Source organism: Kluyvera ascorbata (genome assembly GCF_023195735.1).
GTDB lineage: Bacteria > Pseudomonadota > Gammaproteobacteria > Enterobacterales > Enterobacteriaceae > Kluyvera > Kluyvera ascorbata.
In genome coordinates, this window is the sequence record NZ_CP096201.1 from 1,668,005 (window position 1) to 1,725,675 (window position 57,671).

Genomic DNA, 57,671 nt, shown 5'->3' on the forward strand with positions numbered 1-57,671 from the left:
GTTTTTTGCCCGATGGCTGGATATCCAACGAGTCGATTACCCCATTTTTCGGACGTTTCGTCCGGCACCCGGCACTATTACAGGCTAAAAATACTTCATGCGACTTGATAAGTTTATCGCTCAGCAACTCGGCGTCAGCCGTGCTATTGCCGGGCGTTTGATCCGCGGCCACCACGTGACCATCGATGACGAAGTGGTGCGCGACACCGCATTTAAACTGCTACCAGAACACGCCGTAGCCTACGAAGGCAACACGCTGACCCAGCAGAATGGCCCGCGTTATTTCATGCTGAACAAGCCGCAAGGTTATGTTTGCTCCACCGAAGACCCGGATCACCCAACGGTGCTCTATTTTCTGGATGAGCCCGTGGCCTATAAGCTGCATGCCGCAGGGCGTTTAGACATTGATACCACCGGTCTGGTGCTGATGACCGATGATGGTCAGTGGTCTCACCGCATCACCTCACCGCGCCATCATTGCGAAAAAACCTACCTGGTGACGCTGGAAAACCCGCTGAGTGCAGACACTGCTGAACAGTTCGCAAAAGGCGTACAGCTGCACAACGAGAAAGATCTCACCAAGCCTGCCGTGCTGGAAGAGATTACGCCGACCGAAGTGCGTCTGACCATCAGCGAAGGCCGTTATCATCAGGTGAAACGCATGTTTGCCGCCGTGGGTAACCGCGTGGTTGGGCTGCATCGCGAACGCATCGGTGAGATTGCGCTCGACCCTACACTGGAACCGGGCGAATACCGTCCGTTAACGGAAGAAGAAATTGCCAGCGTTGGCGCGCCCGAGCGCTAACCAATAACCGAGGTAGATTGTGACGTCCAGGCCGCGCTCGTCGTTAAAAATTGTGTTTATTCTTGGCCTCCTGGCCATGTTAATGCCGTTATCGATCGATATGTACCTTCCGGCGCTGCCGGTCATTTCGGAACAGTTTGGCGTGCCGGCAGGCAGCGCGCAGATGACCCTGAGTACCTATATTCTGGGGTTTGCGCTGGGCCAGCTGTTGTATGGTCCGATGGCCGACAGCCTCGGACGTAAGCCGGTTATTCTGGGCGGAACGCTTATCTTTGCGGCGGCGGCGGTGGCCTGTGCCCTGGCGCCGACCATCGATTATCTGATTATCACGCGTTTCTTCCACGGCCTGGCGGCTGCGGCGGCAAGCGTGGTTATCAACGCTCTGATGCGAGATATCTACCCGAAGGAAGAGTTCTCCCGCATGATGTCGTTTGTCATGCTGGTGACCACCATTGCCCCATTGGTGGCGCCGATGGTAGGTGGCGCGGTGTTGGTCTGGTTTAGCTGGCACGCGATCTTCTGGATCCTGGCGGCAGCGGCGCTGCTTGCTTCAGCCGCGATCTGCTTCTTTATTGATGAAACACTGCCGGTAGAAAAACGTCAGCCGTTTCGTCTGAGCACCACGCTTGGCAATTTTGCGTCGCTGTTTCGTCACAAGCGGGTGCTTTCTTACATGCTGGCCAGCGGTTTCAGCTTTGCCGCGATGTTCTCGTTCCTGAGCGCCGGTCCGTTTGTGTACATCGAGCTTAACCACGTGTCGCCGCAGCACTTCGGTTATTACTTCGCGCTGAACATTGTGTTCCTCTTTATTACCACCACCATTAACAGCCGCTTTGTCCGTCGGGTAGGGGCGCTGTGGATGTTCCGTGCCGGGCTGACGGTGCAGTTTGTCATGGCAATCTGGATGGTGGTTTGCGCGCTATTGGACGTTGGCTTCTGGTCGCTGGTGCTGGGCATTGCGGTGTTTGTTGGCTGCGTGTCGATGGTGTCTTCCAATGCGATGGCGGTGATCCTCGACGAGTTCCCGCACATGGCGGGGACAGCATCTTCGCTGGCAGGGACGTTCCGCTTTGGCATCGGGGCTATTATTGGCGCGCTGTTGTCGTTTGCGACCTTTACCACCGCTTGGCCGATGCTGATTTCCATCGCGTTTTGCGCGACCTGCTCAATGCTCTTCTACCTCTACGCCAGTAGACCCCGCAAAACCGTACGCAGAATATAATGCGGTAGGCCGGATGGCGCTGCGCCTATCCGGCCTACTACCCACTATTCATCCGCGTAAAAACGCGCACTAATCATCCTTTCGGAGGGCGAAATGCGCGCCTTTGTTGATACACATCAACAGAAATTGCATTCCTGATAGGGCGCAATGTTTCTTTTATGTAAAATCCATTTATGTAAATAGTCACATTGTTGTAGATAAAAAGGTTGCGTTAGATCACAGATACGGGTACATATAGCGCGAAAACGCATCAGTGCACCGAACTATGTCGTAAGAAGAATGTTGAATGATGGCGTTTTTTTTCTGGATGCAGGACGATTTGTCAACAATGTGTTAATATGGATGTGAAATAATTGTGAAGCAGTTGCTTCCGGGGAAAAGAACGTAATGACATTACAGCTATCTATCGTACATCGACTGCCGCAGGACTATCGTTGGTCTGCGGGTTTTGCAGGTTCGAAAGTTGAACCGATTCCGCAAAATGATGCGTCCAGCGACAATACGCTGGTGGCGCTCAAATTGCTGAGCCCGGACGGCGATAGCGCCTGGCCGGTGATGCATTCCCTTAGCCAGGCGTTAACCGATATCTCCGTTGATTGCTCAGTGCTTGAGTGCGAAGGGGAGCCGTGCCTGTTTGTGAAACGTCAGGATGAGTTTGCAGCGACCTGTCGCCTGAAAAATTTTGGCGTTGCTATTGCCGAGCCGTTTTCAGGTAACAACCCATTCTAATCGTCAGCTCAGAGCAATGAGCTGACGCGTGTATTCCTGCTGCGGTGCTGAAAAGACGCGCCTGCATTCTCCCTGCTCGATCACTTCTCCCTGACGTAATACCATCACCTGGTGGCACAACGAACGCACAACGTGCAGATCGTGGCTGATAAAGATATAGGTCAGCTGATGCTTTTCCTGTAATGCCTTAAGCAGCGTCAGAATTTGCGCCTGAACGGTGCGGTCGAGCGAAGACGTGGGTTCGTCCAGCACGATGAGTTCAGGTTGTAGGATGAGCGCCCGCGCGATAGCGATACGCTGCCGCTGGCCGCCGGAAAAGGCTGACGGGTAGCGCTGTCGGGTTTCGGGATCGAGTCCCACTTCACTCATCGCGTCAATCACCTTCTGTTCGCGTTCCGCTGCGTTCAGCGAAGAGTGATGTACCCGCAACCCTTCTTCGATAATTTGCTGTGCGGTCAGCCGTGGGTTGAGCGACGAGTTGGGATCCTGGAATACCACCTGGATGCGACGACGCAGCGGCAGCATCTGCTGACGGCTACGCCCCTGAATCACCTCGCCGGCAAAGCGAATATCGCCCTCAGAGCCGATAAGGCGCAGCAGCGCCAGCCCGGTAGTGCTCTTACCGGAACCGGATTCACCGACCAATCCCAGCGTTTCGCCTTTGCGCAGCGTAAAGCTCAGACTGTTAACCACCTTATTGTGGCTGACGACCCGCCGCAGAATGCCCTTGCGGATAGGAAACGCGACGCTGAGCTGGTTGACCTCAAGCAACGGCACGGCGTCCGGCGGCAAAGGCACCGGGTCGCCTGCGGGCTCGCTGTCCAGCAGTTTTCGGGTGTAAGGATGCTGCGGTGCGGCGAAAAGCGCGGTGGCGTTGTTCTGCTCCACGCAGCGGCCCTGCTGCATGACCGCCACCCGGTCGGCCAGCTTGCGTACGATACTGAGGTTATGAGTGATAAACAGCAGCCCCATATTGAGTTCGGTACGCAGCTCTCGCAGCAGCTGCAGGATTTGCGCCTGCACCGACACATCGAGCGCCGTGGTGGGCTCATCGGCAATCAAGAGCTCCGGGCGAGTCAGTAGCGCCATGGCGATCATCACGCGCTGGCGCTCGCCGCCAGAGAGCTGATGCGGATAGTCAGCCAGCCGTTTAGCCGCGTTGCGAATGCCCACGCGGTCCAGACAGTCGAGGATCTCCCCGCGCGCGGCCTCTTTACGCATTCCCCGGTGCAAGGAGAGCACTTCATAAAGCTGCTTTTCCAGATTATGCAGCGGGTTCAGCGACACCATGGGCTCCTGGAAAATCATCGCAATACGGTTACCGCGCACGCTGCGCAGCGTCTGCGGGCTGGCGTGCAGCAATGATTCCCCGGCAAAGCGGATATCGCCGGTAGGGTAGCTGACCGGCGGCTCTGGCAGCAGGCGAAGAATCGATAGCGCCGAAACGCTTTTCCCCGAACCGGACTCTCCAACCAGCGCTAGCGTCTCACCGGCATTCAGTGACAGCGATAGCCCATCAACGACGGTGGTAGTGACGCCCTGCTGGTGAAAGGCAATAGAGAGGTTGTCGATTTCCAGAAGTGGTTTCTGCATCTTATACCGCCTTAGAAGGGTCGAAGGCGTCGCGCACCGCCTCACCGATGAAAATCAGCAGTGAGAGCAGCACGGCGACGCAGAGAAACGCGGCGATCCCAAGCCAGGGGGCCTGCAGGTTGTTCTTGCCCTGTAGCAGCAGTTCACCGAGCGACGGCGAGCCCAGCGGCAGACCAAAGCCCAGGAAGTCGAGAGAGGTGAGGGTGGTAATCGAACTGCACAGAATAAACGGAATAAAGGTCAGCGTCGCCACCATCGCGTTGGGCAGCATATGGCGCAGGATAATACTGCGGTCGCCCACGCCAAGCGCCTGCGCAGCGCGAATATAGTCGTAGTTACGGGTACGTAAGAATTCAGCGCGTACTACGCCAACCAGCGACATCCAACCGAACAGCACGGTAATCGCCAGCAGCCACCAGAAATTAGGCTGTACGACGCTTGAAAGCAGGATAATCAAAAACAGCGTTGGCATGCCCGACCACACTTCGATAAAGCGCTGTCCCCAGAGATCGATACGCCCGCCGTAGTAGCCTTGGACCGCGCCGACAATAACGCCCATCACGCTGGAACAGATGGTCAGGATCAGACCGAAGAGCAGCGAGATGCGGGTGCCATAGAGAATACGCGCCAGCACGTCACGACCATTAGCATCGGTGCCGAGCCAGTTTTGCCGCGACGGCGGGGAAGGGAAGGGGACATCGGTGCTGAAGTTAATGCTGCTGGCACCGAAGCGAATAGGGGTCCACAGCACCCAGCCGGTTTTTTCCAGCCGCTGCTGAAGCCACGGATCCTGATAATCCGCGGCGGTAGCGAATTCTCCGCCGAAGGTTTTTTCGCTGTAGTTTTTGACCACCGGAACATACAGGCTGCCCTGGTAGCTCACCAGCAGCGGGCGGTCGTTGGCGATAAGCTCTGCGCCCAGGCTACAGATAAAAATAACCAGGAAAATCCACAGCGACCAGTAGCCGCGACGGTTGTGGCAAAAACGTGCCCAGCGGGCTTGATTGACGGCGTTTAGCGTCATCGTTAGCGGCCCTCAAAATCAATGCGTGGGTCTACCAGCGTGTAGCTGATATCGCTGACGATGTTCATCAGCAGGCCAATCAGGGTGAAAATATAAAGCGTGCCGAACATCACCGGGTAGTCGCGCGACACGGTCGCTTCGTAGCCGAGCAGCCCCAGACCGTTCAGCGAGAACATCACCTCGATAAGCAGCGAGCCGGTAAAGAACATGCTGATAAACGTGGCGGGGAAGCCCGCTATCACCAGCAGCATGGCGTTACGAAAGATATGCTTCCAGAGGATCTGTTTTTCCCCCACCCCTTTTGCTCGTGCGGTGACCACGTACTGCTTGCGGATTTCATCGAGAAACGAGTTTTTGGTCAGCATGGTCAGCGCGGCAAAACCGCCGATGACCGTGGCCAGCACCGGCAGGGTGATATGCCAAAGGTAATCGGTGATTTTCTGGTACCACGGCAGGGTGTCAAAGTTGGCAGACACCAGCCCGCGCAGTGGGAAGATGTCGTAATAGCTGCCGCCAGCGAAGAAGACGATGAGCACGATCGCGAACAGAAATGCCGGGATGGCATAGCCAATAATAATGCCCGTGCTGCTCCAGATATCAAAACGGCTGCCGTTGTACACCGCTTTGCGAATGCCCAGCGGAATCGAAACCAGATAGATAATTAACGTACTCCAGAGCCCCAGCGTAATAGAAACGGGAAGGCTCTCTTTCATGAGCTGCATGACTGAGGCGTTGCGAAACAAGCTATTGCCAAAATCAAAGCGCAGATAGTCGCCCAGCATTTTGAAATAGCGCTCGTGCAGCGGTTTATCGAAGCCGTAGCGATGGGTGATCTCGGCGATGACCTCAGGGTCAAGCCCGCGTCCGCCGCGATACTGACTTTCCGCAATATTACCCACGCCTGCGCGCGCTTGCGTGCGCTCCATCCCGCCGCCGCCGGGTAATCCCCCCTGATGGCCGAACTCAACCGCCGCAATCGCCTGGTCAACCGGGCCGCCTGGCGCTATCTGCACGATAAAAAAGTTGAGCGTGATAATGGCCCACAGCGTGGGGATGATAAGCAGTAGTCGACGAATCAGATAGGCGCCCATGTTCTCTCCTTAGCGTCGGGAAGCGGGTAACTTCGCCGCTTTGTTCACGTTGTACCACCATGTGTCGAAGCCGGGCGCGTCCGTGCCGGAGGCATAAAGCGGGTGTACGCTGGGGTAGGAAAACTTATCCCAATAGGCCGTTCGGCTGCCGGACATATACCACATCGGCAGCATGTAATAGTTCCAGGTAAGCACCCGGTCGATGGCGCGTCCTAGCGGCAGCAGTTTCTGCTTGTTACCCTGCCAGCGGATTATCTGGTTAATCAGGCTGTCGATGGCCGGACTTGCCACGCCGGGCGAGTTGTAGGAGGAGTTAATGTATTCTGATGACCAGGATATTTGCAGGTCTGAGCTTGGCCACGGCATTGCCCGCCACAGGCGCGGCATCATGTCATAGTCGCGCTTACGCATGCGGTTGGTAATCTGTGAAATATCGACCTGACGGATATCCATTGTCACGCCCAGACGCTGTAGATTGCGCTGGAAGGGCATTACCCACTGATCGTTACCGCCTGACGGGAGTAGCAGCTCAAAGCGCAGCGGCTGGCCGGTTTTCGCATTCACCCGCTGCTGGCCCTTCAGCACCCAGCCGGCATCGGTAAGCAGATTGCCCGCTTTCAACAGGTTGTCGCGGTCAAAACCGTGGCCGTCAGAAGTGGTGGGTTGATAAATCGAGGTAAAGACTTCTGGCGGCAGCTCGCTTTTTAGCGGTGCCAGCAGCGTCAGCTCATCGGCGTCAGGATAGCCGCGCGCGGCGTATTCGGTATTCTGGAAATAGCTGTTAGCACGGCTGTAGGCGTTGTAAAACAGTGCCTTGTTCATCCATTCAAAATCAAAGGCCATGCTGACCGCCTCACGTACCCGTCGGTCTGTAAAGACCGGACGCTGGATGTTAAAGGCCAGCCAGCGCGTGTCCTGTGCGGCATTGTTCTTCTGTTCATCCTTAACGATATAGCCGCTGGCGAAGTTTTTGCCGATATAGCGCGTGGCCCAGTTTTTGGCGCTGCTCTCGGTGCGCACGTCGTAAGCTCCGGCTTTGAAAGCTTCAAAGGCCACGTTGTCGTCGAGGTAGTAGTCGTAGCGAATGGTGTCGAAATTCCAGCGTCCACGGTTTACCGGCAGGTCTGCGCCCCAGTAATCTTTGACGCGCTGGTAGACGATATATTGCCCCATACGCCAGTCGCTGATGCGATAAGGGCCACTGGCCAGCGGTGGCGTGCTGAGCGGCTCGCTAAGGTTATGATCCTTCCAGAACTTCTCCGGCAAGATAGGCAAAGTAAAGAGGCTCAGCATATCCTCTTTACCCGGCTTCGCGAGTTCAATGCGCACCGTCAGCGGGGCGATAGCCTTTACGGTCGTGCCTTTATAGACCAGACGAAACTGCGGCACGCCTTCGGTCATAAACTTATTGAAGGTGAAGGCGACATCGCGGGCGGTAATCGGGCTGCCGTCGTGAAAACGGGCGCGTGGGTTGATGGTGAGCTCTACCCAGGAGTAGTCGTCGGCATAGCGTGCCCGGTCGGCAACGAGCGGGTAGTAGCTGCCCGGTTCGTCATCGGAAGTGGTGAACAAAGCGTCATACAGAGAATCGGTGCGAACGGCCGCATTTCCCCGCAGCGCAAAGCGGTTAAAGTTATCGAAGGTGCCAAGCGCGGCAAGCGTGACGCTACCGCCTTTTGGTGCCGCAGGGTTGACGTAGTCAAAATGGTTGAAATCGACGGCGTATTTGGGCTCACCGATAACCGCAAAGGCGTAGCTCTCTTTGATGGTCTGTGCCTGTAGCGACAGGCTGAACAGCATCAGCAGGGGCAAAAAGACGCGCGCTACGATCACGATAAGGCTACCCCGCATGGAAAAGTATTGATTGAAAACGGCTTTTATCCCTGAATCTTAAATGACCTTGCTTAACTTGTGAAATACTTTGCCGGCTTACGATATTCCTCAATCAGCTGTTGTAGCGTGAGCGGGCGGCTTATCAGGTAGCCTTGCAGGTAGTCGACGCCGTGATCGCGCAGCCAGGCCGCCTGTTCTTCAGTTTCAACGCCTTCGGCCACGGTGACCAGATTAAGACGATGGGTCAGCGTGAGTACGGCATCCAGCACCGGCGAAGTAATCGTCTCACGGCCGATGGCGTTGACAAAACCACGGTCGATTTTGAGGTAGTCGAGGGTAAAGCGTTCAAGATAGATAAGCGCGCTGTGCCCAGTGCCGAAATCATCAATAGCGATCTCAATACCTTCGCCACGCAGCCAGGCAAACAGGTTCATAGCCCGCTCCTGATTCAGCATGTCACGCTCGGTTATCTCCAGCACCACCTGGAAATAGTTATCCGGCAGGCTTGCCGCCAGCTGGCGGATATCGTGCTGGAAACTCTCGGCGTGCAGATGGCTGGGTGCGATATTGATACCGAGCTTAGCACCCGGCGGCAGAAGGTCTTTCAGCATCGGCGCATCGCGGGCAATCAGTTCGAATAGATGGTGGGTGAGGGGAACAATTAAATCCTGCGCTTCTGCGTAGCTGATGAACGCATCGGGCGGAATATTCCCGACCGTTGGATGCGACCAGCGCATGAGCGCCTCTACGCCTGTAATCTGGCGGTTTTTCGCGTCCACGACCGGCTGATAAACCACATAGAACTGTCGATGTTTAATCGCGGCAAGGATCTCTTTTCCCGGACGTGAGCGGATCGCCAGAATGTAGAGACAGAGCAGGCCGCCAAGCAGGCCACACGTCAACCCGAGCAGGAGAGAATAGAGCGAGTTATCGGTGCCGAGCGCATTGCTATAGAGATAGACCTCCAGCGGGACACCTTTGATCTTCACGTGGCGAACGGCGGTGTCGGGGATCTGGTCGAGCGTAAGCGGTTTGCTACTGAAAGTGGAAATAGCCGTTTTGCCGTTGACGACCAGCGCGACGCCATTATAGGGACTCTGCTTTGAGGAATAGAGCACCCAGGGCATCAGGTTGGCGTTAATGGAGGCAAAAATGCCGCGGTTTTCCAGCAGCGGGCTTTTGACCCACAGCACGAAAGCCGGGGTGGTCGGCATCATTGGCGTGCCGGAGACGATCCCCATCACATGCGATTTGGTCAGATCGAGATCCGGTACTAGCTCCTTGAGCCCCAGTGACATCGGGCCGGTAGCGGAGGAACAGTAGGCAATATTATCTTTAACCAGGAGAAAGGCGCGTACGTTCATGCTGAACGCCGCGCGTGCGGTGAGTTCCGAAGAGACTGCTTGGCAGGAGTCCATCGTGAGCGGTTGCAGGGAGTCGATAGTGACCAGTATCTGATTAAAGTAGTTGTCCAGGTAACTTTGCAGACTGGAGATGGTGCTATCGAACTGGGCCGCACGACGATGATGAAAAATAGAATACTGTGCCAATCCCGCTGCAAGGGCAATGAGCAGGCCGACGACAACGCTAGTCAGAACAATGCGGCGGTTAATTAATGAGTGACGAGTAAACATGCAACTTCTCTATGCTACGGAACTCTAAAGAAAAGAATACTGATTAAGCATAAAAAAAGCACTGCCGAAGCAGTGCTTTTTTTATGCTTACCGTCAGCCAAGGGAAACCGACGGTAAACGGCATTACGAACGACTCAGGACACGGCGAGCTTCGTTGTAACGTTTATTCCAGTACGGTTCGTTCATGCTGGAAATGGTCACACCACTGCTGGTGGAAGCATGAACAAACTGGTTGTTGCCGATGTAGATGCCTACATGGCGGCCGGTAGAGCCGGCACGGAACAACACTAAATCACCGGTTCGGAGCTGACTGCGTTTAACGGATTTGCCCGTTTCCTGCTGCTCCCAGGTGGAGCGCGGCAGCTCTAAGCCAAACTGTTCGCGGAAGGTACGCTGCACAAAGCTGGAGCAGTCGATACCGCGCTTGGTGTCGCCGCCTAAGCGGTAACGAACACCTTTCCATCCTGCGTATTGATCCATCAGACGGGATTTCACGTCGAGGTTACGCACCATGGTTTCAAATTCATCCTGAGAGGCTTGCAGTGACGAGGCATCTTCGGTGCCCACTGCATGCGTCTCAGAATGCATGTTCTTTGCGGTGTTACTCGTGGAACTACAGGCAGAAAGCAGAACCGCAACTGCTACTGCTGGAATCGCTCGCAAGATATATCTCAAAATCGGCTGAGATTTGACCATTTTCGTTGTTTTCCCTTGAAGTCCTTAACGATGGAGTCGTTATAAAAAATGCCAAACGCGTCTGAGACTAAATACACGCAATCAATGAGACAATTCTTTGAATTCAGTTTTGTGGCATAGCGCACAAAGTTTTATTTGAGAACCGAATAATTGCACTTTGAAACGACAAACGCGAATGAGATTACCTTAACGAAAGCGGCATTGCGAGCGCTTTTGGCCGATTTTTTATAAGAAATAGTGATACACAAAGTTAAAAAATGTGAATGGGCAAAATTACGGCATTTATGAATAAAAAATGGGCAACTCATTCATTATCAAAATGAATATTGTGACGAGAAGATGACCGTTGCGGTAAGCGATTAAAAAAAGAAAAAGAGGGTGCATACCCTCTTTCTGGAATATCAGATGAATTGGTTATTTATTGCGCCGATTTTGCTTTGGTCAAATTGGGCAAATTTCGCTCGAACAAGGCAATCACGTTATCGCTTAATGACGTCATCAGAACCCATGGTGCACCAATCAGTACTGCGGTTAACGAGCCGACGGCAATATCGGTGAACCAGTGAGCGCCAATCATCACGCGTGGGAAGGCAAAAACCACAAAAATGACCAGCGAAATAAGAAACGCGTTACGGCCGAAATAGCGCCACATGAAGGTCGCGAATATCAACAGCATCATTCCGTGGTCGCCCGGGAAACTGTCCCGAGAGCCGTCTTTGGTTGAGAAGTCGATAAAGTCGCTAACGCGGTGTACGCCGGGCACAGAGAGTGACGGGCTACTGCGGGTCACCGGCATAAGATGCTGCGCCAACTGGTTAATGATCACCGCTGCCAGCAGCATCACCAGGCCAATAATCACAATACGACGACGACCTGCCGTCGTTTCTTTCAGCCAGAAGCTCAGCATCAGGCAGCCCATTGCCAGCAGCGAGCAGCCGTCGAACGCGCGGTTATTAATAATGGCTAAGAACCAGGCGTAGCCCAGATTATCTGCGTTTAAACCCTGGTTAAAGGCGTGAAAAATAGCGAGGTCAGCCACGGACCAGAATCCATGGTTGGCTGGCAGAAACCAGGAGAGAAATAACGCCACACCGGCGGCGTTAAGGAGAAGAATCAGGGGAAAACGTGTACGCATCTTAGTCATCATAGCAATTAGTTTCAGCTGAAACCTTAGCGGTTTCACCCTAAACGAAGTTTCAACAGCGCCGTTTGTAGTGGGTTCCAGTCGGTTTGTGCATCGTTTATCAGTTCAATACGGCTATCTGGTGGTGCAACATTCTGCGTTTCAATGTGCAGGTCCGCACCCTGGCGGTTAATACGGACCAGCCCCTCAGGAATGCGCATTACCGCCTTCAAACGAGTGACTGGCGCCAGACGCGCCCACTCCAGCAGGCCAATGGTGTCAAATTCGGTGTCGGCATCAAATATCCAGCCGCAGGCAAAGTAGCCTTGCCCCTCATTGACGCTTCGGCGCCAGCGCTGGTGCTCTGGCAGGCTCAACGCGCCAAGCCCCTTATTTGATGGGTGAGAGTGCGAATGCGCGGCGCTGGCATTCAGTTCTACGGTGTTGCTGCGGGGCATATCCAGCAGGGTAATATTAATGTTGCCCTGGGTGGCTTCAACATGCAGACGCTCGGCGCCATTCTGTTGCCACCAATGGGTCATCGCCTGCTGGCTTTCGGGCGTTGCGCGGTCTGCCTTGTTGCTGACGATAATATCGGCCGCCGCGAGCTGATCGCGGAAGTTTTCGTTGGTGGCGATTTTTTCGTCCAATAACTGACGCGGGTCCATTATGCACAGGGTGGCGCGCAGGTCTATCCAAGGCTCGTAGACCGGAGCAGTGAGCAAATCGAGGATCTGTTTCGGGTGGCCGAGACCGGTAGGCTCAATCAGCAAACGGTCGGGTTTTCCCTGACGCAGCAGCGTATTCAGGCCCACCTGCATCGGCAGGCCGTTCACGCAGCACATGCAGCCGCCGGGGATCTCTTTTAGTAGCGCACCGCTGTCCGCCAGCAGAGCACCATCAATGCCGACTTCGCCAAACTCATTGACCAGCACGGCCCATTTTTCGTCGGTGGGTTTATTGGCGAGCAGATGGAGAATTGAAGTGGTTTTCCCGCTGCCGAGAAAGCCGGTGATCAGATTGGTTTTAGTCACGAAAACTCCGCCGAGGACATAGTGATAGTGTTAACTGGATCACTTTATCCTGGCGAAGCAGCGTCAAAAAGAGAAGCGTTAAGGCGGACCAATCCACTGTTAGTCCGCAAAACAGCAGAAAATGCTAACTATTGAGCGCGGTCAGCACGGCCTGGCGTGCGCCCTGATGAACCAGATTTTGCCAGGCTTGCTGGACCGCCGCGACAAACTGCGGATTGGCAGGTAAATCGATGCCGAAGATTTCTTGCAGCGTCAGCAGCGCTGCAACGCGGTTCTCATCCGTGCTGTTATCCACAATACCGCGGATTTTTTCCGCCAGCGGGTCACGCACGTCAATCGGTTGACCAGCATCATCGACCCCGCTCACGTAGCGCATCCAGCCTGCCACGGCTAACGCCAGCAGCGGCCAGCGGCTGCCATTTTTGAGATGAATGCGAATGCCGTCAAGCAGGCGCTGTGGCAGCTTCTGGCTACCGTCCATCGCAATCTGCCAGGTACGGTGCTGTAGCGCCGGGTTGCTGAAGCGGTCGATAAGGCTGTCAGCATACGCGCCGAGGTCCACATCGGTAATCCGCAGCGTAGGAGCCTGTTCGGCCATCATCAGATGACGTGCGGCACGGCGGTAGGATTCATCCTGCATACAGTCGCTGATGTGCGCATAACCGGCAAGATAACCGAGGTAGGCAAGGAAGGAATGGCTACCGTTGAGCATACGCAGTTTCATCTCTTCCCACGGCAGCACGTCACTCACCATCTGTGCCCCGACGCTGCCCCAGTCAGGGCGTCCGGCAACAAAGTTGTCTTCAATCACCCATTGAATAAACGGTTCGCAGCTGATGGCGCACGGGTCTACTACGCCTAATTCCTGGCTGATTTCTGCCAGCGACGCTTCGGTTGCCGCGGGCACGATACGGTCGACCATGGTGCCTGGGAAGCTGACATGTTCAGCAATCCAGCTCGCAAGCGCGGGGTCACGGCGGGTAGCCATGTCCAGCACGGCGTTTTTCACTACGTGGCCGTTATCAGGGATATTGTCACAGGAGAGAACGGTAAAGGCAGGTAGTCCACGATCACGGCGGCGGTGCAGTGCTTCTACGAGAATGCCTGGTGCAGAGTGCGGTTCGGTTGGATGTTCAAGATCGTGGACGATCCGCGGCTGGGTAAAGTCCAGATGGCCAGTCGCCGGATCGATGCAGTAGCCTTTTTCGGTGATCGTCAGTGAGACGATCGCCACCTCAGGCTCACAGAATTTTTCGATGATGGCGGAAAGCGAGTCAAGCTTAGCGTTCAGGCATTCGTGAACTGCGCCAATCACGATCGGCTGGTTGCCCGTAGCGCTCTTTTCCATCACCGTAAATAGGTGATCCTGCTGACGAAGCTGGCTCATCAGCACATCGCCGCTGAAAAGGCTGATTTCACAAATTCCCCAATCGCCACCGTGCTGGTTCAGCACCCGGTTGGTTAACAGCGCCTGGTGGGCGCGGTGGAAGGCACCAAAACCAAAATGCACAATCCGCGAACGTAGCTGTTGTCTATCATATTGAGGTAACTGCACGTGGGCGGGGAGGGCACTTGAGGCGATTGTATTCATTGTTCACACATCCGATTAACGATTAATTAACGTTTGCAGTGTAAAGTTATATGACAGCAAATTAAATTGGTATGCCGTATTTATCGCGTTAATGTGAGCTTGATCAATCAATCCCAGCGGATTTATTGACGCTCATAAATAAACATGTATGGTAGTCGTCATTAACAGTGATTTTATTGGTATAACAACTTTAGAGGGTTGAGCAATGGAACAAACCTGGCGTTGGTACGGTCCGAACGATCCGGTATCTCTTGATGATGTGCGTCAGGCTGGCGCGACGGGCGTCGTAACGGCATTGCACCACATTCCAAACGGTCAGGTATGGCCGGTTGAAGAAATTAAACAGCGCAAAGCGATGCTGGCTGAAAAAGGCCTGACCTGGTCCGTTGTTGAAAGTATCCCGGTTCACGAAGACATTAAAACCGGCTCCGGTGAATACAAAACCTGGATTGCTAATTACCAGCAGAGCATCCGAAACCTGGCTGAATGTGGCATTGACACCGTCTGCTACAACTTTATGCCTATCCTCGACTGGACGCGTACCGACCTCGAGTACACGCTGGAGGATGGTTCTAAAGCCCTGCGCTTTGATCAGATTGCATTCGCCGCGTTTGAACTGCATATCCTGAAGCGTGAAGGCGCGCAGGCGGATTACACCGCTGAAGAGCAGCGTCAGGCGCAGGAATATTTCCAGGCGATGACCGAAGCGGAAGTGACGAAGCTGACCCGCAACATCATTGCTGGCCTGCCGGGTGCGGAAGAGGGTTATACCCTGGATCAGTTCCGTGCGCGCCTCGCGGAATATGACCACATCAGCAAAGAAAATCTGCGTGAAAATATGGCCGTCTTCCTGCGCGCCATCGTGCCGGTTGCTGAAGAAGTTGGCGTGCGCCTTGCCGTTCACCCGGACGATCCACCGCGCCCAATCCTTGGCCTGCCGCGTATCGTTTCTACCATCGAAGATATGCAGTGGCTGAAAGAGACCGTCGATAGCATCAACAACGGTTTCACCATGTGTACCGGTTCTTACGGCGTGCGCGCGGATAACGATCTGGTGAAAATGATCGAGACCTTCGGCGACCGTATCCACTTCACGCACCTGCGTTCTACCTGCCGTGAAGGGAACCCAAAAACCTTCCACGAAGCCGCTCACCTGCAGGGCGACGTGAACATGGTAGCGGTGGTTGATGCCATCCTGACCGAAGAACAGCGTCGTAAGAAAGCGGGCGATCTGCGTCCTATTCCAATGCGTCCTGACCACGGTCACCAGATGCTGGACGACCTGAAGAAGAAAACCAACCCGGGCTACTCGGCGATTGGTCGTCTGAAAGGTCTGGCGGAAGTACGCGGCGTCGAGCTGGCGCTGAAAATGACTAAGTTCCGCGATCTGTTGTAATTCGTCATTTTCCCGAAATAAAAAAGGGCAGCCAAAACGGCTGCCCTTTTTGTTTGCACTATCGAGTAGGCCTGATAAGCGAAGCGCCATCAGGCAGAACGATGCACATTGTCTGATACAGATTAGTCCGCACGGCCCATATAGCGTTTTTCTTCGATATGAACGCGGATCTTCTCGCCGGTAGTCAGGTATTCAGGAACCTGAACAACCAGACCGGTGGTCAGCGTCGCTGGCTTGGTACGGGAGCTTGCCGACGCGCCTTTGATTCCCGGAGCCGTTTCCACGATTTCCAGATCCACCGTCTGCGGCAGTTCCAGCGCCAGAACCCGGCCATCCCACAGCAGAACCTGCATTTCCGGCATACCGCCTTCAGGAATGAACTGCAGCTCTTCAGCAATCTGGTCGTGGGTGAAGATGTACGGGGTGTAATCTTCTTTATCCATGAATACGTATTCGTTGCCGTCGATGTAGGAGAAGTCGACGAAGCGGCGGTTCAGGGTCACGGTATCGACCATATCGTCGCCTTTAAAGCGCTCTTCAACTTTCAGACCGGTGCTGACGTCGGAGAAGCGCATTTTGTACAGCGTTGCCGCGCCACGGGCGCTCGGTGACTGAATATCAATATTTTTTACAATCAGCAGCTTGCCGTTGTAATTCAGCACCATACCTTTTTTAATTTCGTTCGCTCTTGGCATTGCAATTATCCTGTGAACTAGGGTGTCAAAAATATCGCGTAAAAGTACTCGTGCCGGGCGTTTCAGGCAAGTGGAATTAAAGGCTTTTGCTATGCTTGCTCAAAAGGTGGTACTGTGCGCGCAACCACCTATCAACACAACTGAGAACCCGCGATGGAATGTCGTCCGGACTGCGGGGCTTGCTGCACTGCACCTTCAATCTCGAGCCCAATTCCCGGCATGCCTGATGGCAAACCGGCGAACACGCCCTGCGTACAGCTTGACGAACGCCAGCGCTGTAAAATCTTTGGTTCACCGCTGCGCCCTAAAGTGTGCGCCGGGCTACAGCCCGCACGGGAAATGTGCGGGGTAAACCGAGACGCGGCGATGACCTATTTGCTGAACCTCGAAGCGCTTACCGCACCCTAAACGTCTTTAATTCGCACCAGACAGCCCAGGGTGGCGACGCAAAGCGCCAGCGCAATCCAGAATACGGTGTGATAGTTCCAGATTTCGGCCACCACGCCCGCCAGCGAACCGGCGATAATCCAGCCGACGCGCGACGTGTTGGCGTACAGCGTGGTTGCTGAACCTGCCTGGCCAGGCATCAGATCCTGGAAGTAAAGCATCCCAATCCCACCGAGAATACCGATATAGATGGCGTTCAGCAGCTGCATCGCGAGCAGCAACGTTGGGCTGTTAAACGTCAGCATACCTATATAGAAGAATAGCCCGGCGACGGCCGCCAGACGCATCAGAAAGCGTTTTCCCAATCGTTTAGCGAAATAGCCCGCGATGAGCATCGTTGGAATTTCAAGGCCGGCAGCCGTGCCCATCATCACTCCGGCCAGTTTCTCCGGCAGGTGCAGCTCATTGATGATGTAGAGCGGCATATTAATGATATAGAGGCTGTTGGTGCCCCACATCAGCGTGCAGATAACGAACAGCAGCAGGGCATCTTTGCGGTTGGTACGCGGAGCCTGAATCGAACCGCTGGCGGCGGCTTTCTCTTTACGCATGGTAGGCAGGAATAGCCAGACCATTGCACCGCACACCACAAACGCTACTGCGGCACTGAGATACATCACCGTAAAGCTGAAACCCATCGCCAGCGCGTAGGCCAGCGGTGGGCCAATCACCCATGCCAGTGACACCTGCGCACGCATAATCGAGCTGAACATTACCGCTTCGCGGCCGGTTTTATCGGCGTGCTCACGGGCAAGGGCGAACATTTGCGGGTTCGCCGTTGAGCCAAAGCTGCTCAGGAAGACGCCGACAAACAGCAAAATAAAGTAGTTACGGTTCCAGGCGAACAGTACGCAGGCGAGCACGCCAAGCAGACAGCAGCCAACGATCAGATTTTTTCGGTCGCCACGTTTATCCGAGTAGCTTGCCAGAAACTGGCTGACGAAGATGCCGATAACCGCGCTGCCGGTGAAAAAGAAGCCCACCATTGCTGGGCGAACGTGTACTTCATTGCTCAGAAACAGACTCAATGTTGGGGTCTGCAGCGCACCGGCAATACCGGTTAAAAAAGCCACAATCAGAAAAGACGATGAGGTGAAATCAAACGATCGCCGTGGGGCGGCGGCGGTACTGTTTTGCATGTTGTTTTATCGGTCACATAAGGAGAGGCGGGGAGTTTACGACGCGACTCAGAAAATGAACAGTCACCTAAATCAAATTCGGCACGAAAAAATAAAAGGCCATTTCAAAATCTGGCTTACATCTAGCTGAAGCGGCTGATAAGGGCGCACAGGTGCTTCAGCAAATGTGGCGAGAATGATAATGAAATGTGCTGTAGATCTAATTTATGCAATCAATTTGTCAGCAAAACTTGCAGGCTGATTAAGAAAGGCACAAAATTATTGAAACGTTTCAGCGTCGTCTTCAGCACCTAACCCGCTAAGTACGGCGATTATTTCTCACAAAAGCTGAATCGATTCAATTCAGCGAGCGAGGGGAACCATGTTCCAGTTAACTGTTCAGGATATTCATCCCGGCCAGCAGGCCGCGAATAAAGAAGAGGCTATTCGACAGGTTGCTGCAGCGCTCGTCAGCGCAGGCAACGTCGCTGATGGTTACGTTGCCGGTATGCTGGCGCGTGAGCAACAAACCTCCACTTTCCTTGGCAACGGCATTGCGATTCCGCACGGCACCACCGATACCCGCGATCAGGTGCTGAAAACCGGTGTTCAGGTTTATCAATTTCCACAGGGCGTCACCTGGGGCGAAGGCCAGACGGCGTATGTTGCCATCGGTATCGCCGCCAGCTCCGACGAACATCTCGGCCTGCTGCGTCAGCTGACGCACGTCCTAAGCGATGATGCGGTGGCTGAACAGCTGAAAACCGCGACCACCGCTGAAGAGCTGCGCGCGCTGTTGATGGGTGAAAAGCAAAGCGAAGCGCTGAAGCTTGATAACGACACGCTCTCAATTGACGTTGTCGCCAGTGACCTGGTGACGCTGCAGGCGCTGAACGCCGCGCGTCTGAAAGAAGCAGGTGCGGTAGACGCTAACTTTGTGGCGCGCGTGATTAACGATCAACCGCTGAATCTGGGCCAGGGTATCTGGCTGAACGACAGCGCTGAAGGCAACCTGCGCAGCGCTATTGCGGTCAGTCGTGCGGCGACGCCGTTTACCGTTGACGATGCTGCTGCCTCCGTGCTGATTACCGTCGCGATGGCCGATGCCCAGCCGACCGCGGTGCTTAACCGCCTGGTTAACCTGCTGCTGGACAATAAAGCTGAACGTCTGCTGAATGCCGATGCCGCCACTCTGCTGGCGCTGCTGACTAGCGATGACACGCTGGCTGACGACCTGCTCAGCGAAGAGTTTGTCGTACGTAACGAACATGGCCTGCACGCCCGTCCGGGCACCGTGCTGGTGAATACTATTAAACAGTTTAGCAGTGACATTACCGTAACCAACCTTGACGGCAGCGGTAAACCAGCCAACGGACGTAGCCTGATGAAGGTTGTCGCGCTGGGCGTTAAAAAAGGTCATCGCCTGCGCTTCACGGCACAGGGGGATGATGCTCGTCAGGCGCTGGACGCTATTGGCGAAGCCATTGCTGCAGGCCTTGGGGAGGGCGCATAAATGAGCAGAAGAGTAGCCACAATTACCTTAAACCCGGCCTATGATTTGGTAGGGTTCACGCCAGAAATCGAGCGTGGGGAAGTTAACCTGGTACGTACTACCGGTCTGCATGCAGCGGGTAAAGGCATCAACGTTGCTAAGGTACTGAAAGATCTTGGCATCGACGTCACCGTTGGCGGTTTCCTCGGTAAAGACAACCAGGATGGTTTTCAGCAGCTGTTCAGCGAACTGGGCATTGCTAACCGTTTCCAGGTCGTTCAGGGCCGTACCCGTATTAACGTCAAGCTGACCGAGAAAGACGGCGAAGTCACCGACTTTAACTTCTCCGGTTTTGACGTTACCGCGTCTGACTGGGAACGCTTTGTTAACGATTCTCTGACCTGGCTTGGTCAGTTCGACATGGTGTGCGTGAGCGGTAGTCTGCCAGCGGGCGTTAGCCCGGAAGCGTTCACCGACTGGATGACGCGCCTGCGCAGCCAGTGTCCGTGCATTATTTTCGACAGCAGCCGCGAAGCGCTGGTTGCGGGTCTGAAAGCGGCGCCATGGCTGGTTAAGCCAAACCGTCGCGAGCTGGAAATCTGGGCTGGCCGTAAGCTGCCTGAGATGAAAGATGTGATTGAAGCGGCTCACGCGCTGCGCGAGCAGGGCATTGCCCATGTGGTGATTTCACTGGGTGCGGAAGGCGCGCTGTGGGTTAACGCCTCCGGCGAGTGGATTGCCAAGCCGCCGTCAGTGGAAGTGGTAAGCACGGTAGGGGCGGGGGATTCCATGGTTGGCGGTCTGATTTACGGCCTGCTGATGCGTGAGTCCAGCGAGCATACCCTGCGTCTGGCGACTGCCGTTGCCGCGCTGGCGGTAAGCCAGAGCAACGTCGGCATTACCGATCGTACCCAGTTGGCCGCGATGATGGCGCGTGTCGACCTGAAACCTTTTAACTAACAGCAGGGGAGAGGCGTATGAAAACGCTGCTGATTATCGATGCCAAACTTGGACAGGCTCGTGCTTATATGGCGAAGACCCTGCTGGGTGCGGCGGCGCAGAAAGCGCGCCTGGAATTCATTGATAACCCGAACGATGCTGAACTGGCCATCGTGCTGGGATCCGCTTTGCCTGCCGATAACGCGCTGGCGGGCAAACAGGTTTACCTTGGCGACGTCAACCGTGCAGTTTCCCATCCGGAGCTGTTCCTGAGCGAAGCCAAATCACACGCCCTGCCTTACGAGGCTCCGGCGCAGGCGGAACCAACTGCGAAAGGTGCGGTAAAACGTATCGTAGCGGTCACCGCTTGCCCAACCGGCGTGGCGCATACTTTCATGGCGGCTGAAGCCATTGAGACCGAAGCCAAAAAACGCGGTCTCTGGGTGAAGGTTGAAACCCGCGGCTCCGTGGGTGCCGGTAACGCGATTACCCCAGAAGAAGTCGAAGCGGCTGACCTGGTTATCGTCGCGGCGGACATTGAAGTGGATCTGGCGAAATTTGCTGGTAAGCCAATGTATCGCACCACCACCGGTCTTGCGCTGAAGAAAACCGCGCAGGAACTGGATAAAGCGATGGTTGAAGCGAAGCCGTATCAGCCTTCTGGCCAGACGAAATCTCCGGCGGATGCTGGGAAGAAAGAGAGCGGCGGCGGGGCGTATCGTCACCTGTTGACCGGCGTTTCTTACATGCTGCCAATGGTTGTGGCGGGCGGTCTGTGTATCGCGCTGTCATTTGCCTTCGGTATTAAAGCGTTTGAAGTCAAAGGTACGCTGGCTGCGGCGCTGATGCAGATTGGCGGTGGTTCAGCCTTTGCGCTGATGGTGCCGGTGCTGGCAGGCTTTATTGCCTTCTCCATTGCTGACCGTCCGGGTCTGACCCCTGGTCTTATCGGCGGTATGCTGGCAGTGAGCGGCGGTTCCGGCTTTATCGGCGGTATCATCGCGGGCTTCCTTGCCGGTTACGTGGCAAAACTTATTAGCACCAAGCTGAAGCTGCCACCAAGCATGGAAGCGCTGAAGCCTATTCTGATAATCCCGCTGGTATCCAGCCTGATTGTCGGCCTGGCAATGATTTATCTCATTGGTACCCCGGTTGCCGCGCTGCTGACCTGGCTGACCCACTGGCTGCAAACCATGGGCACCGCGAACGCGGTCCTGCTGGGCGCTATCCTTGGTGCGATGATGTGTACCGATATGGGTGGTCCGGTCAACAAAGCAGCATACGCGTTCGGCGTTGGTCTGCTGAGTACCCAGACTTACGCACCGATGGCCGCCATTATGGCAGCCGGTATGGTGCCGCCGCTGGCAATGGGTATTGCAACGCTGGTTGCGCGTAAGAAATTCGATCAGGGTCAACGTGAAGGGGGCAAAGCGGCGCTGGTTCTGGGCCTGTGCTTTATCTCTGAAGGGGCGATTCCGTTCGCGGCTCGTGACCCGATGCGCGTTCTGCCTTGCTGTATCGTTGGCGGCGCAGTTACCGGTGCTATCTCGATGGCAGTTGGCGCGAAACTGATGGCACCGCACGGTGGTTTGTTCGTGCTGCTGATTCCAGGCGCTATCACTCCAGTGCTGGGTTACCTGATTGCGATTGTGGTGGGTACGCTGGTGGCGGGTCTCTCCTATGCGGTGCTGAAACGCCCGGAAGGTGTGGTTGCCGCGAAAGCGTAATCCTGGTACAAACGTAAAAAAGGGCCGATGATTCGGCCCTTTTTTTATGCCTGATAGCGGCTGCGCTTTATCATGTTTGCCCGAACCTGTAGGCCCGGTAAGCGCAGCGCCACCGGGCAATCAGACGGTAGCGCTCTCGGTCTGCTGCGCCTTCAGCCAGGCAATCTCTTCTGCCCAGATATCCGGATTAATGGTTTCCAGCACCAGCGGGATGCCATCAAAACGGTTGTCCTGCATGATAAAGCGGAACGCATCGTGCCCAATGTTGCCTTCGCCCAGGCTGTGGTGACGGTCAACGCGGCTACCGAACTCGCTTTTGGCGTCGTTCAGGTGCATGCCGCGCAGATACTTAAAGCCGACAATGCGTTCGAATTCAGCGAAGGTGTCAGCACAGGCTTCGGTGGTGCGCAGGTCATAGCCCGCGGCGAAAGCGTGACAGGTATCGATGCACACGCCAACGCGTGACTTATCTTCGACGCCATCAATGATGGCTGCCAGATGTTCGAACTTAAAGCCGAGGTTGCTGCCTTGACCGGCGGTATTCTCAATAACCGCCGTCACGCCCTCAGTCTGCGCCAGCGCAATGTTGATGGACTCGGCAATACGCGCCAGACACTTGTCTTCGTCGATTTGCAGCAGATGGCTGCCCGGATGGAAGTTCAGTAACGTCAGCCCCAACTGCTGACAGCGCGTCAGCTCGTCGATAAAGGCTTCTCGGGATTTCTCCAGCGCTTCTTCCACCGGATGACCGAGGTTAATCAGGTAGCTGTCGTGAGGAAGAATTTGTGCCGGAGTGTAGTGATACTTGTCACAGGCGGCTTTGAAGTCGTCGATAATCTCGGTGGTCAGCGGTGCGGCGCGCCACTGACGCTGATTTTTGGTGAACAGGGCGAAGGCGGTCGCTTCGATTTCCGCTGCCCGAATTGCGGCGTTTGCCAGGCCGCCCGCGGCGCTGACGTGCGCTCCGATGTATTTCATATAGTTAAACCCGCCATACTCAAAAGGGGGAGTATAGCGGGTTAAAAGCGCTGAGTCGTTGTCGATTATGCCATCAGGTAGTGGATAGCGAAGTTAATCGCGCCGCCGCCAACAATCAGCCAGATGAACAGCACCAGCGCCATCATCAGCGGTTTCGCACCGGCTTTTTTCAGTGCGCTAACGTGTGTGGTCACGCCCAGCGCCGCCATTGCCATTGCCAGCAGGATGGTGTCCAGCGTAATCAGCATTTGCACCACACTGTTTGGCAGCAGGTGGAACGAGTTGAAGATGGTGACCACGATGAACAGGATGGCAAACCATGGGATCGTGATTTTGCTTTTCTCTGTTGCACCTGCCGGAGCCAATTGTTTAACACGAGCGGCCATAAACAGCAGGAACGGAGCCAGCATCATGACGCGCAGCATTTTGGCAATCACCGCCGCGTTTTCCGTTTCTGGCGTTACCGCATGGCCCGCTGCCACAACCTGCGCCACTTCGTGCATGGTCGAGCCGATATAGATACCGTAGGTTTCAGGCGTAAACCAGTGCGCCAGAAGCGGGTACATGGCCGGGTAGATGAAGATAGCCAACGTACCGAAGATAACCACGGTTGCCACCGCGACGGTCACTTTACTCGCCTCGGCTTTCACGACCGGCTCGGTCGCCAGTACCGCAGCCGCACCGCAGATACTGCTACCGGCACCAATCAGCCAGCTGGTATGTTTATCAAGACCAAAGACCTTCTGCCCGAGCCAGCAGGCCATCATAAAGGTACTGCACAGCGTCAGGGCGTCGATGATGATGCCACTTGCACCCACGTCGGCAATCTGAGCGAAGGTCAGACGGAAACCGTAAAGAATAATGCCCAGACGCAGCAAATGCTGCTTGGCGAACAGCACGCCGCCGTCGCAAGACTGCCAGAGTTTTGGGTAAATCGTGTTACCAATCACCATCCCGAACAGGATGGCTAGCGTCAGCGCGCTCATGCCTACGCCTGCTACGGCCGGGATATTGCCGATCCAGACTGCGGCACCGGTAATCACGGCGCTAAGGGCGAGTCCAGGGATAAAATGTTTGATACCGCGATGATGATGCGTTTCTAAGGTGACCTGTGTCATAGCCTTCTCCTTTGTCTGGCTAAAAGGTTACGCCTCGCTGGTTTAAAGATAAAATTGATTATATATTTATAATTAATCGTAATAACTGGTAAGGGCGGCCCGAGCGGCTGAAACACTATGCACATCACGCTGCGGCAGTTAGAAGTTTTTGCAGAGGTACTGAAAAGTGGCTCAACGACCCAGGCATCTCAGATGCTGGCGCTGTCGCAGTCGGCGGTCAGCGCGGCGTTGACCGATCTCGAAGGGCAGCTTGGCGTACAGCTTTTCGACCGCGTCGGCAAACGTCTGGTGGTTAACGAGCACGGCCGCCTGCTGTACCCGCGTGCGTTGGCGCTGCTGGAACAGGCTGGGGAAATAGAGCAGCTGTTTCGTGAAGATAACGGTGCGATTCGCGTCTACGCCAGTAGCACCATCGGCAACTATATTCTGCCGGGCATCATCGCCCGCTACCGCAAGGATTTTCCTACGCTGCCGCTGGAACTGAGCGTGGGCAACAGCCAGGATGTGATTAACGCGGTGGCGGACTTTCGCGTCGATATCGGCCTGATTGAAGGCCCATGCCACTCTGCGGATATTATTGCCGAGCCGTGGCTCGAGGATGAGCTAGTAGTGTTCTCCGCACCAGACAGCGCCTGGCTGCTGGGTGAGGTGACGCTCGAAAAGCTGGCGATGGCACCGTGGATCCTGCGTGAGAAAGGATCGGGCACCCGGGAAATCGTCGATTATTTGCTGCTTTCGCACCTGCCGCAGTTCCAGATGGGCATGGAGTTGGGTAACTCAGAAGCCATCAAACACGCGGTGCGTCACGACCTGGGCATTAGCTGCCTGTCGCGGCGGGTGATTGCAGAACAACTGGAAGCCGGAACGTTGGTGGAAGTGGCAATCCCGCTGCCGACGCTCAGCCGAACGCTGTGGCGCATCCATCATCGGCAAAAACACCTCTCCAACGCCCTTAAGCGCTTTTTGCACTACTGCGATATCTAAAATCGCCATCGGCTGCTTTACTTATAATAAGAGGCCAATCATGAAGGTCTCTTATAACAGCGCATTTCTACCGTGATCTGCGGGCTTCGTCTGCTACAATCGCGCCTCATTTTTTGGATGGATAGCATTTTCACATGGGTTCCGAAACAAAAACCACACAAGCGCCCGCGTTACGTCGCGAACTCAAGGCGCGTCACCTGACGATGATCGCCATTGGCGGTTCCATTGGTACAGGCCTGTTTGTTGCGTCCGGCGCAACCATTTCTCAGGCGGGCCCGGGCGGCGCGCTGTTTTCCTATATTCTGATTGGCCTGATGGTGTACTTCCTGATGACCAGTCTTGGCGAGCTGGCAGCCTATATGCCGGTATCCGGTTCTTTTGCCACCTATGGTCAGAACTATGTGGAAGAGGGCTTCGGCTTCGCGCTGGGCTGGAACTACTGGTACAACTGGGCGGTAACGATCGCCGTTGACCTGGTGGCTGCGCAGCTGGTGATGAGCTGGTGGTTCCCGGATACCCCAGGCTGGATCTGGAGCGCGCTGTTCCTGTGCGTTATCTTCCTGCTGAACTACATCTCGGTGAAAGGCTTTGGCGAAGCGGAATACTGGTTCTCGCTCATCAAAGTAGCGACCGTTATCATCTTTATCGTCGTTGGCATCATGATGATCCTCGGCATCTTCAAAGGTGCGCAGCCTGTCGGCTGGAGCAACTGGACAACCGGCGACGCGCCGTTTGCCGGTGGGTTATCGGCAATGATTGGCGTGGCGATGATCGTCGGCTTCTCCTTCCAGGGTACCGAGCTTATCGGTATTGCGGCGGGCGAATCTGAAGATCCTGAGAAGAACATTCCGCGCGCGGTGCGTCAGGTGTTCTGGCGTATCCTGCTGTTCTATGTGTTCGCGATCCTGATTATCAGCCTGATCATTCCTTACACCGACCCAAGCCTGCTGCGTAACGACGTGAAAGATATCTCCGTCAGCCCGTTCACGCTGGTGTTCGAACACGCGGGTCTGCTCTCTGCGGCGGCGATTATGAACGCGGTTATCCTGACGGCGGTGCTGTCGGCGGGTAACTCCGGGATGTACGCTTCTACCCGTATGCTCTACACCCTGGCCTGTGACGGCAAAGCGCCGCGCATCTTCTCGAAGCTGTCTCGTGGCGGCGTACCGCGTAACGCGCTGTATGCAACAACCGTCATTGCGGGCCTGTGCTTCCTGACCTCGATGTTTGGCAACCAGACCGTCTACCTGTGGCTGCTGAACACCTCCGGGATGACCGGCTTTATCGCCTGGCTGGGGATTGCGATTAGCCATTATCGCTTCCGTCGCGGCTACGTGATGCAGGGTCATGACTTGAACAACTTGCCGTACCGTTCCGGGTTCTTCCCGCTGGGGCCAATCTTCGCCTTCGTGCTGTGCCTGATTATTACTCTGGGCCAGAACTACGAAGCGTTTCTGGCCGACACCATCGACTGGGGCGGCGTAGCGGCAACCTATATCGGTATTCCACTGTTCCTGGTTATCTGGTTCGGTTATAAGCTGACCCGCGGTACGCACTTCGTACGCTATAGCGAAATGCACTTCCCGGAACGCTTTAAGAAATAATCAGCCGTTCGGTTTACGATGAAAGCCTCTCTTCGGAGAGGTTTTTTTATGCTCGCCACCGATGAAATAGACGCAAATAGTTACTTCTTGACATAACTTTAAATAACCTTAATTGATAATCGTTATCATTACGTTTATTATCACACCTCATATAAAAGGATGAAGCCATTTCCACTCCTGATGGATAAAACCTGGAGGGACCAGCCACATCTGCATAAAACAACAGGCCGTCGGTCAACGGCATTGCAGCATTTGTGAGTAAGACCTCTTTGTTTTAATTCAGTATTCACCTCATGGAGATATGGAATGTTTAGGTTAAACCCCTTGGTTCGGGGCGGGCTTTGTGCGTCCGTAATGTCCCTGGCGCTGCCTGTCAGCGCTGCCGATGATAAAGACGTGATGGTCGTAACGGCGGCTGCCACCGAGCAAAGCGTGAAGGATGCGCCCGCCAGTATCAGCGTGATCACTCAGGAAGATTTGCAGCGCAAGCCGGTGCAGAACCTGAAAGACGTGCTGAAAGAAGTTCCGGGCGTTCAGCTCACCAACGAAGGGGATAACCGCCAGGGCGTCAGCATTCGCGGCCTGGACAGCAGCTACACCCTGATTCTTATCGACGGTAAGCGCGTCAACTCGCGTAACGTCGTCTTCCGCCACAACGATTTCGACCTCAACTGGATCCCGGTAGACGCCATCGAGCGTATCGAAGTGGTGCGTGGGCCGATGTCCTCGCTGTACGGCTCCGATGCGCTGGGCGGCGTGGTCAATATCATCACCAAAAAGATTGGCGCTAAATGGACGGGAACCGTCACCGCGGATACCACGATTCAGGAACATCGCGATCGCGGTGACACCTGGAATGGCCAGTTCTATACCGCAGGCCCGCTGGTGGATGGCGTGCTCGGCATGAAGGCTTTCGGTAGTCTGGCAAAACGCGAGAAGGACGCTCAGCAGACTTCTACAACCAGTACCACCGGTGAGAGCCCGCGTATTGAAGGCTTCACCAGCCGAGATGCCAACGTTGAATTTGCCTGGACGCCAAACGAGAACAACGATATTACCGCGGGCTACGGCTTCGATCGCCAGGACCGCGACTCTGACTCGCTCGATCGTAACCGCGTTGAACGCCAGAACTACTCGTTAAGTCACAATGGTCGATGGGAACTGGGCAACAGCGAGCTTAAGTACTACGGCGAGAAGGTCGTCAATAAGAACCCTGGCAACGCCAGTGAAATCACCTCGGAAAGCAATACCATCGACGGGAAATACGTGTTGCCGCTGGGGGTGATTAACCAACTGGTGACCTTCGGTGGTGAATGGCGCCACGATAAGCTTAGCGACCCAGTTAACCTGACGCGCGGTACCAGCAGCGAAACGTCAGCCAGCCAATATGCGCTGTTCCTCGAAGATGAATGGCGCATCTTCGAGCCGCTGGCGCTGACCACCGGTATCCGTATGGACGATCACCAGACCTATGGCGATCACTGGAGCCCGCGTGCGTATCTGGTCTATAACGCGACCGATACCGTGACGGTAAAAGGGGGCTGGGCGACGGCGTTTAAAGCGCCTTCTCTGCTGCAGCTGAGTCCTGACTGGGCCACCAATTCCTGCCGTGGCGGCTGCCGTATCGTTGGTAGCCCGGACCTGAAGCCGGAAACCAGTGAGAGTTTCGAAGTGGGTCTTTACTACCAGGGCGAAGAGGGCTGGCTGGAAGGCGTGCAGGCCAACGTCACCACCTTCCAGAATGACATCGACGACATGATTAACATCAGTCGTACGCGTGATAAGAATGCTGCGCCGGGCTATCCGAACTTTGTTGGTTTCGATAACGGTGTGCCGGTGTTTGCCTACTACAACGTTAACAAAGCGCGTATTCGCGGCGTGGAGTCCGAGCTGAAAGTACCGTTTGGCGACGACTGGAAGGTGACGTTGAATTACACCTATAACGACGGGCGAGACCTGAGTAACGGCGGTGACAAGCCGCTGCAGGAGCTGCCGTTCCATACCGGTAATGGGCGTGTAGACTGGAGCCCGATTCAGGACTGGACGTTCTATCTGGCGGGAAGCTATACCGGTAAGCAGCGTGCCGCGTCGGCTACGGCGAAAACACCGGGCGGCTATACCACCTGGGATATCGGCGGCTCATGGCAGGCGACCAAAGACGTCAAGCTGCGTGCGGGCGTGCTTAACGTCGGGGATAAAGACCTGAATCGTGATGACTACAGCTATAACGAAGATGGTCGCCGCTACTTTATGGCAGTGGATTACCGCTTCTAAGTCTGTGCTAACCCCGGCGGCGCTTACGCTTGGCCGGGCTACTGACTACGGTAGTCCGGGCGAGCAAAGGTACAAACCGGAAACATAGGTAACACTTTAGACCGGATACATGGGTAACAGTTATAACTGGCATAGAAGAGGAGACTCGCTATGCCCTGGACTGAGACCCGACCTATGCAACGCCTTGATTTTATCCGTGCCAGCCAGACTGGCACGATGTCTTTCTCCGCGCTCTGCCGCCTCTTCGGCATCAGCCGTAAAACGGGCTATAAATGGCTCGGGCGTTTTGAGCCCTCAGAGCCTGCGACGCTTTTTGACCGCTCACGCGCACCACACTCACATTCCCGCACCATCCCGCCAGATATTGCTGCCCATCTGATGGCGTTACGACAAAAACACCCTGACTGGGGGCCGAAAAAGCTGCGGATGTGGCTCCTTAATCATCAGGTCGACTTCCCGGTCCCGGCTGCCAGCACCATCGGTGACATCCTCAAACGCCAGGGGCTGGTTCCGGACAGAAAACGCAAACACAGAACCCCCGGTAATCGTCAGCCGCTGACCACTGTCCAGAATATTAATCAGGTCTGGAGCGCTGATTTTAAAGGGAAGTTCAGACTGCTGAGCCGGGAATACTGCCATCCGTTTACGCTAACGGATAACCACAGTCGTTACCTTCTGAGCTGCCGGGGTAACCATCACGAGAACACCGTGTTCGCCCGGCAGTGCCTCACTGATGCCTTCCTTGAATATGGTCTGCCGGATGTACTGCGAACCGATAACGGGCAGCCCTTTGCAGGTGTCGGGGTAGCGGGTCTCAGCCGTCTGTCAGTCTGGCTTATCAAGCTGGGCGTCAGACCCGAGCGCATCAGGAAGGGACATCCGGAAGAAAATGGTCGTCATGAACGCATGCACCGCTCGCTGAAAAGTGCGCTGAAGCACGGGAATATCTTCAGAACGCAGGAGGAGCAACAGGCCTGGTTCAGTCATTACAGAGAAGAGTTTAACCAGGAGCGTCCGCATGAGGCACTGGGAGGAAGTACGCCGGGCCAGGTATGGCGGCCTTCATCGCGTCGCTGGGATGGAAAGGTCCCTGAATATGAGTGGCCTGAGGGGGCACGGCTGTACAGGGTGATGTCGAAAGGAGTAATACACATCGGTAAGGAAGTGTTCCAGAGCGAGGCGCTGCTGGGAGAATACATCATGCTGGAAGAAAAAGATGATGGCGTTGAGGCCATCATCTTTAACGGAATAACGCTTGCTTACTATGACCGGAAAAGCCGTAGTATTATCCGGATAGACTAGGAAAGTGTTACCTATGTTCCCGGTCTGAAGTGTTACCTATGTATCCGGTCGTACAAAAGCGACCCCGGGAATTGCACCATAATAAAAGGCCCGATAAGCGCAACGTTATCGGGCCTTTTATTACCAGTAGCTTTGCCAGTTCCTCGTCGCTCGCACCATCGCTTCCATCAGGAAGTAATCCCCCCAGCTACAGCACTCGTCCACGCCAACCCCACCTTTAAAGTAATAGACCGAATGCTTAAGCAGACCCTGGCCCGGCGTATGCTCGCGGTTAACGTAACCGTCGATCATATTGCCAATCATCCGCAGCGCCAGCGTTTCATAGCTCTCACGATCCGGATGAGTAACAGGCAGATGCTTAACCAGCTCCAGCAGGGCGCAGGCGACGATTGCCGCCGCCGAACTGTCGCGCTCGCTGGTAGGATCGGTCAGCGCCAGATCCCAATAACAGACAAGATCCTCCGGCAACCGGTTCAGATAGTAATTCGCCAGCGTCTGGCTCAGCGTCAGCAGGCGTTCATCGCCGGTGTGCAGGTAGTTCAGCAGGAAGCCGTACACGCCCCACGCCTGGCCGCGCGCCCAGCATGAATCGTCGGAAAAGCCCTGGTGGGTGTTACCAAAGCGCGGCTCGCCGGTTTCTACATCCATATACCAGGTATGGAAGGTCGAGCCGTCTGCACGCACGATATGGCGACGCGCCCGCTCAATGTGCTGCTTTGCCGCCTCGGCGTAGCGCGGGTCTCCGCTAGCCGCGCTGGCTTCATACAGCAGCGGCAGGTTCATGTTGCAGTCGATTATCATGCGGCCCTGTTGCTCAGGATTATCTAGCTCACCCCACGCCTGGATGATCCCGGCCTTCTCGTTGTAGCGCTCCATCAGCGCTTCGGCGGCAAGCAGGGCGATGTAGCCCGCCTCGCGGTTGCCGGTCAGACGCTCGCCCGCCACGCAGGAGAGGCTATAAAGGAAGCCCAGATCGTGATGGTTAGTGTGGTCGCGGTTAATAATCCGCTGGCCGAAGGAGTGAATATGCTGCTCCGCCAGCGTGCGGTAGCGCTCAAGCCCCGTCCACTCATAGGCCAGCCACAGCTGCCCGGTCCAGAAGCTGGTGGTCCATTCGACGTTATCAATAATTGGATAGACCCCGTTTTTACAGGCCGCATCCGGGAAGCGCGAGCCGAAATAGTCGGCATTGTCATCAATAGCCTTCAGCAGCGCAGGCATCGCCCCGCGAATTTTACGGTCAATCTCTTCACGTTCTCCCGGTTTCAGAGTGTATGAGGCAAGGGGTTCTTTTCTGATCTGTTCAGACATCATGCTGGCATATTCCCGTTTTAATTAAGCGCTTGCTGCTTGATTTCCTGTTCTACAGCGCGCTTTTTGTGGCTGTAGCAGGTTGATAAGGTGAGGGCGGAGACGCCGGTGAACACCAGGGCGATAATGCCCATGATGAGATAGGTGTGCTCAAAGCCGATAGTTTGATAGGCATAACCCGCCGGCGGTGCGACGACGATAGAACCGACGTAGATCATCGCCTGGTAGCCCAGCAGGTACATGGTGGCGTTGACGCGTTTGTCGAAATGCTCGGCAATGTATTTGAAGACCGACACCAGAATCAGGGCAATCTCAATACCGTACAGCGGTTTTACAAGGCAGATAATCAGCGGATCGTTGGTCATGCCGGAGATAATCAGGCGCAGGCTGATAACCAGACCGGTAAGCAGCATGCCCTGCTTGGCACCGATGCGGTTGATAATCGCCGGAACCAGCATCATGCCGAAGAATTCTGCGGCGGACTGCGCGGTGCTCATATAGCCGAACATCGCGTTGCCTTCCTCTTTGGTTGAGAAGAAGGTGACGAAGTAGCGGGAGAACTGCTGCTCAGCGATAAACATCATCCAGGCCACGCCCGCGATGTAGAGCGAAAACATCCAGAACTTGCGGTTTTTCAGCAGGTTCAGCACGTCGGTAATGACGATTTTCTCTTTCGATAAAACGTTATTTTCTTCTTTGCCGAAATGGTCCACCTTGAGCGTCAGCAGCACGGCGAACATGCACAGCGCCGACACGCTGCTGATGGCGAAGTTGATTTTTGGCGAAATGTTATAGAGGAAGCCGGAGAAAGAGGAGGCAGTCGCCCAGCCGAGCGCCGCCCACATGCGGATACGGCCAAACTCCATATTATACAGGCGGCTGAAGCGGTCGACGTAGGACTCTTCAGCCGCCACGCCCGCGTACCAGCCGAGGCTAAAGAACAGCGCGCCGACAATCATGCCGGTGATGAAATGCGTTTGCAGCAGCGGCAGGTAGATCCAGATATAGAACGGTGCCATCAACGCCGAGACAATGCACACAAAATAGAGCAGGTGCTTCTTCATGCCGATTTTGTCCATGATGTAGCCGTACACCGGCTTAATCACCACCGCGAACACGCCGTTCACCGCGAAGACGGTGCCGATATCCACGGCATCGAGCCCCGCTTTATCGCCAAGCCAGATAGCGTACAGGCCGAAGCTTGCCGCCCAGGTAAAGGTAAACAGAAAAACAAAGAGACTGAGTTTTATATACGCCGAACGTGTCGACTGAATCATCGTGGTCATTGCGGTCTCCGCCGTTATCCAGAGGTCAGGGTTATCTTATGGTGAGCGTCAGGTCGTTCACGGTTAACTGCTGTGTCGTAACATCAAAATGTAATGGTGCCGGCAGTTCACGCACCGCGCCCGGGTCGGCGCTGACGTAGCAGGCGAGCCAGTAGGAGCCAGCGCTAAGCTGAGTGCGAAGGCAGGGAATCGTGGCCGGCGCGGCGTACAGCAAATTGCTGTTCGGCGGCGTGGTGACGGTGAACGGCTGACGATCGTCGGTCAGGCTCACCATCCGGCTATAGTGGTGCGCGGTTTCAAGGGTGACACCGTTTTCGGTGATGATCTGGTGCGTTTGCTGGTGGCGATTAGCGGCAAATCCGCCCTCAACGCAGTCCAGCGCTCGTGGCGTGTGTATGCGGTGGACGCGAACGTGGCCTTGTGGCAGCGCAACCAGCCAGGTGGTGACGGTCACGTCGTCCCACGGACGCCATTCGCTACGAACCCAGCTATCCGTCACTTCAGAGCATTCACACTCGCGGCGGCCGCGATAGTAGCCATCACCGTTGCTGAACAGCAGCATGGAATCCACCGCCGCGTGGCTCAGGCCGTAGCGCCCACGCTCCAGGGTAAAACCAAACTGGCTGGAATAGGCAAATTTGCAGTACTTCTGCTCGAAGTTAACGAAGTTATTTTTGTCGAACTGACCGGACATCAGCATCCATGCGTGGCGCTGCTCATCGCTATGGATGATGATTTGCCCTGCCTCGGGAATCGGGTGAATCGCGTCCAACGTTGGCAGCGGTTCACATGCGGCCTGCCAGAAGGCGCTCTCTTCCGGCAGCGCCAGAATCAGCATCGCCTTCAGCGCCCAGTAGGGGGAACCGGGGCTGTTGTAGTCCTCGGCCATAATCAGGTTTGGGTAGCTGTAGCCGATGGTGAACAGGCCATCTGCGCCGATAAACGGTTTATCGAGCCAGCTTTCAAGGTGGCGTAAAATCAGCCCCTTCACCACGCCCGGGGTAAATACCTCCAGTTCGGTAAAGGCAACCGCGCTCCAGAACGCAACCTGCACAAAGCGGTAGGTCAGGCTGCGGCCAAACGGTATGCCTTCGCCGTTAGCGGCAAAATAGTAGGCGTAATCTTTAGCGAACTGCTGGGCGCGCTGGCGATAGCGCAGGCAGCGCTCCGGGTCGACGTCCTGCATAAAGTGGCTGTAGATCAGGCCATAAAAATGGAAGGCGCTGGAGATATAATAGTCGCGCGGTTTGCCCGCGCCGTCGCTATACCAGCCGTTGCCGAGCCAGAAGGGCTCAATGGCGTCGAGATGACGGTTGATGACCGCCATGTCGTAGGGGCGTCCGACGCACTTCAGCCCAAGCTGGATGAGCACCGGGAAGAAGTGCCAGTTGTTGTCCGGCACCGAGACGTCTGCGCTCTGGCTGAGCCAGTGGGTGAGATTATCCTGCTCTTCGGCTGAGAGCGACGACCACAGCTTACCGTTGGGCAGCGCGAGGCCGAGACCAAAGGCCGCCATTTCTACGCAGCGTTGGTCGTTGTCGCCGACATCACCCCAGTAGCCTGCGTGCTGTGAGTTACTGCCATTGCGCACGCCGGTGACAAACGCATCGTGCCACGCTGGTACGGTACCGCCGCTCACCAGCGGAAATAGGCCCCACATCAGACGAACAAAACCCTCCATTCCGGCGACGTCGTCCGGGTATTGCGCGGCGGTATCGCCCGCATGAAGTCGCGTGCAGTCCGCCGATAAACGGGGAACCGCCGCCGCTATCCAACCCTCGACTAATGCACCATATTCTTGTTTTGTCCGCATGATGAAATCCCGTTTCAGTTTGTTGATGGCGGACGAATAATAGGAATTTGACGCGGTTGGCAAATGTGATTGTGCTCTTACTTTTAAGCATGAAGGGTAATTAAAAATAATTTTATGGCGTAATTTGGCGCAAAAGTTTTATTCCGATGATGAAAGTTTAAGTTTATTAACATGCGGGGCTGGCACTGTGGCACATTCACAACCAACGGAAGACACCACCTATCTCGAACAGATTCATCTCAACGATAAATCTATCTATTTCAATCGGATGCAGAATCTACCCGCCAACTATTACCACTGGCACCAGTGCGCGGAGATCCTTTCCGTTTCACGGGGGGTGGGCATCGCGCTGATGGAGCATCAGCAATATACGGTGAAGTCGGGGCGACTATTTATTTTTCCACCGGGCAAACTTCACAAGGTTTACGTCGAGCAAAGCGATCGCAACCTCTATCACCGTACTACGCTGCACTTTAACCCGTCGTTGATTGAACCCTGGCTGCGGGATTTTCCCCGTCAGCAGATGCTTCTGCGTCAGCTCTGCGGGCGCGGTGAAAAGGCGAGGGTGTTTGACGTAGGCGACCTACAGCCGGTGATTGAAACGCTGTTGCAGCGCTTTGAAAACTTAACGCACGAAGAGAGCTGGAGTACCAGCGACAGCGCGTTTTTGATTATGCAGCTGATTAGCCTGTTGCCGCAGCAGGAGCAGGCGGTAGGGCATAATACTTTCTCGTCGACGATTATCCGCTGGCTGGAGAACCACTATCATGAACGCTGTTCATTAGAAGAGATTGCTGCCGTGATGGGCTGCTCACGTGGACATACCTCACGGCGGTTTCATGATGAAACCGGCGGGACGATTCAGGCGTATTTAATGATGCGGCGCATTCGCCAGGCCTGCGAGCTGTTGCTGCATTCACAGTATTCGGTGCGGGAGATTGCCGAAAGGGTCGGCTTTACCGAGTACGCGTGGTTTATTACCTGTTTTCGCAAAAATATGGGGAAAACGCCGTTGCAGTATCGCAAGGCGTATCCGTATACGTTGCCGGAGAGATAACCCCCGGCGTCGCGATGCTCGGCTGGGCTTCAACGCCCACGTAGCCCGGACGAGGCGCATAAGCGCCGACTCCGGGGCTGCCATTATTTCAGCAGATACTCGGCGTGGAAGCGCAGGTGATCTTCAATAAACGAAGCAATAAAGTAGTAGCTGTGGTCGTAACCCGGCTGAATGCGTAGGGTCAGCGGCCAGTCTTTCTGCCGCGCGGCTTCGGCAAAGACCGCTGGCTGCAGTTGATCGGCGAGGAACTGATCGTTATCACCCTGATCGATCAACATCGGGATTGCATGCTCTGCCTGGCTTGCCAGCAGCAGCTCGGTGCTATCCCATTCTTTCCAGCGAGCAACGTCATCACCCAGATAGGCATTAAACGCTTTCTGCCCCCACGGCACCCGGCTTGGGTTGACGATCGGCGCAAAGGCGGACGCGCTGCAATATTTGCCTGGGTTTTTCAGCGCCAGCATCAGCGCGCCGTGGCCGCCCATCGAGTGGCCGCTAATCGCGCTTCGCGGGCTCACGTTAAACTGCGCCTGAATCAGCGCTGGCAGCTCGTCGCACAGATAATCATACATGCGGTAATGCGTGGCCCACGGGGACTCGGTGGCGTTCAGGTAAAAACCTGCGCCCTGGCCGAGGTCATATCCGGCATCATTGGCAACACCCTCGCCACGCGGGCTGGTGTCCGGCATCACCAATACAATGCCCAGCTCGGCGGCAACGCGCTGCGCCCCGGCTTTGGTGGTGAAGTTCTCGTCGTTACAGGTCAGGCCAGACAGCCAGTACAGCACCGGCGGCGGCGTTTTTTTCCCTTCCGGAGGCAAAAACAGACTAAAGGTCATCGTGCAATTTAGCGTGGCAGAATGGTGCTGCCAGCGCTGCTGCCAGCCGCCATAACAGCGGTGCTCTTCAAGCATTTCCATGCGGGCTCCTCGCGGTTTTGGTCAAAATATATCAGTCCATCATACAGATAATTCATCAGCGGTGAGTAACTTTCACTTCCGCATAACATCGACATGTTGCATCATAAAGATAACTTTACATTTACATCCGGGGCGTTCATGCCGGTACGTATTGCGCTAAGCGGTTTTCTGGTACTGGTGGCAACAATGGGGATAGGGCGCTTCGCGTTCACCCCTCAGGTGCCGCTGATGATCGGCGAAGGCGAGCTGACGTTGACCAGTGCGGGTCTCGTCGCCGCGCTGAACTATCTGGGTTATCTGGTTGGCGCGTGGGACGCCATGCGCGCCCATCGCGGCGTGGAAATGCGTCTCTATGCCGGGATTGCGGGCGCCGTTGCGCTGACCTTTATCTCCGCGCTGGCGGATAACGCCTGGCTGCACGGCGCGCTGCGCTTTGTGATTGGCTGCATGAGCGGCTGGGCAATGGTGCTGACGGCGGCGTGGGTTAACGAACGGCTGGCGCATTACGCCAGGCCGGGCTTAAGCGCGGCGGTATTTGCCGGGCCGGGTGCAGGCATTGCGCTAAGCGGGCTGCTCGGCGTGTTTATTCATGCGCAGTCGCTGAGCGCAGCGGCAGGCTGGCAGCTGTATGGCGTGCTGGCGCTGCTGTTGGTGGCGCTGATTGGTCGCTGGCTACCGCGTCCCGGCGAGCTGCATCGCAGCGGTGAAAAACCCGAGCCGCTGACCTTAACCACCAACCTCAAACGGCTGGTGTGGAGCTATAGCCTGGCGGGCTTCGGTTACATCTTGCCCGCCACCTTTTTATCGCAGATGGCGAGCCACCGTTTTCCCGAGAGCCTGTTTGCCCAGTTTATCTGGCCGATTTTCGGGCTGGCGAGCATGGTGGGGATTGGCCTGAGTATCGCAATGCGTCGAGTCGGTCACGCCCATCAGCGTCTGGCCGTCGTACTGTGGTTGCAGGGGGTAGGCGTATTGCTGGCCTGGCTGTTGCCGGGAATGAGCGGACTGGTTTGTGGCGCGCTGCTGGTCGGTGGTGGATTCTTAGTGGCGGTTCAGCTTTCACTGCTTTATGGCCGCGAACTGGCACCGAAACACGCACGATATATGGCCGGACTGCTGACCACAGGTTACGCCGTCGGGCAGCTGGTGGGGCCGATGACCTCGGCGATATCCACCTGGCTCACCCAGCGGCTGGAGCCTGCACTGGGCATCGCCGCGGTAGCCTTACTGATTGGCGGCGCGCTGGTCTGGCGTCCTCAGCCTGAAAGATAAGAACGATTGCAATAATTATCGCGACGAATACTGGATTCTGTGCGTCGCCTCACGCACAATGAGTGCAAACTTTGCACCGATAAAAGCAAAGCGCCACACCTGCAGGAGAATAAAAATGTCATCACTGAGTAAAGAAGCGGTCCTGGTACACGAAGCGCTGGTCGCCCGTGGTCTGGAAACCCCGCTGCGCCCATCGGAGCGCGAAATGGATAATGAAACCCGTAAGCGCCTGATTACTGGGCATATGACCGAGATCATGCAGCTGCTGAACCTCGATCTGAGTGATGACAGCCTGATGGAAACGCCGCATCGCATTGCCAAAATGTATGTCGACGAAATTTTCTCGGGTCTGGATTACGCCAATTTCCCGAAAATTACCGTTATTGAAAATAAGATGAAGGTCGACGAGATGGTCACGGTGCGCGATATCACCTTAACCAGTACCTGCGAACACCATTTTGTGACCATCGACGGTAAAGCGACCGTGGCTTACATCCCGAAAGATTCGGTGATCGGCCTGTCTAAAATCAACCGTATCGTGCAGTTCTTCGCCCAGCGCCCGCAGGTTCAGGAGCGTCTGACGCAGCAGATCCTGACGGCGCTGCAAACGCTGCTCGGTACTAACAATGTGGCAGTGTCTATTGACGCGGTGCACTACTGCGTGAAAGCACGCGGCATTCGCGATGCGACCAGTGCCACCACCACAACCTCTCTGGGTGGGCTGTTCAAGTCCAGCCAGAATACCCGCCAGGAGTTCTTGCGCGCGGTACGTCACCACAACTAATCGACTCACGGAGCAGGTGCATGGAACGAAACGTCACGCTGGATTTTATTCGTGGCGTAGCCATACTGGGTATCCTGCTGCTGAATATCAGCGCCTTCGGCTTGCCGAAGGCCGCTTATCTTAACCCCGCCTGGTACGGTGAGATTACCTCTCGTGATGCCTGGACGTGGGCCATCCTCGACCTGTTTGCGCAGGTAAAATTCCTCACGCTGTTTGCGCTGCTGTTTGGTGCGGGTCTGCAATTGCTGCTACCGCGGGGCTCGCGCTGGATTCAAAGCCGCCTGACGCTGCTGGCGTTGCTCGGGTTTATTCACGGGCTGCTGTTCTGGGACGGCGATATTTTGCTCGCCTATGCGTTGGTGGGGCTGGTTTGCTGGCGCCTGGTCCGCGACGCGCGCGACGTGAAAGCCTTATTCAATACCGGCGCGATGCTGTACGTCATTGGCGTGGCGGTACTGCTGTTGCTTGGGCTGATTGCGGATAACGGACAAAGTCGCTCGTGGGTGCCGGATGCTTCAAACCTGCTCTACGAACATTACTGGAAGCTGAACGGCGGATTTGAAGCCATCAGCAACCGCAGCGATATGCTCTCGGCAAACCTTCTGGCGCTGGGTGCGCAGTACGGCTGGCAGCTTGCCGGCATGATGCTAATGGGGGCGGCATTGATGCGCTGCGGCTGGCTGAAAGGTCAGTTCAGCCATCGTCATTACCGCCGTTGTGCGGTGCTGTGCATCTCTCTTGGCATGCTGATTAACCTACCGGCGATCGCCGCGCAGTGGCATCTCGACTGGGCCTATCGCTGGTGCGCGTTTTTGCTGCAAGCGCCGCGTGAAATTAGCGCGCCGATCCAAACGCTGGGTTACGCCGCGCTGGCTTACGCCTACTGGCCGCAAATCAGCCGTTCTCGGCTGGCGGCAGCGGTGGTCTGCGTGGGGCGCATGGCGCTGACCAACTACCTTCTGCAAACGCTCATTTGTACCACGCTGTTCTATCACTTCGGTCTGTTCATGAAGTATGACCGTCTGACGCTACTGGCGTTTGTTGTCCCCGTATGGTTGGTCAACCTTGGCTTCTCTGTGCTGTGGCTGCGTCATTTCCGTCAGGGCCCCGTTGAGTGGCTGTGGCGTCAATTGACGGCAAAAGCATCAGGCGTGTCATTTCGCAACACATTTAGATAACGATCCAGATCACAACCATTAACAAAATGGATGTAACCGTTTCCAAGGCTGTGACCTTTCTCACGTAGTTGCCGCAGACTCACTGCCAGAATAGCGCTCTCGCTGTACATAGGGGGTGTAACGTGAACTGCAGCAATATTAAATCGGGCGGTGAGTATGATCACCATTCGTGATGTCGCCCGCCAGGCGGGCGTTTCCGTTGCCACCGTTTCACGGGTGCTGAACAACAGCGCTCTGGTCAGTCAGGATACCCGCGATACCGTGATGAAAGCGGTGTCGGCATTGGGTTATCGTCCGAATGCGAACGCGCAAGCGCTGGCAACGCAGGTCAGCGATACCATTGGCTGCGTGGTGATGGACGTCTCCGACGCCTTCTTTGGCGCGCTGGTTAAAGCGGTGGATACCGTCGCCCAGCAGCATCATAAATATGTGCTTATTGGCAATAGCTACCACGAAGCAGAAAAAGAGCGCAACGCCATTGAGGTGCTGATTCGTCAGCGCTGTAGTGCACTTATCGTCCATTCTAAAGCCTTAAGCGATCGGGAACTCAGCGAGTTTATGGCACACATGCCCGGCATGGTGCTGATTAACCGTATCGTTCCCGGCTATGCCCATCGCTGCGTCTGCCTGGATAACGTCAGCGGTGCGCTGATGGGAACCCGGATGCTGCTCAATCATGGGCATCAACGCATTGGCTATCTCGCGTCCAGCCACAGCATTGAAGATGATGATATGCGCCGGGAAGGGTGGGCGCGTGCGCTGCTGGAGCAAGGCATTGTGGCCCCCGATAGCTGGGTTGGCACCGGCTCGCCGGATATGCAGGGTGGGGAAGCGGCAATGGTCGAACTGCTCGGACGCAATGCCGGGCTAACCGCCGTGTTTGCCTATAACGATAATATGGCGGCCGGCGCGCTGAGTGCGCTAAAAGATAACGGTATTGCCGTACCGCAGCAGGTTTCAGTCATCGGCTTTGACGATATTCCCATTGCTCGCTATACCGATCCGCAGTTGACGACCATCCGCTACCCGATTGTTTCTATGGCAAAACAGGCGACGGAGCTGGCGCTTTTAGGGGCGGCGGGCAAGCTTGATAGTGAGGCCACTCACTGTTTTATGCCGACGCTGGTTCGTCGCCATTCTGTGGCGCAGCGGCAATCTGTGCATCCCATCACGAACTAATTTGTTAGTGTTATGTAACCGTTTTCAATCTGTGAGTAAATTCACAGATTGTTAACATCGGCATCGCTATGATGGCAGCGTTTATCAGGCTGAAACATGATGTAACGGTGATTAATCACTTTTTATAGCGTAAATCAGCTGCAAAAACAGTTTAGAACGTCATCTGGATTGTTGCTCAACACGGAAGAACAAATTTTTATCAGTGAATTTCGTCGTGCAGTAACAATTTATTAACTCTGCCCGCCGACTATTTTCACCCGAACTACCCTGCATAATAAAACCGGAGATACCATGAATAAGAAGGTGTTAACCCTGTCTGCCCTGATGGCCAGCATGTTTTTCGGTGCAGCAGCGCACGCTGCCGATACCCGTATTGGCGTAACTATCTATAAATACGACGACAACTTTATGTCCGTTGTGCGTAAAGCTATCGAGAAAGATGCGAAAGCCGCGCCGGACGTTCAGCTGCTGATGAACGACTCCCAGAACGACCAGTCTAAGCAGAACGACCAGATTGACGTCCTGCTGGCAAAAGGCGTGAAAGCGCTGGCTATCAACCTGGTTGACCCTGCGGCGGCAGGCACGGTCATTGAAAAAGCGCGCGGCCAGAACGTGCCGATCGTCTTCTTCAACAAAGAACCTTCTCGTAAAGCGCTGGATAGCTATGACAAAGCGTTCTACGTGGGCACCGATTCTAAAGAATCCGGTATTATCCAGGGCGACCTGATTGCTAAACACTGGGCGGCAAACCCGAACTGGGATCTGAACAAAGACGGCCAGATTCAGTTCGTGCTGCTGAAAGGCGAACCGGGCCACCCGGATGCTGAAGCGCGTACCACCTACGTTATCAAAGAGCTGAACGACAAGGGTCTGAAAACCCAGCAGCTGCAGCTGGATACCGCCATGTGGGATACCGCTCAGGCTAAAGACAAGATGGACGCATGGCTGTCCGGCCCTAACGCTAACAAAATTGAAGTCGTTATCGCCAACAACGATGCGATGGCAATGGGTGCGGTAGAAGCGCTGAAAGCGCACAACAAATCTTCCATCCCTGTCTTCGGCGTGGATGCGCTGCCGGAAGCACTGGCGCTGGTTAAATCTGGGGCAATGGCGGGTACCGTGCTGAACGATGCCAACAACCAGGCGAAAGCAACCTTCGATCTGGCGAAAAACCTCGCTGCCGGTAAAGGTGCCGCTGATGGCACCAACTGGAAGATCGAGAATAAAATCGTCCGCGTACCTTACGTTGGCGTAGATAAAGACAACCTTAGCGAATTCACCGGTAAGTAATCTTTAAATATATAGGGCGCGCATTTGTGCGCCCTATAAATACTGACGCAGAAATATCGCAGCCAGGTATATATATGGACAACAATAATAGAGAGCCGTCTGGCGAATTCTTGTTGGAAATGAGCCAGATCAACAAGTCATTTCCGGGCGTAAAAGCACTCGATAATGTTAACCTGAAAGTTCGTCCGCACTCTATCCATGCATTAATGGGTGAGAACGGTGCGGGCAAATCAACGTTATTAAAATGCCTATTTGGGATCTACCAAAAAGATTCCGGCAGCATTCTATTCCAGGGTAAAGAAATCGATTTCCATTCCGCTAAAGAAGCGCTGGAAAATGGTATTTCCATGGTTCACCAGGAACTTAACCTGGTATTACAACGTTCGGTCATGGACAACATGTGGTTAGGTCGTTACCCTACCAAAGGCATGTTTGTCGACCAGGACAAAATGTATCGTGATACCAAAGCCATCTTTGATGAGCTGGATATTGATATCGACCCGCGCGCGCGCGTCGGTACGCTCTCCGTGTCGCAGATGCAGATGATTGAAATCGCCAAGGCCTTCTCCTATAACGCGAAAATCGTGATTATGGATGAACCTACGTCGTCGCTTACGGAAAAAGAGGTAAACCACCTGTTTACCATTATCCGTAAGCTGAAAGACCGCGGCTGCGGCATCGTCTATATCTCGCATAAGATGGAAGAAATTTTCCAGCTGTGTGATGAAATCACCGTTCTGCGCGATGGTCAGTGGATTGCCACCCAGCCGCTGGAAGGGCTGGATATGGACAAGATCATCGCCATGATGGTCGGTCGCTCACTGAACCAGCGTTTCCCGGACCGCCAGAACGTACCGGGCGAGGTTATCCTCGACGTGCAGCATCTGACGTCCCTGCGTCAGCCGTCGATTCGTGACGTCTCGTTCCAGCTGCGTAAAGGGGAAATCCTTGGCATCGCTGGGCTGGTGGGCGCCAAGCGTACCGATATCGTGGAAACGCTGTTCGGCGTGCGCGAAAAATCGGGCGGCACCATTACCCTGCACGGTAAGAAAATTAATAACCATAGCGCCAACGAAGCGATCAATAACGGCTTTGCGCTGGTGACCGAAGAGCGTCGCTCGACGGGTATTTACGCCTACCTTGATATTGGATTTAACTCATTAATTTCGAATATCAAGAACTATAAAAATAAAGTGGGTCTGCTGGATAACTCTCGCATGAAGAGCGACACCCAATGGGTTATCGACTCTATGCGCGTGAAGACGCCTGGACACCACACACAGATTGGTTCGTTATCCGGTGGTAACCAGCAGAAGGTCATTATTGGACGCTGGCTGTTAACCCAGCCTGAAATTCTGATGCTGGATGAACCGACTCGTGGTATCGACGTAGGTGCAAAATTTGAAATTTATCAATTAATCGCCGAGCTGGCGAAGAAAGATAAAGGGATCATTATTATTTCTTCAGAAATGCCAGAGCTACTGGGTATTACTGACCGCATCCTTGTCATGAGTAATGGCCTGGTTGCCGGGATTGTTGAAACGAAAACTGCAACGCAAAACGAAATTCTCCGTCTTGCGTCATTGCACCTTTAATTTCAGGGGCTCGACATGAGTGCGTTAAATAAAAAAAGCTTTCTCACTTATCTGAAAGATGGCGGTATTTACGTTGTTCTTTTGGTTCTGCTGGCCATTATTATTATCCAGGACCCAACTTTCTTAAGTTTGTTGAACCTCAGTAACATCCTGACCCAGTCTTCCGTACGTATTATTATCGCCCTCGGCGTTGCCGGGCTGATCGTTACCCAGGGTACTGACCTGTCCGCAGGTCGTCAGGTGGGTCTGGCGGCGGTGATTGCGGCGACGCTGTTGCAGTCGATGGAGAACGCCAACAAGGTGTTCCCGGAGATGGCAACCATGCCAATCTTCGTGGTTATCCTGATTGTCTGCGCGATTGGCGCGGTCATCGGTCTGATTAACGGGATCATCATCGCTTACCTGAACGTGACGCCATTTATCACGACCCTGGGTACGATGATTATCGTGTACGGCATCAACTCCCTGTACTACGACTTCGTGGGTGCGTCGCCGATTTCCGGCTTCGATGGCGGTTTCTCGACGTTCACGCAAGGGTTTATCGCGCTGGGCAGCTTCCGCCTGTCGTACATTACCTTCTATGCGCTGATTGCCGTTGGTCTTGTCTGGATCCTGTGGAACAAAACCCGCTTTGGTAAAAACATCTTCGCTATCGGCGGCAACCCGGAAGCGGCGAAAGTCTCCGGCGTTAACGTGGCGCTGAACCTGCTGGTGATTTACGCGCTGTCCGGCGTGTTCTATGCCTTCGGCGGGATGCTGGAAGCAGGGCGTATCGGCTCGGCAACCAACAACCTCGGCTTTATGTACGAACTGGACGCGATTGCTGCCTGCGTAGTGGGTGGGGTGTCATTCAGCGGCGGCGTAGGTACCGTGCTGGGCGTAGTGACCGGTGTCATTATCTTCACCGTTATCAACTACGGTCTGACCTATATCGGCGTAAACCCATACTGGCAGTACATCATCAAGGGCGGGATTATTATCTTCGCCGTAGCGCTGGACTCCCTGAAGTACGCGCGTAAGAAATAAGCGTAGTAAGAGAAACATAAGAGGAGCCCGGCGAAAAACGCCGGGCTTTTGATTTTGTCGCCGCAGGTTGAAGGGGTTAAAGCGCGACGGCGTGCGCTTTTTCACCCGGTTTAAAGGCTATCTCCCCAAGGCTAATGCAGGCCACCGGGCAGACGTGTCCGCAGAGCAGGCAGCCGACGCATTTTTCAGTATCACAGTGCGGCGTGCGGGTTTCCTCATTCCACTCCATCGCCTGATGCCCGCCGTCGTAGCAGGAGATATAGCAGCGGCCGCAGCCGACGCATTTTGCCTGATTAATATGCGGGTAGACGATATAACTGCGGTCAAGGTCTTCGGCCGGTACGATGTTGTGGTTGGCAAGGCCAATCATCTCATCAAGCGAATGGAAGCCTTGATCGTTAAGATAGTGGGAGAGGCCGCTTATCATATCTTCGACGATACGATAGCCGTACTGCATGATGCCGGTCGTGACCTGCAGCGTCGCCGCGCCCAGCAGCAAAAACTCGGCGGCGTCTTCCCAGGTTTCAATCCCGCCGATCCCGCTGATAGGGAAATCCTTCAGTTCGGGGTGAGTGCGTAACTGTTGAATGAAGCGCAGGGCGATCGGTTTCACGGCCTTGCCGGAATACCCGGAGATGCTGGATTTGCCGTTGACTACCGGCATGCCGATTTTACGGTTGAGGTCGATATTGGTAATGGATTTAACGGTGTTGATGGTCGCAATACCGTCAGCACCGCCGCGTTTAGCCGCCAGCGCCACTTCGCACATATCGCCGATGTTCGGCGTCATTTTGGCCAGCATTGGCAGAGAAGAGCCGCGCTTCACCGCCCGGCAGTATTTCTCTACCAGTTCCGGGCTTTGCCCGACGTCGCTGCCCATCGCGTGGGAGGTCATCTGCGGGCAGGAGAAGTTGCATTCAATCATGTCGGCACCGGCTTCTTCGACAAGTTTTGCCAGATCCTGCCACTGCTGTTCATTTTCGCCCATGATCGAGGCGATCAGCACTTTATCAGGGTAGTCCTGCTTGAGCTGGCGGATTGCCGCCAGGTTTTCCGCCAACGGGTGCTCGGCAATCTGCTCCATGTTTTTAAAGCCGATAAACCCGGTGTCTTCTTTGGTCAAATGGTCGAAGCGCGGCGAGACTTCATTGGCAATAAAGAAGCCGATAGTTTTAAACACGATACCGCCCCAGCCGCTGTCATAGGCCTTGGCGCACATGTCGTAGCAGTTGCCCACCGGTGAAGACGAGAGACAGAACGGGTTAGGGAATTTGACGCCGCAGAAGGTGACCGACAGATCTTTAGTTAACATGTTCATGCCTCCTCTAAATAGTGATGAATGGCCTGAGCGGCTTCTTTCCCGGTCTTCACGGCGTAGACGACGGTTTTGTCTCCCTTGACGATATCGCCCGCGGCGAACAGCTGAGGGTCGCTGGTCTGGTAGTCGTGCGTTTCCACGATGTTGCGTTGTACCTGAATACCCGCAAAGGCCTCTAGCTCGGCGCGTTGGCCCACGGCGAGATAAATACGCTCTGCCGTCAGCGTCAGCTCGCCGGGCAGGCGAACGTGCTGGAATGTGACGTTGTTACCCGTCACGGCGACAGGTGTAAAGCCATCGATAATTGACACGCCTAGCGCCTGGGTAGTGGTGAACTCTTTATCACTTGCCGGGAATTCGGCCAGCTCTTCGCGTGCAACACAGGTGACGGACGGGCAGCCGAGAATTTTCAACGTGCTGGCCACGTCCATCGCCACGTCGCCACCGCCGACAATCAGCGCGCTTTGCGGTACGGTGATATTGCCGCCAGAAGTGCGGGCTCGCTGGAGAAAATCGACGGCAATTTCGACCGGGTTGGCGTCGTTAAACAGAGGCAGCGTCGAGCCTTTGGACATCCCAACGGTCAGCAGTACGGCGCGGTAGTCGGCTTTTAGCTCGGCGAGCGTCAGGTTTTGGCCGACTTCGCAGCCGCAGCGAATCGTTACGCCCATTTCGCTGATTCGCGCAATTTCAGCATCCAGCACCTTTTGCGGCAGGCGGAATTCCGGGATGCCGTGCCGCAGCCAGCCGCCCGGCTGGGCTTCTTTTTCGAACAGGGTAACGTCATAACCCAAATTGGTGAGCGTCACGCTGGCCTGTAATCCGGCAGGGCCCGCGCCAATGATGGCGACTTTGCCTTTATCCTTACGACCCGGTTGGTAAATCTGCATCGCCGTTTGCTGCTCAAAGTCAGTGACAAAACGCTGCAGGCGGCCAATATCAATCGGCGTATCGATTCCTGAGCGCGAACAGCCCTGCTGGCACAGCTTTTCCGTTGGGCAGACCCGTGCACACACCGACCCTAACGCATTATTTTCCCGAATGGTTTCGGCTGCGCCCTTAAAGTTGCGGAAATAGACTGAGCGAATGAACTTGCCTGGGTCGGTCTCCGACGGACAAGACTGGCTGCATGGCGCGTCGTGGCACAGCAGACAGCGGGAGGCCTCTTTGATTGCCAATAGCGGCGTAAAGGCGGGAATCAGCTCATCCTGGTATTGATGTTGCGACATAATTGCTCCCTTAATGATTAGTTTAATTAAGGCAAATAAAGTGAAACAACTACTGGCAGGCTAAGCGGATGAAGGGGGAGGGTTCTGTGAAAGAATTCACAAATAACTATGTTTTTTATATGGTTATTTGGCGATGGCAGGAATACATAAGATGCAAATAAGAACTATTAGTGAATGAAGAATTCATCAACTAATTTGATGGCAAGAACGAAGGTATTTAGAAAAAGGTCACTGTGTTTTCTTCTTCTGTAACTCCAGCAACTGCTCTGGCGTCACAGCCGGATACCCCTGAGCGCCTGCGGGCACTTCCTGCTGGGCGGGAATTGGGATCAGCGGCCCTAAGAAACGCGGCTCGCGCTTGAAGAGATAAAGGTCAGCCAGTGCGCCAAAGCGGGCACCGAACTCACGAAGGCGGACGCTCCACATATCTTTCGGTGACGGCACGGCGTAGCACTGCGCCTGAATCCCCATATGCAGGGCGATAAACAGCGCGCGTTCGCAGTGGAAGCGCTGGGTGATGATGATGAAATCGTTAGTGTCGAAGACTTTGCGGGTACGCACGATAGAGTCGAGCGTGCGGAAACCGGCATAGTCGAGCACGATATCGGCAGGATCGACGCCTGCTTTGATCAGATCGCGCCGCATGGTCATCGGTTCGTTATAGCTTTGCAGCGCGTTATCGCCGCTCAGCAGCAGATAATTGACCTTGCCGCTGTTGTAGGCGTTGAGCGCGCCCTGAATGCGGTAACGATAGTATTGATTAATCACGCCCGTGCGGTAGTACTTGGCGGTACCGAGCACCACGCCTACCTGTCGGTAGGGGAGATCCTGCAGCTCATCGTAAATATAGGGCGACGTTTTCCAGCTCATCCAACGGTCAAGACCCAGCACGGTCAACAGCAGCAGGCCGAACAGGACTAACAGGCTGTATAACACACGCTTTAACATGAACTTGACTCAATAGTGGACGAGGGAGACATCAGGCTACTTTACCCGTCGGACAAGAGCAAGAAACCATCGTTTAATTGCGGGGAAATTAACCGGTGTCTGGTAGCCCGGCCAAGCGAAGCGCCGCCGGGACAGGGAAGCGAGTCACCCCGGAGTCGGCGTGTTCACGCCTCCTCCGGGCTATATCGTTAGCCCAACAGCACGCGATCGATATTGTGGCAGCCCAGCGCTTTCAGCGTAGCGGCGGTGGCATCCCACTGAATCAGCGGTGCGTCGGCGCGTTCGGCCAGAATGGCGCGCTGGATATCCGGGTAGTCGTAGCCGTTCAGGCTCAGGAGGTTCAGGGCACCCTGCAACGGTGGCAACGTCGGGTTGAACGCGGCATTTTCCGCATAGCTGCCGCTGAAAATAGTACCGTCGCGCAGTTCCAACGCTACGCCGGAAGGCGCTTTGCTGTATGGCGTATGGCTATGGTTGGCAGCCTGAATGGCGGCCTGCGCCAGCGCATCGCCTTCGAGCGGATAACCGTGATCCTGCTCGTCCATCAGTAAGGTTTTGATATCGAGATCTTTTGGTCCAAACGCATCCGGCAGGTAGTCTTTCAGCGTATGCGGCTGACGACCCGGCAGATTGATTCGCAGCGCCAGCCCGCTGTTCAGTTCATTCATAAACTGACGACAGTGGCCGCACGGCGTGTAGTTGACGGTGATAGCCTGTAGGGCTTTTTCGCCGCGCAGCCAGGCATGGCTGATGGCGCTCTGCTCGGCATGCACGGTTTGCTGCATGGTGGCGCCGAGGAACTCCATGTTGCCGCCAAAGTACCAGGTTCCGCTCACGCCGCGGGCGATAGCACCGACGTTAAAGTGAGACAGATCTGCACGAGCACAGGCGGCGGCCAGCGGCAGGAGGGCAAAAGCGAGCGCGTCTTCGTCCAGCCCCGTCGCTGCTTGCAGCGAAGAGACCTGCTCGGCGCTCAGCAGAGCAGGGAAGTGCGGATCGGCTAGCAGGGGAGCGATAGCGGTCTGCAGATCTGCCGCCAGTTGCGAAAAAGCAGATTGAAAACGTGGATGCATGGCGATGTGCCTCATAACAATGTAATGGGATCGTAGTGTACGGGGCGCGGACGCCCCAATTAGTGATCAATATCTCATTGTTAATGCAACGTGTGTAACATCAGTTAAAAATGTGTGATTTGTCTCGTTTTATCCCATCACCGACAGAATAATCGGGAACAGGAATGGCGCAATCAGCGAGGTAATGATGCCGCAGATAACCAACGCCAGCGAACTAAACGCCCCTTCCTGATAATCCATCTCAGCACAGCGTGCGGTACCGAGAGCGTGCGACGCGGTCCCCATTGACAGCCCGCGCGAGGCTTTGGTGGTAATCCGCATCAGGTTCAGCAAGGTGTGGCCAAACACCGCACCGAGAATACCGACGTAAATCACGCACACGGCGCTAATCGCCGGGATACCGCCGATACTGCCGCTGACCGCCATTGCAATCGGCGTGGTCACGGATTTCGGCAGAATAGAGGCGGCAATCTGTGGCGAAGCCCCCATCATCAATGCCACCGAGGTACCGGTAATCATCGCCACCGCGCTGCCGACAAAGCAGATAGTGATGATAGATTTCCAGCGGGCGCGGATCTGGTGCAGCTGTTCATACAGCGGATAAGCAAGAGCGACCACCGCAGGCTGCAACAGGTCGTTCAGCACTTCGCTGCCTTTAAAGTAATGATCGTACGGAATACCGGTCAGCAGCAGGAACGGAATAATCACCACCATCGACACCAGCAGCGGGTTGAGCAGCGGCATTTTAAAGCGTGTGGCAAGCTTACGGGCGGCAAAAAAGACAACCAAAGTTAGCGGTAAAGACCACCAGATATAGTGCAGCATTATTTATCCGCTCCATCACGACCAACCACTTTACGCTCACCGTGAACCAGGTGAGAGCTCCAGCTCACCACTACCAGGACGACCAACGTACTGATGGTGCAGGAGACGACTACCGGGCCGAACTGCGCGCTCAGCAGCGAGAAGTACTGCATCACACCGACGCCAATCGGCACAAACAGCAGCGCCATATAGCGGATCAGGATGTAGCAGCCGGGGTTAACCCACTTCGCGGGCAGGATTTGCAGCGCCAGCAGCACAAACATAATAAGCATGCCGATAATGCTGCCAGGAATGGTAATGGGCAGCAGCGACGAAATAAAAATACCGGCATACAAACAGGCGTAAATCAGCACGAATGCACGCAGGTATTGCCAGATTAAATTCAGCGATTTGAGCATGGGATTCACCTTTGGTGGAATGCATTCATCATACAATTAAACCCTGAAATGTGCTACCGATCACATCATGAAATCTGAGCATACCTGATATAGATAACGTGAACATCAGGCATCTGCCCGGCGTTATCCCTCCATTTGTACCGGATGCGACAAATAGTGGAGAAACCGGCTTAGCGCGAGGGAAGGCGTGCTCGATTTGCGCCAGAATACGCCGACGCTGCCTTTCTGCTCAACCTTTGGCAGAGCCAGAATGGCGAGCTGACCCTGATTTTGATAACGCTCGGCCAGACGCAGGGACAGAATCGAAATCATGTCGCTGCTTTGCAGCAGGTTAACGCTGACGTTCATTGATGCCGACTCGATGGTGTTTTCCGGCAGCATGACGCCGTTTTCCACCAGCGCGTTGTCGATACTTTGACGAATCGGCGTGCCGTTAGGCCAGACTATCCAGCGCCATGATGCCAGGTCTTCCCACGACAGGCGGCTGCGATGAGCGAGGGGGTGGTCTGTTCGCGCGACGAAGCAGACCGGCTCGGTGTACAGCACCTCGTAATTCAGCGGCAGTTCCAGCGCCCGGCCGCCGATGCGCCCGACTACCACGTCCACGACGCCGGACTGCAAATCGTGCAGCAGCGGCGTCATCACCTTCTCTTCAATATTCAGATGCAGTGTCGGCATCTCGGCGAGCAGTGGGAAAATAGCCTGAGAGACGCAGTCGGTGGCGACCGGCGAGCAGCCAATTTTCAGGCTTCCCACGAGGCCGCCCTGCTTAAAGCGCTCCATCTCAAACTGTGAACGTTCGATATCGTTAATCAGCCGCTGGGCGTGCTGGAGCAGCAGTTTGCCGCCTTCCGATACGCGTAGCCCTTTACTGTGCCGTTCAAACAGCGTGAGGCCCAGCTCCTCTTCAAACTGGGTTAGCCACTTAGAGAGCGCGGGCTGGGTGATGTGCATCATCTTCGCGACCTGAGTCAGGTTTCCCTGCTCGCCGAGTGCGACCAGCATTTTCAGATGGTGGAGCTTCAGCTTCTGCGTCCAGTCTGCCATGAGATATAACCTCCAGGTTATGGAAGGGCATGAAATGCCATTGTACAACTCATTTCACTTATCACAAAATGGCAACATAAAAGCAAAAAAAGAAACATCTTACCCTGAGCCGTTCTGGCGAAAGCGCGGACGGATACGTGGATAACCTGCACATACCGAGGCCCTCCCTATGACGCAACGACGTGAACTACAGGCACTCATCGATGTCGCTCCGATCGGCAAGATGCAGTGGCGCGTCATCATCTGCTGTTTCCTGGTGGTGATGATGGACGGTTTTGATACCGCCGCGATTGGCTTTATTGCCCCGGCTATTCGCGACCACTGGCAACTGACCGCAGGCGACCTGGCACCGCTGTTTGGCGCGGGGCTGTTGGGTTTAACCGCAGGGGCCTTACTGTGCGGCCCGCTCTCTGACAGGCTCGGGCGCAAACGCGTCATCGAATGGTGCGTCGCGTTGTTCGGCCTCTTCAGCCTGCTGTCGGCGTTCTCACCGAATCTTGAAGCCCTGATTATCCTGCGTTTCTTAACCGGCCTGGGCCTTGGCGGCGCAATGCCAAATACCATCACCATGACCTCTGAATACCTGCCGGCCCGCCGTCGCGGCGCGCTGGTGACGTTGATGTTCTGCGGCTTCACGCTCGGCTCAGCCTTTGGCGGCATCGTCAGCGCACAGTTGGTGGGAGTGATTGGCTGGCACGGCATTCTGGTGCTGGGCGGCGTGCTGCCAATCGTGCTGTTCTTCGCACTGCTGGCGGCGTTGCCGGAGTCCCCGCGCTGGCTGGTGCGTCGCCAGCGTCCACAGGCGGAAATTCGCCGCACCGTCAGCGCCATGACCGGTGAACGCTACGACGATACCGAGTTCTGGCTTGATGAACCGGCGGCGACCAAAAAGGGCAGTATTAGCCAACTGTTTACCGGGCGTCAGCTCACTATCACGCTGATGCTATGGGTGGTGTTCTTTATGAGCCTGCTGATCATCTATTTACTCTCTAGCTGGATGCCAACCCTGCTGAACCATCGCGGTATCGATCTCCAGCACGCCTCGTGGGTAACGGCGGCGTTCCAGGTGGGCGGCACGCTGGGCGCGCTGATGCTCGGCGTCTTAATGGACAAATTCAATCCGTTCTGGGTGCTGGCGGTGAGCTATGCGCTGGGGGCGGTGTGCATTGTGATGATTGGCCTGAGTGAAAACGGCCTGTGGATGATGGCACTGGCGATTTTCGGCACCGGCATCGGCATCAGCGGCTCGCAGGTGGGACTGAACGCCTTGACCGCCACCCTCTACCCGACCCAGAGCCGCGCTACCGGCGTGAGCTGGTCAAACGCCATTGGGCGCTGCGGCGCAATCGTCGGCTCCATTTCCGGCGGCGTGATGATGGCGATGAATTTCTCATTCGACCCCCTGTTCTTTGTGATTGCCGTACCGGCCGCCATCAGCGCCATCATGCTGACGCTCCTGACCCTGGTAGTACGCCAATCATCCCGAGTACCCGAATCGCAGCCTGTGATGGGCGCGGTGAAAAGTTAAGGAGAATAATAATGACCTCGGACGTAAAACACGATCGCCAACAGTTCTACCAGCACATTTCCGGGCAAAACCTGACGCCGCTATGGGAATCGCTGCACCATCTGGTGCCAAAAACGCCAAACGCCAACTGCGCTCCGGCCTACTGGAACTACCAGGAAATTCGCCCGCTGCTGCTGGAAAGCGGCACGCTGATTGGCGCAAAAGAGGCGGTGCGCCGCGTACTAGTGCTGGAAAACCCCGGCCTGCGCGGTCAGTCATCAATTACCTCGTCGCTGTACGCGGGCCTGCAGCTGATTATGCCGGGTGAAATCGCCCCGAGCCATCGCCATAACCAGTCGGCGCTGCGCTTTGTGGTGGAAGGCCACGGCGCGTTTACCGCCGTCGACGGCGAGCGCACCCAGATGAGCCCCGGCGACTTTATCCTTACCCCGCAGTGGCGCTGGCATGACCACGGTAACCCGGGCGATGAACCGGTTATCTGGCTCGATGGTCTTGACCTGCCGCTGGTGAACTACCTCGGTTGCGGCTTCGCGGAAGATTACCCGGAAGAGCAGCAGCCGGTGACCCGAAAAGAGGGCGATTACCTGCCGCGCTATGCCGCCAACATGCTGCCGCTGCGCCATCAGGTGGGTAATTCATCACCGATTTTCAACTACCGCTACGACCGCAGCCGTGAAGCGCTGCATGATCTGATGCACATGGGCGATGCCGACGAATGGGACGGCTACAAGATGCGCTACGTCAACCCGGTGACCGGAGGCTACCCGATGCCGTCGATGGGGGCGTTCCTGCAACTGTTGCCGAAAGGCTTCCAGTCGCGTCAGGCGCGCACTACCGACAGCACCATCTACCACGTGGTGGAAGGCAGCGGCGAAGTGACCATCGGCGAGCAGACCTTCAGCTTTAAAGCGAAAGATATTTTTGTCGTGCCGACCTGGCACAGCGTGTCGTTCAACACGCCAGAAGAGACCGTGCTATTCAGTTTCTCGGATAGACCCGTCCAGGAAGCCCTGGGACTGTTCCGCGAAGCGCGTTATTAATTCAGGAGAAGAAAGATGAGCAAATACGTATTTGAACCCCAGGCTCCAGTTGCCGTACCGGTTGTCGGCAGCGATGAGCAGTTCCCGGTACGCCGCGTTTACTGCGTGGGCCGTAACTATGCCGCCCACGCCCGTGAAATGGGCTTTGACCCGGATCGCGAGCCACCATTCTTCTTCTGCAAACCGGCGGATGCCGTGGTTCCCGTTGCCGCAGGTGAAACCCTGAATCTGGCCTACCCGGCGCAGACCGACAACTATCACTACGAAATTGAGCTGGTGGTCGCCATTGGTAAAAAAGGCAGCGATATCCCGCTGGAGAAAGCCGAAGAGTACATCTGGGGCTACGCCACCGGTCTGGATATGACCCGCCGCGACCGCCAGATGGAGATGCGTCAGATGGGCCGTCCGTGGGAAATTGGTAAAGCCTTTGACCTCTCTGCACCGATTGCGCCGCTGCACAAAGTGGCCGACGCGCCGTCTCTGGAAAAAGCGCCAATCTGGCTGCAGGTTGACGGCAAAGACCGCCAGCGCAGCGATATTCAGCACCTGATCTGGGACGTGAAGGAGACCATCAGCTACCTGTCTGGTTTCTTCGAACTGCAGCCGGGCGACCTCATCTTCACCGGCACGCCGGAAGGCGTTGGCGCGGTCGTGAAGGGCGAAACCATCACCGGTAACGTAGAAGGGTTAACGCCTATCGCGGTCAAAATTGTTTGAGGTGAATGATGAAGCTGTACAGTTTTTTTAATAGTTCGGCCTCTTACCGCGTACGCATTGCGATGGCGCTGAAGGGCATTGACTACCAGACCGTCGGGGTCAACATCCGCATCGGCCAGCAGAACGCGCTGGAGTACCGACGTCTGAACCCGGTAGGACTGGTCCCTGCGCTTATCACCGACGAGGGTGAATCGCTGGGTCAGTCGCTGGCGATTATTGACTGGCTGGACAGACATTTCCCGCAGACGCCGCTGCTACCGGCGAACGATCCCCAGCGCATGCGCGTGCTGGAAGTGGTGTACGCCATCAGTTGCGACATCCACCCCATCAACAACATGCGCGTATTGCGCTACCTCAGTGATGAACTGAAGGTGAGTGAAGAAGAGAAAAAACGCTGGTATGCACATTGGATCCAGCAGGGGCTGAGCGCGGTAGAACAGCTGCTGCGCCGTGGCCAATCAGGGGCGTTTTGCTTCGGCGATGCGCCAACGCTTGCCGACTGCTGCCTGGTGCCGCAGTGGGCGAACGCCGAGCGTATGGGCTGCGATTTAAGCGGTTTCCCACGCTGTAAAGCCGTATACGATGCGTGTACGGCGTTACCGGCGTTTATCGCGGCGGCCCCTGAAAACCAGCAGGACAAGATCCCGGCGTAGTCTGAAAAGGAGAAGAATCATGGCTAAAGTTACGCGTGCAATTATTGTCGGCGGCGGTATTGGTGGCGCAGCCACCGCGCTGTCGCTGGCGCGTCAGGGCATCCAGGTGATGCTGCTGGAACAGGCGCACGAAATTGGCGAAATTGGTGCCGGGATCCAGCTGGGGCCGAACGCGTTTTCGGCGCTCGACAGCCTCGGCGTGGGTGAAGTCGCCCGTCAGCGTGCGGTCTTTACCGACCACATCACCATGATGGATGCGGTCAACGGCGAAGAGGTGATTCATATTGAAACGGGGCAGGCATTCCGCGATCACTTTGGCGGCCCGTATGCGGTTATCCACCGCGTCGATATTCATGCCACCGTCTGGGAAGCGGCGTTGCAGCACCCGGGCGTGAAGTATCGTACCTCCACCCACGTGGTGGACATTCGCCAGACCGCCGACGATGTCACCGTGTTTGACGATAAAGGCAACAGCTGGACGGCGGATATTTTGATTGGCTGCGACGGCGTGAAATCCGTGGTGCGCCAGAGTCTGCTCGGCGATACGCCGCGCGTCACCGGCCACGTGGTGTATCGCGCCGTGGTGGAACGCGATGATATGCCGGAAGACCTGCGCATCAACGCGCCGGTATTGTGGGCTGGACCGCACTGCCACCTGGTGCATTATCCGCTGCGTGGCGGCAAACAGTACAACCTGGTCGTGACTTTCCACAGTAGGGAAACCGAGCAGTGGGGCGTGCGCGACGGCAGTAAAGAAGAGGTAATGTCATACTTTAAAGGCATTCACCCGCGTCCGCGTCAGATGCTGGACAAACCCACCTCCTGGCGTCGCTGGTCTACCGCCGATCGCGAACCGGTGGAAAAATGGGGCAACGACAGGATTACGCTGGTGGGCGACTCCGCACACCCGGTCGCGCAGTACATGGCCCAGGGCGCTTGCATGGCGCTGGAAGATGCGGTGACGCTCGGCAAGGCGCTGACCCAGTGTGACGGCGATGCCGCCAGCGCATTTGCGCTGTACGAGTCGGTGCGTATTCCGCGCACCGCGCGTATCGTCTGGTCTACCCGCGAGATGGGACGTCTATATCATGCGGCTGGGGTAGAGCGTCAGGTGCGTAACCTGCTGTGGAAAGGCAAGACTCAGGAAGAGTTCTATCGCGGGATCGAGTGGCTGTACGGCTGGAAAGAAGATAACTGCCTGCAACCGCGGTAGTTGTGGTTCCCCGGGGTCGCTTGCGCTCGCCCGGGCTACACTGAAACGCGTAGCCCGGCCAAGCGCAGCGCCGCTAACCCACCAGCGCCTTATCTTTGGCCAACATAAACGGCCGCAAATACCCCACGGCGTTGGACAGCGGCAATACGTCATCGCTCAACGCAATATTCAACGTCTCGCGGATATACGCTCGCCGCGCCTCAATGCGTGCCCACAGCGCCGGATACGCCTGCGCTATCTGCTGGCGCAACGCGGCATCGGCCAGCGCAATGCTCTCTTCTGCACTCGTCCCGGTATACCCCGGCACCGACGGAATAATATCAATCTGCATCACCATGCCGCTTTTCAGCGTTTCGACCGAGCCTGAATAAACCGGCGAAGACATCCACTCTTCATCAGCGCTCAAATGCCCCGGGTTAAGATGCCAGCCGTACTGCGCTTTTGGCAGCACGCGTTCCACTAAATCGTACAGATCGCCGCCCGGCATCCCGACCTTAATATGCTCAAGCCACGCTGCCACCG

At 55.6% G+C, this 57,671-nt stretch carries 50 protein-coding genes (1 of these 50 cut by a window edge); 25 read left to right on the plus strand and 25 right to left on the minus strand.

What is annotated here, in order from left to right; all coding sequences use genetic code 11:
- The first annotated feature begins 97 nt into the window (after nt 1-97).
- The 3 genes from rsuA to MY052_RS07905 all read left to right on the plus strand — a co-directional run bounded on the left by rsuA (nt 98) and on the right by MY052_RS07905 (nt 2,756).
- Nucleotides 98-805, plus strand: a complete 708-nt coding sequence (gene rsuA / locus MY052_RS07895) for a 16S rRNA pseudouridine(516) synthase RsuA (RefSeq protein ID WP_248538506.1) — start codon at nt 98-100, stop codon at nt 803-805.
- Between the two features lie 19 nt (nt 806-824).
- Nucleotides 825-2,027, plus strand: coding sequence for a Bcr/CflA family multidrug efflux MFS transporter (locus tag MY052_RS07900; protein WP_248538507.1), 1,203 nt, complete (start codon nt 825-827; stop codon nt 2,025-2,027).
- A gap of 387 nt (nt 2,028-2,414) precedes the next feature.
- Nucleotides 2,415-2,756, plus strand: a complete 342-nt coding sequence (locus tag MY052_RS07905) for a YejG family protein (RefSeq protein ID WP_035892661.1) — start codon at nt 2,415-2,417, stop codon at nt 2,754-2,756.
- A 3-nt stretch (nt 2,757-2,759) separates the two neighbouring features.
- On the opposite strand, the gene yejF is transcribed toward MY052_RS07905, so the two are convergent.
- The 9 genes from yejF to MY052_RS07950 form a co-directional block, all read right to left on the minus strand.
- Entirely contained in the window at nt 2,760-4,349 is a 1,590-nt protein-coding gene (gene yejF, locus MY052_RS07910; RefSeq protein ID WP_248538508.1) for a microcin C ABC transporter ATP-binding protein YejF, read from the minus strand.
- Nucleotide 4,350: 1 nt separating this feature from the next.
- Nucleotides 4,351-5,373, minus strand: a complete 1,023-nt coding sequence (locus MY052_RS07915) for a microcin C ABC transporter permease (protein ID WP_202217574.1) — start codon at nt 5,371-5,373, stop codon at nt 4,351-4,353.
- A gap of 2 nt (nt 5,374-5,375) precedes the next feature.
- Nucleotides 5,376-6,464: a microcin C ABC transporter permease YejB gene (locus MY052_RS07920; protein ID WP_248538509.1), complete on the minus strand. Its 1,089-nt coding sequence runs from the start codon at nt 6,462-6,464 to the stop codon at nt 5,376-5,378.
- A gap of 9 nt (nt 6,465-6,473) precedes the next feature.
- A complete protein-coding gene (locus MY052_RS07925) occupies nt 6,474-8,264 on the minus strand; it encodes an extracellular solute-binding protein (protein WP_420828641.1) in 1,791 nt (596 codons plus the stop codon).
- Nucleotides 8,265-8,368: 104 nt separating this feature from the next.
- Nucleotides 8,369-9,931 carry a cyclic di-GMP phosphodiesterase gene (locus MY052_RS07930; RefSeq protein ID WP_248538510.1) on the minus strand — a complete coding sequence of 521 codons (1,563 nt, stop codon included), beginning with the start codon at nt 9,929-9,931 and terminating at the stop codon, nt 8,369-8,371.
- 123 nt (nt 9,932-10,054) lie between these two features.
- Nucleotides 10,055-10,627 (minus strand): bifunctional murein DD-endopeptidase/murein LD-carboxypeptidase, encoded by a 573-nt coding sequence (gene mepS / locus MY052_RS07935; protein ID WP_035893485.1) that lies wholly within the window; start codon nt 10,625-10,627, stop codon nt 10,055-10,057.
- A 418-nt stretch (nt 10,628-11,045) separates the two neighbouring features.
- Nucleotides 11,046-11,771 (minus strand): phosphatase PAP2 family protein, encoded by a 726-nt coding sequence (locus MY052_RS07940; RefSeq protein ID WP_202218080.1) that lies wholly within the window; start codon nt 11,769-11,771, stop codon nt 11,046-11,048.
- Between the two features lie 35 nt (nt 11,772-11,806).
- A complete protein-coding gene (locus MY052_RS07945; RefSeq protein WP_248538511.1) occupies nt 11,807-12,784 on the minus strand; it encodes a CobW family GTP-binding protein in 978 nt (325 codons plus the stop codon).
- A gap of 124 nt (nt 12,785-12,908) precedes the next feature.
- On the minus strand, nt 12,909-14,375 hold the full coding sequence (locus tag MY052_RS07950; protein WP_248538512.1) for a mannitol dehydrogenase family protein: 1,467 nt from the start codon (nt 14,373-14,375) through the stop codon (nt 12,909-12,911).
- A 205-nt stretch (nt 14,376-14,580) separates the two neighbouring features.
- Between MY052_RS07950 and uxuA the strand changes: the two genes are divergently transcribed.
- Complete coding sequence (uxuA, locus tag MY052_RS07955) at nt 14,581-15,771, plus strand: mannonate dehydratase (protein ID WP_248538513.1); 1,191 nt, start codon at nt 14,581-14,583, stop codon at nt 15,769-15,771.
- Nucleotides 15,772-15,893: 122 nt separating this feature from the next.
- Here uxuA and yeiP read toward each other — a convergent pair whose 3' ends face one another.
- Nucleotides 15,894-16,466 carry an elongation factor P-like protein YeiP gene (gene yeiP / locus MY052_RS07960; protein ID WP_202217577.1) on the minus strand — a complete coding sequence of 191 codons (573 nt, stop codon included), beginning with the start codon at nt 16,464-16,466 and terminating at the stop codon, nt 15,894-15,896.
- 153 nt (nt 16,467-16,619) lie between these two features.
- On the opposite strand from yeiP, the gene MY052_RS07965 reads away from it, so the two are divergent.
- On the plus strand, nt 16,620-16,874 hold the full coding sequence (locus MY052_RS07965) for a YkgJ family cysteine cluster protein (RefSeq protein ID WP_035893475.1): 255 nt from the start codon (nt 16,620-16,622) through the stop codon (nt 16,872-16,874).
- On the opposite strand, the gene setB is transcribed toward MY052_RS07965, so the two are convergent.
- Nucleotides 16,871-18,052, minus strand: a complete 1,182-nt coding sequence (gene setB, locus MY052_RS07970) for a sugar efflux transporter SetB (RefSeq protein ID WP_202217578.1) — start codon at nt 18,050-18,052, stop codon at nt 16,871-16,873. The two genes, MY052_RS07965 and setB, sit on opposite strands and share 4 nt — an antisense overlap.
- Before the next feature lie 361 nt (nt 18,053-18,413).
- Between setB and fruB the strand changes: the two genes are divergently transcribed.
- The 3 genes from fruB to fruA are packed head-to-tail and all read left to right on the plus strand — an operon-like array spanning nt 18,414 to nt 22,189.
- A complete protein-coding gene (gene fruB, locus MY052_RS07975; protein WP_248538514.1) occupies nt 18,414-19,544 on the plus strand; it encodes a fused PTS fructose transporter subunit IIA/HPr protein in 1,131 nt (376 codons plus the stop codon).
- A complete protein-coding gene (fruK, locus tag MY052_RS07980; protein ID WP_035893469.1) occupies nt 19,545-20,483 on the plus strand; it encodes a 1-phosphofructokinase in 939 nt (312 codons plus the stop codon). It begins immediately after the preceding gene.
- A gap of 17 nt (nt 20,484-20,500) precedes the next feature.
- The gene (gene fruA, locus MY052_RS07985) at nt 20,501-22,189 is read left to right on the plus strand and encodes a PTS fructose transporter subunit IIBC (protein ID WP_035893467.1); all 1,689 of its coding nucleotides are present in this window, start codon (nt 20,501-20,503) and stop codon (nt 22,187-22,189) included.
- A 120-nt stretch (nt 22,190-22,309) separates the two neighbouring features.
- On the opposite strand, the gene nfo is transcribed toward fruA, so the two are convergent.
- A complete protein-coding gene (nfo, locus tag MY052_RS07990) occupies nt 22,310-23,167 on the minus strand; it encodes a deoxyribonuclease IV (RefSeq protein WP_035893465.1) in 858 nt (285 codons plus the stop codon).
- A 65-nt stretch (nt 23,168-23,232) separates the two neighbouring features.
- Nucleotides 23,233-24,285 carry a YeiH family protein gene (locus tag MY052_RS07995; RefSeq protein ID WP_115073871.1) on the minus strand — a complete coding sequence of 351 codons (1,053 nt, stop codon included), beginning with the start codon at nt 24,283-24,285 and terminating at the stop codon, nt 23,233-23,235.
- A 117-nt stretch (nt 24,286-24,402) separates the two neighbouring features.
- On the opposite strand from MY052_RS07995, the gene yieE reads away from it, so the two are divergent.
- The 4 genes from yieE (at nt 24,403) to MY052_RS08015 (ending at nt 30,449) form a co-directional block, all read left to right on the plus strand.
- The gene (gene yieE / locus MY052_RS08000; RefSeq protein ID WP_202217581.1) at nt 24,403-25,269 is read left to right on the plus strand and encodes a DNA-binding transcriptional regulator YeiE; all 867 of its coding nucleotides are present in this window, start codon (nt 24,403-24,405) and stop codon (nt 25,267-25,269) included.
- Nucleotides 25,270-25,403: 134 nt separating this feature from the next.
- Nucleotides 25,404-26,873 carry an amino acid permease gene (locus MY052_RS08005; protein WP_248538515.1) on the plus strand — a complete coding sequence of 490 codons (1,470 nt, stop codon included), beginning with the start codon at nt 25,404-25,406 and terminating at the stop codon, nt 26,871-26,873.
- 306 nt (nt 26,874-27,179) lie between these two features.
- Nucleotides 27,180-29,147 (plus strand): catecholate siderophore receptor CirA, encoded by a 1,968-nt coding sequence (gene cirA / locus MY052_RS08010; protein WP_248538516.1) that lies wholly within the window; start codon nt 27,180-27,182, stop codon nt 29,145-29,147.
- A 150-nt stretch (nt 29,148-29,297) separates the two neighbouring features.
- Entirely contained in the window at nt 29,298-30,449 is a 1,152-nt protein-coding gene (locus MY052_RS08015; protein ID WP_248538517.1) for an integrase core domain-containing protein, read from the plus strand.
- 120 nt (nt 30,450-30,569) lie between these two features.
- Here MY052_RS08015 and MY052_RS08020 read toward each other — a convergent pair whose 3' ends face one another.
- From MY052_RS08020 to MY052_RS08030, 3 genes are read right to left on the minus strand one after another with little or no spacing between them, the layout of a single operon-like run.
- The gene (locus MY052_RS08020; RefSeq protein ID WP_248538913.1) at nt 30,570-31,760 is read right to left on the minus strand and encodes a glycoside hydrolase family 88 protein; all 1,191 of its coding nucleotides are present in this window, start codon (nt 31,758-31,760) and stop codon (nt 30,570-30,572) included.
- A 20-nt stretch (nt 31,761-31,780) separates the two neighbouring features.
- Complete coding sequence (locus MY052_RS08025) at nt 31,781-33,046, minus strand: oligosaccharide MFS transporter (protein WP_035893457.1); 1,266 nt, start codon at nt 33,044-33,046, stop codon at nt 31,781-31,783.
- 31 nt (nt 33,047-33,077) lie between these two features.
- Nucleotides 33,078-34,859, minus strand: a complete 1,782-nt coding sequence (locus MY052_RS08030) for a DUF2264 domain-containing protein (protein WP_248538518.1) — start codon at nt 34,857-34,859, stop codon at nt 33,078-33,080.
- A gap of 187 nt (nt 34,860-35,046) precedes the next feature.
- Here MY052_RS08030 and MY052_RS08035 point away from each other — a divergent pair, with 187 nt between their 5' ends.
- The gene (locus MY052_RS08035) at nt 35,047-35,916 is read left to right on the plus strand and encodes an AraC family transcriptional regulator (protein WP_248538519.1); all 870 of its coding nucleotides are present in this window, start codon (nt 35,047-35,049) and stop codon (nt 35,914-35,916) included.
- 83 nt (nt 35,917-35,999) lie between these two features.
- Here MY052_RS08035 and fghA read toward each other — a convergent pair whose 3' ends face one another.
- On the minus strand, nt 36,000-36,836 hold the full coding sequence (gene fghA, locus MY052_RS08040) for an S-formylglutathione hydrolase (RefSeq protein ID WP_202217583.1): 837 nt from the start codon (nt 36,834-36,836) through the stop codon (nt 36,000-36,002).
- Between the two features lie 138 nt (nt 36,837-36,974).
- Between fghA and MY052_RS08045 the strand changes: the two genes are divergently transcribed.
- From MY052_RS08045 to mglC, 7 genes are all read left to right on the plus strand, one after another.
- Nucleotides 36,975-38,108, plus strand: coding sequence for a YbfB/YjiJ family MFS transporter (locus tag MY052_RS08045; protein ID WP_248538520.1), 1,134 nt, complete (start codon nt 36,975-36,977; stop codon nt 38,106-38,108).
- 115 nt (nt 38,109-38,223) lie between these two features.
- Nucleotides 38,224-38,892 (plus strand): GTP cyclohydrolase I FolE, encoded by a 669-nt coding sequence (gene folE / locus MY052_RS08050; protein WP_035893451.1) that lies wholly within the window; start codon nt 38,224-38,226, stop codon nt 38,890-38,892.
- Between the two features lie 20 nt (nt 38,893-38,912).
- Nucleotides 38,913-40,070, plus strand: a complete 1,158-nt coding sequence (yeiB, locus tag MY052_RS08055; RefSeq protein ID WP_202217585.1) for a DUF418 domain-containing protein YeiB — start codon at nt 38,913-38,915, stop codon at nt 40,068-40,070.
- Between the two features lie 156 nt (nt 40,071-40,226).
- On the plus strand, nt 40,227-41,249 hold the full coding sequence (gene galS / locus MY052_RS08060; RefSeq protein ID WP_035893449.1) for an HTH-type transcriptional regulator GalS: 1,023 nt from the start codon (nt 40,227-40,229) through the stop codon (nt 41,247-41,249).
- 291 nt (nt 41,250-41,540) lie between these two features.
- A complete protein-coding gene (gene mglB / locus MY052_RS08065) occupies nt 41,541-42,539 on the plus strand; it encodes a galactose/glucose ABC transporter substrate-binding protein MglB (protein ID WP_248538521.1) in 999 nt (332 codons plus the stop codon).
- A gap of 74 nt (nt 42,540-42,613) precedes the next feature.
- On the plus strand, nt 42,614-44,134 hold the full coding sequence (gene mglA / locus MY052_RS08070; RefSeq protein WP_035893446.1) for a galactose/methyl galactoside ABC transporter ATP-binding protein MglA: 1,521 nt from the start codon (nt 42,614-42,616) through the stop codon (nt 44,132-44,134).
- Between the two features lie 15 nt (nt 44,135-44,149).
- Nucleotides 44,150-45,160, plus strand: a complete 1,011-nt coding sequence (gene mglC / locus MY052_RS08075; RefSeq protein WP_035893444.1) for a galactose/methyl galactoside ABC transporter permease MglC — start codon at nt 44,150-44,152, stop codon at nt 45,158-45,160.
- A gap of 76 nt (nt 45,161-45,236) precedes the next feature.
- Here mglC and preA read toward each other — a convergent pair whose 3' ends face one another.
- The 7 genes from preA to MY052_RS08110 form a co-directional block, all read right to left on the minus strand.
- A complete protein-coding gene (gene preA / locus MY052_RS08080) occupies nt 45,237-46,472 on the minus strand; it encodes an NAD-dependent dihydropyrimidine dehydrogenase subunit PreA (RefSeq protein ID WP_248538522.1) in 1,236 nt (411 codons plus the stop codon).
- Between the two features lie 2 nt (nt 46,473-46,474).
- On the minus strand, nt 46,475-47,707 hold the full coding sequence (locus MY052_RS08085) for an NAD(P)-dependent oxidoreductase (RefSeq protein WP_248538523.1): 1,233 nt from the start codon (nt 47,705-47,707) through the stop codon (nt 46,475-46,477).
- A 228-nt stretch (nt 47,708-47,935) separates the two neighbouring features.
- On the minus strand, nt 47,936-48,655 hold the full coding sequence (sanA, locus tag MY052_RS08090) for an outer membrane permeability protein SanA (RefSeq protein ID WP_035893440.1): 720 nt from the start codon (nt 48,653-48,655) through the stop codon (nt 47,936-47,938).
- 188 nt (nt 48,656-48,843) lie between these two features.
- Nucleotides 48,844-49,728, minus strand: a complete 885-nt coding sequence (gene cdd, locus MY052_RS08095; protein ID WP_123652688.1) for a cytidine deaminase — start codon at nt 49,726-49,728, stop codon at nt 48,844-48,846.
- A 129-nt stretch (nt 49,729-49,857) separates the two neighbouring features.
- Nucleotides 49,858-50,553 carry a CidB/LrgB family autolysis modulator gene (locus MY052_RS08100; protein ID WP_035893437.1) on the minus strand — a complete coding sequence of 232 codons (696 nt, stop codon included), beginning with the start codon at nt 50,551-50,553 and terminating at the stop codon, nt 49,858-49,860.
- Nucleotides 50,553-50,951, minus strand: a complete 399-nt coding sequence (locus MY052_RS08105) for a CidA/LrgA family protein (protein ID WP_035893432.1) — start codon at nt 50,949-50,951, stop codon at nt 50,553-50,555. The genes MY052_RS08100 and MY052_RS08105 overlap by 1 nt, the downstream gene beginning before the upstream one ends.
- Before the next feature lie 123 nt (nt 50,952-51,074).
- Complete coding sequence (locus MY052_RS08110) at nt 51,075-51,998, minus strand: LysR substrate-binding domain-containing protein (protein WP_035893430.1); 924 nt, start codon at nt 51,996-51,998, stop codon at nt 51,075-51,077.
- 169 nt (nt 51,999-52,167) lie between these two features.
- Between MY052_RS08110 and mhbT the strand changes: the two genes are divergently transcribed.
- From mhbT to MY052_RS08135, 5 genes are read left to right on the plus strand one after another with little or no spacing between them, the layout of a single operon-like run.
- Nucleotides 52,168-53,526, plus strand: coding sequence for a 3-hydroxybenzoate transporter MhbT (mhbT, locus tag MY052_RS08115; RefSeq protein ID WP_248538524.1), 1,359 nt, complete (start codon nt 52,168-52,170; stop codon nt 53,524-53,526).
- A gap of 11 nt (nt 53,527-53,537) precedes the next feature.
- A complete protein-coding gene (gene gtdA, locus MY052_RS08120; RefSeq protein ID WP_202217591.1) occupies nt 53,538-54,566 on the plus strand; it encodes a gentisate 1,2-dioxygenase in 1,029 nt (342 codons plus the stop codon).
- A gap of 15 nt (nt 54,567-54,581) precedes the next feature.
- Nucleotides 54,582-55,283 (plus strand): fumarylacetoacetate hydrolase family protein, encoded by a 702-nt coding sequence (locus tag MY052_RS08125; RefSeq protein ID WP_035893426.1) that lies wholly within the window; start codon nt 54,582-54,584, stop codon nt 55,281-55,283.
- An 8-nt stretch (nt 55,284-55,291) separates the two neighbouring features.
- The gene (gene maiA / locus MY052_RS08130; RefSeq protein WP_035893424.1) at nt 55,292-55,936 is read left to right on the plus strand and encodes a maleylacetoacetate isomerase; all 645 of its coding nucleotides are present in this window, start codon (nt 55,292-55,294) and stop codon (nt 55,934-55,936) included.
- A gap of 19 nt (nt 55,937-55,955) precedes the next feature.
- A complete protein-coding gene (locus MY052_RS08135; protein ID WP_035893422.1) occupies nt 55,956-57,149 on the plus strand; it encodes a 3-hydroxybenzoate 6-monooxygenase in 1,194 nt (397 codons plus the stop codon).
- Between the two features lie 73 nt (nt 57,150-57,222).
- Here MY052_RS08135 and MY052_RS08140 read toward each other — a convergent pair whose 3' ends face one another.
- On the minus strand, nt 57,223-57,671 hold the final stretch of the coding sequence (locus MY052_RS08140; protein WP_248538914.1) for a M24 family metallopeptidase. The gene runs 934 nt beyond the window's last position; 449 of the gene's 1,383 nt are visible here — the last part of the coding sequence; its start codon lies beyond the right edge, outside the window — the gene reads right to left on this strand; the stop codon is at nt 57,223-57,225.

What these genes read in the sequence shown, in the direction of transcription:
- fruB (WP_248538514.1), top strand. Translation starts at nt 18,414, where the DNA reads ATGTTCCAGTTAACTGTTCAGGATATTCATCCCGGCCAGCAGGCCGCG.
- MY052_RS08110 (WP_035893430.1), bottom strand. Translation starts at nt 51,998, where the DNA reads ATGGCAGACTGGACGCAGAAGCTGAAGCTCCACCATCTGAAAATGCTG.
- MY052_RS07950 (WP_248538512.1), bottom strand. Translation starts at nt 14,375, where the DNA reads ATGAATACAATCGCCTCAAGTGCCCTCCCCGCCCACGTGCAGTTACCT.
- MY052_RS07920 (WP_248538509.1), bottom strand. Translation starts at nt 6,464, where the DNA reads ATGGGCGCCTATCTGATTCGTCGACTACTGCTTATCATCCCCACGCTG.
- yeiB (WP_202217585.1), top strand. Translation starts at nt 38,913, where the DNA reads ATGGAACGAAACGTCACGCTGGATTTTATTCGTGGCGTAGCCATACTG.
- MY052_RS07930 (WP_248538510.1), bottom strand. Translation starts at nt 9,931, where the DNA reads ATGTTTACTCGTCACTCATTAATTAACCGCCGCATTGTTCTGACTAGC.
- cirA (WP_248538516.1), top strand. Translation starts at nt 27,180, where the DNA reads ATGTTTAGGTTAAACCCCTTGGTTCGGGGCGGGCTTTGTGCGTCCGTA.
- MY052_RS07995 (WP_115073871.1), bottom strand. Translation starts at nt 24,285, where the DNA reads ATGACACAGGTCACCTTAGAAACGCATCATCATCGCGGTATCAAACAT.
- fghA (WP_202217583.1), bottom strand. Translation starts at nt 36,836, where the DNA reads ATGGAAATGCTTGAAGAGCACCGCTGTTATGGCGGCTGGCAGCAGCGC.
- MY052_RS07965 (WP_035893475.1), top strand. Translation starts at nt 16,620, where the DNA reads ATGGAATGTCGTCCGGACTGCGGGGCTTGCTGCACTGCACCTTCAATC.
- MY052_RS08020 (WP_248538913.1), bottom strand. Translation starts at nt 31,760, where the DNA reads ATGTCTGAACAGATCAGAAAAGAACCCCTTGCCTCATACACTCTGAAA.
- gtdA (WP_202217591.1), top strand. Translation starts at nt 53,538, where the DNA reads ATGACCTCGGACGTAAAACACGATCGCCAACAGTTCTACCAGCACATT.
- fruK (WP_035893469.1), top strand. Translation starts at nt 19,545, where the DNA reads ATGAGCAGAAGAGTAGCCACAATTACCTTAAACCCGGCCTATGATTTG.
- MY052_RS08135 (WP_035893422.1), top strand. Translation starts at nt 55,956, where the DNA reads ATGGCTAAAGTTACGCGTGCAATTATTGTCGGCGGCGGTATTGGTGGC.
- MY052_RS07905 (WP_035892661.1), top strand. Translation starts at nt 2,415, where the DNA reads ATGACATTACAGCTATCTATCGTACATCGACTGCCGCAGGACTATCGT.
- fruA (WP_035893467.1), top strand. Translation starts at nt 20,501, where the DNA reads ATGAAAACGCTGCTGATTATCGATGCCAAACTTGGACAGGCTCGTGCT.
- setB (WP_202217578.1), bottom strand. Translation starts at nt 18,052, where the DNA reads ATGCAAAACAGTACCGCCGCCGCCCCACGGCGATCGTTTGATTTCACC.
- galS (WP_035893449.1), top strand. Translation starts at nt 40,227, where the DNA reads ATGATCACCATTCGTGATGTCGCCCGCCAGGCGGGCGTTTCCGTTGCC.
- sanA (WP_035893440.1), bottom strand. Translation starts at nt 48,655, where the DNA reads ATGTTAAAGCGTGTGTTATACAGCCTGTTAGTCCTGTTCGGCCTGCTG.
- MY052_RS08100 (WP_035893437.1), bottom strand. Translation starts at nt 50,553, where the DNA reads ATGCTGCACTATATCTGGTGGTCTTTACCGCTAACTTTGGTTGTCTTT.
- MY052_RS08030 (WP_248538518.1), bottom strand. Translation starts at nt 34,859, where the DNA reads ATGCGGACAAAACAAGAATATGGTGCATTAGTCGAGGGTTGGATAGCG.
- mhbT (WP_248538524.1), top strand. Translation starts at nt 52,168, where the DNA reads ATGACGCAACGACGTGAACTACAGGCACTCATCGATGTCGCTCCGATC.
- mepS (WP_035893485.1), bottom strand. Translation starts at nt 10,627, where the DNA reads ATGGTCAAATCTCAGCCGATTTTGAGATATATCTTGCGAGCGATTCCA.
- mglC (WP_035893444.1), top strand. Translation starts at nt 44,150, where the DNA reads ATGAGTGCGTTAAATAAAAAAAGCTTTCTCACTTATCTGAAAGATGGC.
- yieE (WP_202217581.1), top strand. Translation starts at nt 24,403, where the DNA reads ATGCACATCACGCTGCGGCAGTTAGAAGTTTTTGCAGAGGTACTGAAA.
- mglA (WP_035893446.1), top strand. Translation starts at nt 42,614, where the DNA reads ATGGACAACAATAATAGAGAGCCGTCTGGCGAATTCTTGTTGGAAATG.
- maiA (WP_035893424.1), top strand. Translation starts at nt 55,292, where the DNA reads ATGAAGCTGTACAGTTTTTTTAATAGTTCGGCCTCTTACCGCGTACGC.
- MY052_RS08085 (WP_248538523.1), bottom strand. Translation starts at nt 47,707, where the DNA reads ATGTCGCAACATCAATACCAGGATGAGCTGATTCCCGCCTTTACGCCG.
- cdd (WP_123652688.1), bottom strand. Translation starts at nt 49,728, where the DNA reads ATGCATCCACGTTTTCAATCTGCTTTTTCGCAACTGGCGGCAGATCTG.
- mglB (WP_248538521.1), top strand. Translation starts at nt 41,541, where the DNA reads ATGAATAAGAAGGTGTTAACCCTGTCTGCCCTGATGGCCAGCATGTTT.
- yeiP (WP_202217577.1), bottom strand. Translation starts at nt 16,466, where the DNA reads ATGCCAAGAGCGAACGAAATTAAAAAAGGTATGGTGCTGAATTACAAC.
- MY052_RS08045 (WP_248538520.1), top strand. Translation starts at nt 36,975, where the DNA reads ATGCCGGTACGTATTGCGCTAAGCGGTTTTCTGGTACTGGTGGCAACA.
- nfo (WP_035893465.1), bottom strand. Translation starts at nt 23,167, where the DNA reads ATGAAATACATCGGAGCGCACGTCAGCGCCGCGGGCGGCCTGGCAAAC.
- MY052_RS08005 (WP_248538515.1), top strand. Translation starts at nt 25,404, where the DNA reads ATGGGTTCCGAAACAAAAACCACACAAGCGCCCGCGTTACGTCGCGAA.
- MY052_RS08015 (WP_248538517.1), top strand. Translation starts at nt 29,298, where the DNA reads ATGCCCTGGACTGAGACCCGACCTATGCAACGCCTTGATTTTATCCGT.
- MY052_RS08025 (WP_035893457.1), bottom strand. Translation starts at nt 33,046, where the DNA reads ATGACCACGATGATTCAGTCGACACGTTCGGCGTATATAAAACTCAGT.
- yejF (WP_248538508.1), bottom strand. Translation starts at nt 4,349, where the DNA reads ATGCAGAAACCACTTCTGGAAATCGACAACCTCTCTATTGCCTTTCAC.
- MY052_RS08105 (WP_035893432.1), bottom strand. Translation starts at nt 50,951, where the DNA reads ATGCTCAAATCGCTGAATTTAATCTGGCAATACCTGCGTGCATTCGTG.
- MY052_RS07915 (WP_202217574.1), bottom strand. Translation starts at nt 5,373, where the DNA reads ATGACGCTAAACGCCGTCAATCAAGCCCGCTGGGCACGTTTTTGCCAC.
- rsuA (WP_248538506.1), top strand. Translation starts at nt 98, where the DNA reads ATGCGACTTGATAAGTTTATCGCTCAGCAACTCGGCGTCAGCCGTGCT.
- MY052_RS07940 (WP_202218080.1), bottom strand. Translation starts at nt 11,771, where the DNA reads ATGACTAAGATGCGTACACGTTTTCCCCTGATTCTTCTCCTTAACGCC.
- MY052_RS08125 (WP_035893426.1), top strand. Translation starts at nt 54,582, where the DNA reads ATGAGCAAATACGTATTTGAACCCCAGGCTCCAGTTGCCGTACCGGTT.
- uxuA (WP_248538513.1), top strand. Translation starts at nt 14,581, where the DNA reads ATGGAACAAACCTGGCGTTGGTACGGTCCGAACGATCCGGTATCTCTT.
- MY052_RS07925 (WP_420828641.1), bottom strand. Translation starts at nt 8,264, where the DNA reads ATGCTGTTCAGCCTGTCGCTACAGGCACAGACCATCAAAGAGAGCTAC.
- preA (WP_248538522.1), bottom strand. Translation starts at nt 46,472, where the DNA reads ATGTTAACTAAAGATCTGTCGGTCACCTTCTGCGGCGTCAAATTCCCT.
- folE (WP_035893451.1), top strand. Translation starts at nt 38,224, where the DNA reads ATGTCATCACTGAGTAAAGAAGCGGTCCTGGTACACGAAGCGCTGGTC.